Annotated in this window: 55 protein-coding genes (2 of these 55 only partly in view); 39 read left to right on the top strand and 16 right to left on the bottom strand. The window is 74.4% G+C overall.

Going from position 1 to position 55,738, the window contains the following annotated elements:
• Positions 1-647: the 3' portion of an RDD family protein gene (locus tag BLT67_RS07260; RefSeq protein WP_092666398.1), read on the top strand. The gene continues 112 nt to the left of window position 1, outside the view; 647 of the gene's 759 nt are visible here — the last part of the coding sequence; the start codon falls outside the window, past its left edge; the stop codon is at positions 645-647.
• A 12-nt stretch (positions 648-659) separates the two neighbouring features.
• On the opposite strand, the gene BLT67_RS07255 is transcribed toward BLT67_RS07260, so the two are convergent.
• From BLT67_RS07255 to BLT67_RS07240, 4 genes are all read right to left on the bottom strand, one after another.
• Positions 660-884 carry a hypothetical protein gene (locus BLT67_RS07255; RefSeq protein ID WP_157674266.1) on the bottom strand — a complete coding sequence of 75 codons (225 nt, stop codon included), beginning with the start codon at positions 882-884 and terminating at the stop codon, positions 660-662.
• A complete protein-coding gene (locus BLT67_RS07250; protein ID WP_092666396.1) occupies positions 881-2,128 on the bottom strand; it encodes an inorganic phosphate transporter in 1,248 nt (415 codons plus the stop codon). Before BLT67_RS07250 ends, BLT67_RS07255 begins: the two co-directional genes overlap by 4 nt.
• A 45-nt stretch (positions 2,129-2,173) precedes the next feature.
• Positions 2,174-3,892 carry a maltose alpha-D-glucosyltransferase gene (gene treS / locus BLT67_RS07245; protein ID WP_092666395.1) on the bottom strand — a complete coding sequence of 573 codons (1,719 nt, stop codon included), beginning with the start codon at positions 3,890-3,892 and terminating at the stop codon, positions 2,174-2,176.
• Between the two features lie 85 nt (positions 3,893-3,977).
• Positions 3,978-4,988, bottom strand: coding sequence for a LacI family DNA-binding transcriptional regulator (locus tag BLT67_RS07240; RefSeq protein WP_172801996.1), 1,011 nt, complete (start codon positions 4,986-4,988; stop codon positions 3,978-3,980).
• 256 nt (positions 4,989-5,244) lie between these two features.
• Between BLT67_RS07240 and BLT67_RS07235 the strand changes: the two genes are divergently transcribed.
• The 3 genes from BLT67_RS07235 to BLT67_RS07225 all read left to right on the top strand — a co-directional run bounded on the left by BLT67_RS07235 (position 5,245) and on the right by BLT67_RS07225 (position 9,220).
• A complete protein-coding gene (locus tag BLT67_RS07235) occupies positions 5,245-6,606 on the top strand; it encodes an ABC transporter substrate-binding protein (RefSeq protein WP_092666393.1) in 1,362 nt (453 codons plus the stop codon).
• Between the two features lie 482 nt (positions 6,607-7,088).
• Positions 7,089-8,243, top strand: coding sequence for a carbohydrate ABC transporter permease (locus BLT67_RS07230; protein ID WP_172802046.1), 1,155 nt, complete (start codon positions 7,089-7,091; stop codon positions 8,241-8,243).
• Positions 8,240-9,220 carry a carbohydrate ABC transporter permease gene (locus BLT67_RS07225; protein ID WP_092666392.1) on the top strand — a complete coding sequence of 327 codons (981 nt, stop codon included), beginning with the start codon at positions 8,240-8,242 and terminating at the stop codon, positions 9,218-9,220. Before BLT67_RS07230 ends, BLT67_RS07225 begins: the two co-directional genes overlap by 4 nt.
• Positions 9,221-9,322: 102 nt before the next feature.
• Here the strand turns inward: BLT67_RS07225 and BLT67_RS07220 are convergent, their stop codons facing one another.
• From BLT67_RS07220 to BLT67_RS07210, 3 genes are all read right to left on the bottom strand, one after another.
• On the bottom strand, positions 9,323-11,320 hold the full coding sequence (locus tag BLT67_RS07220) for a glycogen debranching N-terminal domain-containing protein (RefSeq protein ID WP_092666391.1): 1,998 nt from the start codon (positions 11,318-11,320) through the stop codon (positions 9,323-9,325).
• Positions 11,321-11,458: 138 nt separating this feature from the next.
• Positions 11,459-12,916 (bottom strand): MFS transporter, encoded by a 1,458-nt coding sequence (locus tag BLT67_RS07215; RefSeq protein WP_172801945.1) that lies wholly within the window; start codon positions 12,914-12,916, stop codon positions 11,459-11,461.
• Positions 12,913-14,349, bottom strand: coding sequence for a glutamyl-tRNA reductase (locus BLT67_RS07210; protein ID WP_092666390.1), 1,437 nt, complete (start codon positions 14,347-14,349; stop codon positions 12,913-12,915). Before BLT67_RS07210 ends, BLT67_RS07215 begins: the two co-directional genes overlap by 4 nt.
• Positions 14,350-14,447: 98 nt before the next feature.
• Here BLT67_RS07210 and hemE point away from each other — a divergent pair, with 98 nt between their 5' ends.
• From hemE to BLT67_RS07165, 10 genes are all read left to right on the top strand, one after another.
• Positions 14,448-15,560 (top strand): uroporphyrinogen decarboxylase, encoded by a 1,113-nt coding sequence (gene hemE, locus BLT67_RS07205; protein ID WP_092666389.1) that lies wholly within the window; start codon positions 14,448-14,450, stop codon positions 15,558-15,560.
• Entirely contained in the window at positions 15,557-17,308 is a 1,752-nt protein-coding gene (gene hemG / locus BLT67_RS07200; protein ID WP_157674262.1) for a protoporphyrinogen oxidase, read from the top strand. The genes hemE and hemG overlap by 4 nt, the downstream gene beginning before the upstream one ends.
• Entirely contained in the window at positions 17,305-18,048 is a 744-nt protein-coding gene (gene hemQ, locus BLT67_RS07195) for a hydrogen peroxide-dependent heme synthase (protein ID WP_092666388.1), read from the top strand. Before hemG ends, hemQ begins: the two co-directional genes overlap by 4 nt.
• Before the next feature lie 77 nt (positions 18,049-18,125).
• Positions 18,126-19,367, top strand: a complete 1,242-nt coding sequence (locus BLT67_RS13710) for a ferrochelatase (protein WP_231945636.1) — start codon at positions 18,126-18,128, stop codon at positions 19,365-19,367.
• On the top strand, positions 19,364-20,311 hold the full coding sequence (gene hemC, locus BLT67_RS13705; RefSeq protein WP_269456959.1) for a hydroxymethylbilane synthase: 948 nt from the start codon (positions 19,364-19,366) through the stop codon (positions 20,309-20,311). Before BLT67_RS13710 ends, hemC begins: the two co-directional genes overlap by 4 nt.
• Positions 20,312-20,426: 115 nt before the next feature.
• Positions 20,427-21,260, top strand: coding sequence for a uroporphyrinogen-III synthase (locus BLT67_RS07185; RefSeq protein ID WP_092666387.1), 834 nt, complete (start codon positions 20,427-20,429; stop codon positions 21,258-21,260).
• A gap of 22 nt (positions 21,261-21,282) precedes the next feature.
• Complete coding sequence (locus tag BLT67_RS07180; protein ID WP_092666386.1) at positions 21,283-21,777, top strand: aminoacyl-tRNA deacylase; 495 nt, start codon at positions 21,283-21,285, stop codon at positions 21,775-21,777.
• A gap of 202 nt (positions 21,778-21,979) precedes the next feature.
• Entirely contained in the window at positions 21,980-23,650 is a 1,671-nt protein-coding gene (locus BLT67_RS07175) for an ATP-binding cassette domain-containing protein (RefSeq protein WP_092666385.1), read from the top strand.
• Positions 23,651-23,741: 91 nt separating this feature from the next.
• The gene (locus BLT67_RS07170) at positions 23,742-24,770 is read left to right on the top strand and encodes a serine hydrolase domain-containing protein (protein WP_092666384.1); all 1,029 of its coding nucleotides are present in this window, start codon (positions 23,742-23,744) and stop codon (positions 24,768-24,770) included.
• Entirely contained in the window at positions 24,767-25,270 is a 504-nt protein-coding gene (locus tag BLT67_RS07165; protein ID WP_092666383.1) for a hypothetical protein, read from the top strand. The genes BLT67_RS07170 and BLT67_RS07165 overlap by 4 nt, the downstream gene beginning before the upstream one ends.
• A gap of 54 nt (positions 25,271-25,324) precedes the next feature.
• Here BLT67_RS07165 and BLT67_RS07160 read toward each other — a convergent pair whose 3' ends face one another.
• Entirely contained in the window at positions 25,325-26,347 is a 1,023-nt protein-coding gene (locus BLT67_RS07160) for an NAD(P)-dependent alcohol dehydrogenase (protein ID WP_092666382.1), read from the bottom strand.
• 163 nt (positions 26,348-26,510) lie between these two features.
• Here BLT67_RS07160 and hemB point away from each other — a divergent pair, with 163 nt between their 5' ends.
• The 4 genes from hemB to BLT67_RS07140 are packed head-to-tail and all read left to right on the top strand — an operon-like array spanning position 26,511 to position 29,848.
• On the top strand, positions 26,511-27,518 hold the full coding sequence (gene hemB / locus BLT67_RS07155; protein ID WP_092666381.1) for a porphobilinogen synthase: 1,008 nt from the start codon (positions 26,511-26,513) through the stop codon (positions 27,516-27,518).
• Entirely contained in the window at positions 27,515-28,819 is a 1,305-nt protein-coding gene (gene hemL, locus BLT67_RS07150) for a glutamate-1-semialdehyde 2,1-aminomutase (RefSeq protein WP_092666380.1), read from the top strand. The genes hemB and hemL overlap by 4 nt, the downstream gene beginning before the upstream one ends.
• A gap of 8 nt (positions 28,820-28,827) precedes the next feature.
• On the top strand, positions 28,828-29,106 hold the full coding sequence (locus tag BLT67_RS07145; protein ID WP_231945436.1) for a cupin domain-containing protein: 279 nt from the start codon (positions 28,828-28,830) through the stop codon (positions 29,104-29,106).
• A 58-nt stretch (positions 29,107-29,164) separates the two neighbouring features.
• Positions 29,165-29,848, top strand: coding sequence for a hypothetical protein (locus BLT67_RS07140; protein WP_092666378.1), 684 nt, complete (start codon positions 29,165-29,167; stop codon positions 29,846-29,848).
• Between the two features lie 317 nt (positions 29,849-30,165).
• On the opposite strand, the gene nucS is transcribed toward BLT67_RS07140, so the two are convergent.
• Both nucS and BLT67_RS07130 read right to left on the bottom strand, forming a co-directional pair.
• Positions 30,166-30,861 (bottom strand): endonuclease NucS, encoded by a 696-nt coding sequence (gene nucS / locus BLT67_RS07135; RefSeq protein ID WP_092666377.1) that lies wholly within the window; start codon positions 30,859-30,861, stop codon positions 30,166-30,168.
• Positions 30,858-32,036 carry an MFS transporter gene (locus tag BLT67_RS07130; RefSeq protein WP_092666376.1) on the bottom strand — a complete coding sequence of 393 codons (1,179 nt, stop codon included), beginning with the start codon at positions 32,034-32,036 and terminating at the stop codon, positions 30,858-30,860. The genes nucS and BLT67_RS07130 overlap by 4 nt, the downstream gene beginning before the upstream one ends.
• 203 nt (positions 32,037-32,239) lie before the next feature.
• Between BLT67_RS07130 and BLT67_RS07125 the strand changes: the two genes are divergently transcribed.
• A complete protein-coding gene (locus BLT67_RS07125) occupies positions 32,240-33,187 on the top strand; it encodes an ABC transporter ATP-binding protein (protein WP_092666375.1) in 948 nt (315 codons plus the stop codon).
• A gap of 4 nt (positions 33,188-33,191) precedes the next feature.
• Entirely contained in the window at positions 33,192-34,829 is a 1,638-nt protein-coding gene (locus tag BLT67_RS07120; RefSeq protein WP_092666374.1) for an ABC transporter permease, read from the top strand.
• A gap of 18 nt (positions 34,830-34,847) precedes the next feature.
• On the opposite strand, the gene BLT67_RS07115 is transcribed toward BLT67_RS07120, so the two are convergent.
• Positions 34,848-36,179 (bottom strand): MATE family efflux transporter, encoded by a 1,332-nt coding sequence (locus BLT67_RS07115; RefSeq protein WP_231945435.1) that lies wholly within the window; start codon positions 36,177-36,179, stop codon positions 34,848-34,850.
• A gap of 72 nt (positions 36,180-36,251) precedes the next feature.
• Here BLT67_RS07115 and BLT67_RS07110 point away from each other — a divergent pair, with 72 nt between their 5' ends.
• Entirely contained in the window at positions 36,252-38,192 is a 1,941-nt protein-coding gene (locus tag BLT67_RS07110; protein ID WP_092666373.1) for a M13 family metallopeptidase, read from the top strand.
• Between the two features lie 157 nt (positions 38,193-38,349).
• Here BLT67_RS07110 and BLT67_RS07105 read toward each other — a convergent pair whose 3' ends face one another.
• Complete coding sequence (locus tag BLT67_RS07105) at positions 38,350-38,685, bottom strand: ArsR/SmtB family transcription factor (protein WP_092666372.1); 336 nt, start codon at positions 38,683-38,685, stop codon at positions 38,350-38,352.
• 262 nt (positions 38,686-38,947) lie between these two features.
• Here BLT67_RS07105 and BLT67_RS07100 point away from each other — a divergent pair, with 262 nt between their 5' ends.
• Genes BLT67_RS07100 through BLT67_RS07090 form a run of 3 tightly spaced genes read left to right on the top strand, consistent with a single transcriptional unit; the run spans position 38,948 to position 39,881 of the window.
• Positions 38,948-39,226: a hypothetical protein gene (locus BLT67_RS07100; protein WP_092666371.1), complete on the top strand. Its 279-nt coding sequence runs from the start codon at positions 38,948-38,950 to the stop codon at positions 39,224-39,226.
• Positions 39,226-39,666, top strand: coding sequence for a phage holin family protein (locus tag BLT67_RS07095; RefSeq protein WP_092666370.1), 441 nt, complete (start codon positions 39,226-39,228; stop codon positions 39,664-39,666). Before BLT67_RS07100 ends, BLT67_RS07095 begins: the two co-directional genes overlap by 1 nt.
• Complete coding sequence (locus BLT67_RS07090) at positions 39,663-39,881, top strand: DUF3618 domain-containing protein (RefSeq protein ID WP_092666369.1); 219 nt, start codon at positions 39,663-39,665, stop codon at positions 39,879-39,881. The genes BLT67_RS07095 and BLT67_RS07090 overlap by 4 nt, the downstream gene beginning before the upstream one ends.
• A 21-nt stretch (positions 39,882-39,902) precedes the next feature.
• On the opposite strand, the gene BLT67_RS07085 is transcribed toward BLT67_RS07090, so the two are convergent.
• Positions 39,903-40,706, bottom strand: coding sequence for a class II glutamine amidotransferase (locus tag BLT67_RS07085; protein ID WP_092666368.1), 804 nt, complete (start codon positions 40,704-40,706; stop codon positions 39,903-39,905).
• A 203-nt stretch (positions 40,707-40,909) separates the two neighbouring features.
• Here BLT67_RS07085 and BLT67_RS07080 point away from each other — a divergent pair, with 203 nt between their 5' ends.
• Complete coding sequence (locus tag BLT67_RS07080) at positions 40,910-42,358, top strand: ATP-dependent DNA helicase (RefSeq protein WP_092666367.1); 1,449 nt, start codon at positions 40,910-40,912, stop codon at positions 42,356-42,358.
• On the opposite strand, the gene BLT67_RS07075 is transcribed toward BLT67_RS07080, so the two are convergent.
• On the bottom strand, positions 42,355-42,936 hold the full coding sequence (locus tag BLT67_RS07075) for a MarR family winged helix-turn-helix transcriptional regulator (RefSeq protein ID WP_269456958.1): 582 nt from the start codon (positions 42,934-42,936) through the stop codon (positions 42,355-42,357). The two genes, BLT67_RS07080 and BLT67_RS07075, sit on opposite strands and share 4 nt — an antisense overlap.
• Before the next feature lie 72 nt (positions 42,937-43,008).
• Between BLT67_RS07075 and idi the strand changes: the two genes are divergently transcribed.
• The 13 genes from idi to BLT67_RS07010 are packed head-to-tail and all read left to right on the top strand — an operon-like array spanning position 43,009 to position 53,774.
• Entirely contained in the window at positions 43,009-43,557 is a 549-nt protein-coding gene (idi, locus tag BLT67_RS07070) for an isopentenyl-diphosphate Delta-isomerase (protein WP_092666365.1), read from the top strand.
• A complete protein-coding gene (locus BLT67_RS07065; RefSeq protein WP_157674260.1) occupies positions 43,554-44,573 on the top strand; it encodes a polyprenyl synthetase family protein in 1,020 nt (339 codons plus the stop codon). The genes idi and BLT67_RS07065 overlap by 4 nt, the downstream gene beginning before the upstream one ends.
• Entirely contained in the window at positions 44,570-45,490 is a 921-nt protein-coding gene (locus BLT67_RS07060) for a phytoene/squalene synthase family protein (RefSeq protein WP_231945434.1), read from the top strand. Before BLT67_RS07065 ends, BLT67_RS07060 begins: the two co-directional genes overlap by 4 nt.
• Complete coding sequence (crtI, locus tag BLT67_RS07055; protein ID WP_092666362.1) at positions 45,487-47,073, top strand: phytoene desaturase family protein; 1,587 nt, start codon at positions 45,487-45,489, stop codon at positions 47,071-47,073. Before BLT67_RS07060 ends, crtI begins: the two co-directional genes overlap by 4 nt.
• The gene (locus BLT67_RS07050; RefSeq protein ID WP_092666361.1) at positions 47,070-47,402 is read left to right on the top strand and encodes a lycopene cyclase domain-containing protein; all 333 of its coding nucleotides are present in this window, start codon (positions 47,070-47,072) and stop codon (positions 47,400-47,402) included. Before crtI ends, BLT67_RS07050 begins: the two co-directional genes overlap by 4 nt.
• Positions 47,399-47,719, top strand: a complete 321-nt coding sequence (locus BLT67_RS07045) for a lycopene cyclase domain-containing protein (RefSeq protein WP_092666360.1) — start codon at positions 47,399-47,401, stop codon at positions 47,717-47,719. Before BLT67_RS07050 ends, BLT67_RS07045 begins: the two co-directional genes overlap by 4 nt.
• Positions 47,712-48,614, top strand: coding sequence for a prenyltransferase (locus BLT67_RS07040; RefSeq protein ID WP_172801993.1), 903 nt, complete (start codon positions 47,712-47,714; stop codon positions 48,612-48,614). The genes BLT67_RS07045 and BLT67_RS07040 overlap by 8 nt, the downstream gene beginning before the upstream one ends.
• On the top strand, positions 48,611-50,230 hold the full coding sequence (locus BLT67_RS07035; protein ID WP_092666359.1) for an SDR family oxidoreductase: 1,620 nt from the start codon (positions 48,611-48,613) through the stop codon (positions 50,228-50,230). Before BLT67_RS07040 ends, BLT67_RS07035 begins: the two co-directional genes overlap by 4 nt.
• Entirely contained in the window at positions 50,227-50,700 is a 474-nt protein-coding gene (locus tag BLT67_RS07030; RefSeq protein WP_092666358.1) for a pyrimidine dimer DNA glycosylase/endonuclease V, read from the top strand. The genes BLT67_RS07035 and BLT67_RS07030 overlap by 4 nt, the downstream gene beginning before the upstream one ends.
• Positions 50,697-51,566 carry a TspO/MBR family protein gene (locus BLT67_RS07025; protein WP_092666357.1) on the top strand — a complete coding sequence of 290 codons (870 nt, stop codon included), beginning with the start codon at positions 50,697-50,699 and terminating at the stop codon, positions 51,564-51,566. Before BLT67_RS07030 ends, BLT67_RS07025 begins: the two co-directional genes overlap by 4 nt.
• Complete coding sequence (locus BLT67_RS07020; RefSeq protein ID WP_092666356.1) at positions 51,563-52,348, top strand: glycosyltransferase; 786 nt, start codon at positions 51,563-51,565, stop codon at positions 52,346-52,348. Before BLT67_RS07025 ends, BLT67_RS07020 begins: the two co-directional genes overlap by 4 nt.
• A 5-nt stretch (positions 52,349-52,353) precedes the next feature.
• Positions 52,354-53,187 carry an endonuclease/exonuclease/phosphatase family protein gene (locus BLT67_RS07015; RefSeq protein WP_092667569.1) on the top strand — a complete coding sequence of 278 codons (834 nt, stop codon included), beginning with the start codon at positions 52,354-52,356 and terminating at the stop codon, positions 53,185-53,187.
• Complete coding sequence (locus BLT67_RS07010) at positions 53,184-53,774, top strand: hypothetical protein (protein WP_092666355.1); 591 nt, start codon at positions 53,184-53,186, stop codon at positions 53,772-53,774. Before BLT67_RS07015 ends, BLT67_RS07010 begins: the two co-directional genes overlap by 4 nt.
• A 78-nt stretch (positions 53,775-53,852) precedes the next feature.
• Here the strand turns inward: BLT67_RS07010 and BLT67_RS07005 are convergent, their stop codons facing one another.
• Positions 53,853-54,344: a MarR family winged helix-turn-helix transcriptional regulator gene (locus tag BLT67_RS07005; RefSeq protein WP_092666354.1), complete on the bottom strand. Its 492-nt coding sequence runs from the start codon at positions 54,342-54,344 to the stop codon at positions 53,853-53,855.
• A gap of 39 nt (positions 54,345-54,383) precedes the next feature.
• On the opposite strand from BLT67_RS07005, the gene BLT67_RS07000 reads away from it, so the two are divergent.
• Entirely contained in the window at positions 54,384-55,310 is a 927-nt protein-coding gene (locus BLT67_RS07000; RefSeq protein ID WP_157674258.1) for an EamA family transporter, read from the top strand.
• Positions 55,311-55,446: 136 nt separating this feature from the next.
• On the opposite strand, the gene BLT67_RS06995 is transcribed toward BLT67_RS07000, so the two are convergent.
• Positions 55,447-55,738, bottom strand: the final stretch of a protein-coding gene (locus BLT67_RS06995; RefSeq protein WP_092666352.1) for an NUDIX hydrolase. Its footprint extends 356 nt past the window's final position; the window shows 292 of its 648 coding nt (coding positions 357-648); the start codon falls outside the window, past its right edge; the stop codon is at positions 55,447-55,449.

Genomic DNA, 55,738 nt, shown 5'->3' with positions numbered 1-55,738 from the left:
ACGCGCAGCCCTCACCGGGTGCATCGGGTCACGGCCACGACGCGCGAGGCTGGGGCGTCCCCGCGCAGCCCGCCGGCGGCCAGCCCGGCCGGCCCGGCGGCCACCCGGAGGGCATGCCGTGGTCGCGCCCCGACCGCAGCGGCGAGCTCGCGAGCTGGGGCGCCCGCGTCGGCGCCTACCTCATCGACATCGTGCCCGTGATCGTCGTCACGATGGTCATGCTCTGGATGACGGGCGTGTACGACGCGGTCAACGCCGCGATCGAGTCGGGCGACGAGGCGGCCGTCGACGCCGCGATGGCCATGATGGCGACTGGCCACCCCGCGGGCCTCGCGATCACGGCCGTCAACCTGCTGTTCGTCGCCGTCTACAACATCGGCTTCCACGTGAGCCGCGGCGCGACGCCGGGCAAGATGATCGTCGGCATCCGCGTGCGGATGGCCGACGAGGACCGCAACCCCGACCTGCGCGCCGCCGGCGTGCGCTGGCTCGTGCAGTTCGGCCCCAACCTCATCAGCGGCGTGCCGGTGATCGGCTTCCTCGCCGGCATCTTCTCGATCGTCGACCACCTCTGGCCGGTGTGGGATGCGCAGAAGCAGGCCATCCACGACAAGGCCGGCCGCACCGTGGTGGTCCGCTCCCGCTGAGCGTGGGGCGCGTCAGCCCAGCAGCTGGTCGCCGAAGACGATGATCACGATGCCGGCCAGTGCCAGGAGCACGCACAGCACCATGAGCGACGCGGCCAGCGCGTCCGAGCCGGGGCGGCGGCTCTCCTTCGCGCGCACCGCGATCGCGTAGATCAGCGGGATCCCCGCGCCCAGCAGCAGGCCAACGCCCAGCACCGACGCCACCGCGACGGCGAGGCTTCCGAGGTCGAACATCACTTCCTCCGCTTCCCGCCCTTGCCGCCGCGCTGCTTGCGCTTGCGCGGTCGCGTCACGGGCGCGACGTGCGAGGCGACGGCGCTGAGCTCGCGATCGATGACGCGCTTGCGCTCGCCCTTGGGCGCCTCCCACTCGTCGGCGACGTTGTGGTGGCCGACCGGGTTCAGCCGCGAGCGCAGCCACATGGCGGCGCAGGCGACCACCAGGATGGTGGTGACCACGACGGCGCCGAGCACGTGCCCGAACAGGTTCGAGATCAGCAGGCAGATCCCGCCGACGGCGCCTGCGGCGGGCAGCGTGATGACCCAGGCGATCAGCATCCGGCGGGCGACGCTCCACCGCACCTTCACGTCCTCGCGGGCGAGCCCCGAGCCGATGACCGAGCCGGAGGCCACGTGCGTCGTCGACAGCGGCAGGCCGAGGTGGCTCGAGGTCAGGATGATGGATGCGCTGGAGAAGTCGGCGGACATGCCCTGGCGGGGCGAGATGTCGACGATGCCCTTGCCGAGCGTGCGGATCACGCGCCAGCCGCCCATGTAGGTGCCGGCCGCGATCGCGACCGCGCAGGCCACGCGCACCCACAGCGGCATGTCGGCGTCCGGGTCGATCGTGCCGTGCGCGACCAGCGCCAGGAAGATCACGCCCATGGTCTTCTGCGCGTCGTTCGTGCCGTGCGCCAGCGACATGAGCGAGGCCGCGCCGATCTGGCCCCAGCGGAAGCTCTGCTGCTGCGCGCGCTCGCTGATCGTGCGCGTCACGCGGTGCACGACCCAGGTGCCGACGAACGCCACGACGCCCGCGATGACGGGCGCGAACAGCGCCGGGATGAGGATCTTCTGCGACACCCCGCCCCACAGCACGCCCGAGAGCCCCAGCGCGGCGATGGTGGCGCCGATGAGCCCGCCGAAGAGGGCGTGGCTCGACGACGATGGCAGCCCGAACAGCCACGTGAGCACGTTCCAGACGATCGCGCCGGTGAGCCCGCAGAGCACGATCAGCATCAGGCGCTCGCCGTCCACGCCCGTCAGGTCGACGATGCCGCTGCCGACGGTGCGCGCGACCTCGATCGAGAGGAAGGCGCCGACGAGGTTGAGGGAGGCCGAGAGCGCCACCGCCGGCTTCGGCTTCAGCGCCCCCGTCGCCACCGACGGGGCCATGGCGTTCGCGGTGTCGTGGAAGCCGTTGGTGAAGTCGAACGCCAGGGCGACGATCACCACGATCACGAGGATGGCGAGTTCGGGCACCGCGCCAGTCTGCCACCCCCGCGCGCACCCGGTGCGGGAGCCCGGCTACCCGCCCTGCACGCCCAGCCAGTAGAACGACTGGGTGCCGAAGGTGAGCGAGAAGCGACCGTCCTCCGCGATGGTCGGGAACTCGCCGCCGCCGAAGAGGTCGTGCAGCCGCGAGCCCGCGAACTGCGGCGCGTCGATCGAGACGTGCACGGGGTTGTGGCTGAACGAGAACACGCACAGCACCGTCTCGGCGCGTGCGCCCGCGTAGGTGCCGTCGCCCTCGTACGAGCGCACGAAGGCGAGCACCGCCTCGTTGTCGGTGTCGAGCACGGTGATGTCGCCGAGCCCGAAGACCGGGTGGGCGCGGCGCACGTGCAGCACCGACCGCATCCAGTTGAGCAGGCTCGAGGCCTGCGCCATCTGCGACTCCACGTTGACGGCGGCGTAGTGGTAGACGAGCGACTGCACGACGGGCAGGTAGAGCTTGCCGGGGTCTGCCGACGAGAAGCCGGCGTTCCGATCCGGCGTCCACTGCATGGGCGTGCGGGATGCGTCGCGGTCGTCGAGCCAGATGTTGTCGCCCATGCCGATCTCGTCCCCGTAGTAGAGGAACGGGCTGCCGGGCAGTGACAGCAGCAGGGCGTTCGCGAGCTCGAGCTCGGCGCGCGAGTTGTCGAGCAGCGACGCGAGGCGACGGCGGATGCCGACGTTCGACCGCATCCGGGGGTCGTAGGCGTACCAGCCGTACATCGCCTGCCGGTACTCCTCGCTCACCATCTCGAGCGTGAGCTCGTCGTGGTTGCGCAGGAACACGCCCCACGCGGCGCCCGGCGGCACCTCGACCTGCTCGGCGAGGATGCGCTTGAGCTCGAGCGCGTTCTGGGCGCGCAGCGAGTAGAAGATGCGGGGCATCGTCGGGAAGTCGAACGCCATGTGGCACTCGGGCGCCTCGGCGGTGCCGAAGTAGGCGGCGGTCTCGGCGGGCCACTGGTTGGCCTCGGCGATGAGCACGCGGCCCGGGTACTCGTCGTCGACGATGCGGCGCAGCTTCTGGATGTAGGCGTGCGTCGCGGGCTCGGACTCGCCGTTGCCGTCCTCCGACTCGTAGAGGTAGGGGATCGCGTCGAGCCGGATGCCGTCGACGCCCATGTCGAGCCAGAAGCGCATGACGCCCTCGATCGCCTCGTGCACCGCCGGGTTCTCGTAGTTGAGGTCGGGCTGGTGCGAGAAGAAGCGGTGCCAGTAGAACTGCCGCCGAACCGAGTCGAACGCCCAGTTCGACTCCTCCGTGTCGACGAAGATGATGCGCACGTTCGGGTAGCCCTCGTCGGTGTCGCGCCACACGTAGAAGTCGCCGTAGGGCCCGTCGGGGTCCTCGCGGGAGGCGAGGAACCACGGATGCTGATCGGACGTGTGGTTGATCGGCAGGTCGATCATCACGCGCATGTTGCGCGAGTGCGCCTCGGCGACGAAGTGCCGGAAGTCGTCGATCGTGCCGTACTCGGGCAGCACCGCCTCGAAGTCGCTCACGTCGTAGCCGCCGTCGCGCAGCGGCGACTGGTAGAACGGCGGCACCCAGATGCCGTCGATGCCGAGCCACTGCAGGTAGTCGAGCTTGGAGGTGAGCCCCGTGAAGTCGCCGAACCCGTCGCCGTTCGAGTCGACGAACGAGCGCACCATCACCTCGTAGAAGACGCTCTTGCGGTGCCAGTCGCGGTCGAGCGCGAGGCCCGGCACGGTCGCGGACTGGATGGGGATCGGCGAGGTGAAGCTCACGGGCGCTCCTTGACGGGGGCGGATGCGGTGGTGCGGTCACGCGGGTCGCTCACCCACGCTAGTCGGGTCGCCCGAGCGCGCAACCTCAGGCGGGCGGGGCGGTGGACGAGCGCACGACGAGCTCGGGGGCGTACGCGGTGTGGCTGCGGTCGGGCTCGGCGCCGCGCGGCTCGGCGAGCGCGGCCATGATCCAGTCGACGACGTCCTCGCCGTGCTGCGCCGGATCCTGGCGGATGGTCGTGAGCCCGAAGGCGGTCGCGGCCGGCACGTCGTCGACGCCGATGACGCTGAGCTCCTCCGGCACCCGGATGCGCAGCTGGTGCGCGGCGAGCACGACCCCGAGCGCGACCTCGTCGGTGCCCGCGACGATCCCCGTCGGCCGGTCGGGACGGTCGAGCAGCTCGCGCGCGACGGCGTGCGCACCCTCGAGCGACGTCGGCACGGTGCGCACGGGACGCATCCGCAGGCCGTGCCGCGCCGACACCGCCTCGAAGGCGCGCTTGCGGCGGTCGGAGGAGGAGGCGTCGAAGGGCTGCACCTCGGTCTCGCTCGCGATGTGCAGCAGGTCGGTGTGCCCCAGCGCGACGAGGTGCTCGGCCGCCTGCGTGCCGGCCGCGTCGTCGTCGAGGCTGAAGGATCGCGTGTGCGGGGTCGGCTCGCCGACGGTCGCGACGGGGATGCCGAGCTCGGCGAGCCGCGAGAGGTCGCCGCCGACGAGGCTCCACGTGATCGTGATGAGGCCGTCGACCTCGCCGCGGCGCATGAAGCGCTCGAACTTCTCGTGGCCGCCGTGGCCGAAGGCGCCGAGGTCGTAGAGCAGCACGTCGTGCTCGTGGATGTCGGCGGCGTGCGCGATGCCGTGCAGCACGCTGCCGAAGTACCAGCGGTCGACCGACGGCGTGAGCACCCCGATCGTGCGGGTCTTGCCGGTGGCGAGCCGGCGCGCGGCGCCCGAGGCCCGGAACCCGAGCTCGGCGGCGATGCGCTCGACCCGCTCGCGAGTGGCGGGCGAGACGCCCTCGGCGCCGGAGAGGGCGCGGGATGCGGTGGCCTTCGAGACGCCGGCGGCACGGGCGACGTCGGAGAGCAGTGGCATGCGCCTCCCTCGCTCGGGGCGGCGCCGTCGCCGCCGGAGTGGACCGGAACCGGTTCCGAGCGTAGGCCGTCGTCCACGCCGGCGGAGAGGGGCGCCGCTTCGATCGTTGCAGAATCGCAACATGCGATCCGGCGCCCGCCGCAGGATGGTGCGCTAGCGTCATCGGCACTGGAACCGGTTCCGGTTCCAGTCCTGGGCACGTCGCCGTGCGATTCCCCGCTGCGGCGCGTGCCACGCACTGAGCGAAGGAGTTCACGTGAAGCACGCACGCAGGATCGCGGTGCCGCTCGGCATCGCTGGCGTCGTCGCGCTCGCCCTCACGGGCTGCGTCGGCGATGCGGAGCCGGGCGCCTCCGAGGAGCCCGGCGGCTCGGCGGCACCGGGTGCCGCCGGCTGCGAGGCCTACGCCGACTACGGCACGTTCGACGGCGCCGAGGTCAACGTCTACGGCACGATCCTCAACGAGGAGCAGGAGCGCCTCAACGAGTCGTGGGCCGAGTTCGAGGAGTGCACCGGCATCGACGTCGTCTACGAGGGCTCCGCGGAGTTCGAGGCGCAGATCAACGTGCGCATCCAGGGCGGCAACCCGCCCGACCTCGCCATCTTCCCGCAGCCCGGCCTGCTGCAGTCGGTCGTCGGCACGGGCTCCGTGCTCGAGGCGCCCGAGGCGGTGCAGGCGAACGCGCAGGAGTACTGGAACGAGACCTGGCAGGGCTTCGGCACGGTCGACGGCACGGTGTACGCCGCTCCGCTGATGGCGAGCGTCAAGGGCTTCGTCTGGTACTCGCCGTCGGTCTGGGAGGAGAACGGCTGGGAGGTCCCGACGACCCTCGACGAGGTCGACGAGGTCACCGCCGCGATCGCCGAGTCGGGCGTCATGAAGCCCTGGTGCGTCGGCTTCGGCTCGGGTGAGGCGACGGGCTGGCCGGGCACCGACTGGCTCGAGGACTACGTCATCCGCACCGCGGGCGCCGACGTCTACGACCAGTGGGTCGCGCACGAGATCCCGTTCGACAGCCCGGAGATCGTCGCGGCGCTCGACCGGGTCGGCGCGCTCATCAAGGATGACGCCAACGTCAACGGTGGCATCGGCGACGTCACGACGATCGCGACCACCGACTTCGGCGAGGCCGGCCTGCCGGTGCTCGACGGCGAGTGCGCGATGCACCACCAGGCCTCGTTCTACGAGGGCTTCTGGGGCGACGGCGTGACCGTGGCCGAGGACGGCGACGTCTGGGCCTTCATCCTCCCCGGTCAGGAGGCGGGCGCCGCCGACGTGACCGGCGGCGGCGAGCTCGTCGGCGCGTTCAGCGACGCCGAGGAGGTCGTGGCGACGCAGACGTACCTCTCGAGCCCCGAGTGGGCGAACTCGCGCGTCTCGCTCGGCGGCGTGCTCTCGGCGAACTCGGGCCTCGACCCGGCGAACGCCTCGAGCGACCTGCTGCGCCAGGCGTACGACATCCTCCAGGACCCGAACACCACGTTCCGGTTCGACGGATCCGACCTGATGCCCGGCGCGGTGGGCTCCGGCACGCTGTGGCGGGGCATGGTCGACTGGATCTCCGGCACCGACTCGGAGACCATGCTGGCCACGGTCGAGGACAGCTGGCCGCAGTAGTGGGCTGAGGCCGGTGCGGGGGCTGTCACGGCTCCCGCACCGGCCTCGCCGACGCGGCCCCGGAACGTCAGGGGGAGTGCATGACCACGATGGATCTGGTCGGCAAGGTGCTGCAGGCCGTCGTCGGCCTCGCGGCCTTCGGCGTCGTGATGGCGCTGCTGCTGACGTTCCTCGACCGACCGGAGGACAAGCCGCGGGCCGCGAGCTGGGGCGCTGCGATCCGCCAGGGGCTGCGGCCCCGCGTGATCCTCATCGCGGCCTTCGCCCTCATCGCGATCCTCGCCCGGGTGCTCTACGGCGCCGTGCCGTGGATGACGCAGGCGCTCACGAACGCCGCGATCATGATCGGCGTCGCCGGCATCGTCGCGGTCGTGCTGCAGTGGCTGCTCGACCGCCTGCTGCAGCCGGCGCCCGCCGCGGTGCGCAGCGCCGTCATGCGCGCGCTCGGCGCGGTGCTCGTCATCGCGCTCGTGGTGGTCGCGATGTCGGCAGAGCGCATCCCGGCGCTCGACTGGGTCACCCCCGCCCTCGTGCTCGCCGCGACGATCGTCGGCTGGCCGCTCGCGGCCGCGCTGCTCGCGACGGCCGCGATCGCCTTCCTGCCCCCGCGCATCCGCCGCGGGGTGCGGCTCATCGCCTGGCTCGCCGCCGCTGTCGCGGTCGTGGTGGTCGCGCTCGTCCTGGAGCAGGGCCGCGAGCAGCCGATCGGCGTCTGGCCGTGGGCCGCCGCCGCGGGGCTCAGCATCATCGGGCTCCTCGGCTACTTCGCCGACGAGGACGAGGACTCGCGGCCGATGCTCGTCTTCCTCGCGCCCGCGGCGCTGCTGCTCACGGTCGGCCTCGTCTACCCGGCGATCCGCACGACCGTGCTCGCGTTCACCGACCGCACGGGCACGTTCAACGGCGTCGACAACTTCGTGTGGATGTTCACCCAGCCGGAGGCCCTCGTCACCCTCGCCAACACGGTCGTGTGGGTCATCCTCGTGCCGACGCTCTCGACCGCGATCGGCCTCGCCTACGCGGTGTTCATCGACAAGAGCCGCGGCGAGCGCGTGTACAAGATGCTCGTGTTCATGCCGATGGCGATCTCGATGGTGGGCGCCTCCATCATCTGGAAGTTCATGTACGCCTACCGCGGGCCCGAGCAGGATCAGATCGGCTTCGTCAACCAGATCATCGTGTGGTTCGGCGGCGCGCCGCAGCAGATCCTGCAGAACAGCCCCTGGAACACGCTCGCGCTCATCGCGGTCATGATCTGGATCCAGACCGGCTTCGCGATGGTCGTGCTCTCGGCGGCGATCAAGGGCGTGCCGACCGAGCAGCTCGAGGCCGCCCAGATCGACGGCGCGAACCCGTGGCAGCGCTTCTCGAACGTCACGCTGCCCGGCATCCGCACCTCGCTCGTCGTGGTCATCACGACCATCTCGATCGCGACCCTCAAGGTCTTCGACATCGTGCGCACGATGACGGCGGGCAACTTCAGCACGTCGGTCGTGGCGAACGAGATGTACACCCAGGCGTTCCGCTCCGGCGAGCCCGGCAGAGGTGCGGCGCTCGCGCTGATCCTGTTCATCATGGTGCTGCCGATCGTCGCCTACAACATCCGCGTCCTGAACCAGCAGAAGGCGATCCGATGAGCTCCGTGGCAATCACCCCCGACCCCGAGATCACGCCGGCCGCCGCGGACGCGTCGCTCGGCGGGACGACGCGCGCCGACCGCGTGAAGCGCCGGCTCACGAGCCCGTGGGCGACGATCGCCGCGCTCGTCATCGCGGTCCTGTGGACCATCCCGACGTTCGGGCTGCTGCTGTCGTCGTTCCGTCCCGCCGACCAGATCGCCACCTCGGGATGGTGGACGTTCTTCAGCGACCCGCAGCTCACGCTCGCCAACTACGGCGAGGTGCTCTTCTCGGGCTCCCAGTCGTCGCCGCAGCTCGGCGAGTACTTCGTGAACTCGCTCGCGATCGCGATCCCCGGCACGCTCATCCCGCTCGTGCTCGCCTCGCTCGCCGCCTACGCGTTCGCGTGGGTGAAGTTCCGCGGCTCGTCGACGCTCTTCGTGATCGTCTTCGCGCTCCAGATCGTGCCGCTGCAGATGGCGCTCATCCCGCTGCTGCAGCTGTTCGTGACGTTCCTGCAGCCCTTCCAGAACGCGCTGCACGACGCGGTGCCGTTCATCAGCGACCGGCAGTTCCTGCCCGTGTGGATCGCCCACGCGATCTTCGGCCTGCCGCTCGCGATCTTCCTGCTGCACAACTTCATCTCGGCCATCCCGGCCGACGTCATCGAGGCGGCCCGCGTCGACGGCGCGGGCCACGGGCAGATCTTCCTGCGCATCATCCTGCCGCTCGCAACGCCGGCGATCGCGTCGTTCGCGATCTTCCAGTTCCTGTGGGTGTGGAACGACCTGCTCGTCGCGCTCGTGTTCTCCTCCGGCACACCGGATACCGCGCCGCTCATGCAGCGGCTGGCAGAGCTCGCGGGGTCTCGCGGCGAGAACTGGGAGCGGCTCACCGCCGGCGCCTTCGTCTCGCTCGTCGTGCCGCTCATCGTCTTCTTCGGCCTGCAGCGCTACTTCGTGCGAGGGCTGCTCGCCGGCTCGGCGAAGGGCTGAGCGGGCTCGGGACGAGGCGCCTGAGCGCCTCGTCCCGAGGATCGGCAAGGCGGGCGCTCCGCCCGCGGCTCCCTCGTCGGCTGGGCCCCGGCGGCGCGCCGGTCAGGCGGTGGGCGGCACGAGCCGCAGGCGCGGCCTCGGCGCCTGCGCAGTGCCCGCGTTGATCTGCAGCGGCTCGGGGTCGGCGGATGCGTCGGGCTCGAGCGCGATGAGGTGCCGGTGGCCGCGATCCGTGTGCCGTCGGCTGGGCACCGCGAGCAGCGCCCGGTGCACCGGCACGACGGCCGCGGCGCTCCACGCCTGCGGCGAGCACGCGCCGGGGTAGGGGATCGGGTCGGGGGCGTCGTCGACCCCGTAGCCCGCGTACACCTCGGGCATCCGGCCGTCGAACGCATCCGCCGCCCGCTCGAGCTGCGCCGCGAGCTGCCCCGCCTCGCCGACGAAGCCCGAGCGCAGCAGCCCCTCGACGGCGATCGCGGTGTCGTGCGGCCAGATCGCACCCGAGTAGGGCGCGAGCGGCCAGTAGTGCTCGGCATCGGTCGCCATGGTGCGCAGGCCGAACCCGGAGGAGAGGCGGTCGTCGAGCAGCAGCCGCGCGACCTCGGCCTCCTCGACGCGGCTCAGGAGCGTCGTGCCGATGAGCTGGCCGATGTCGCTCACGAGCACCTCGATCGGCTGGCCGTCGGCGTCGAGCGCCATCGCGGGGAAGCGCGCATCCTCGTGCCGCACCCAGAAGGCGTCGCGGAACCGCGCGCGCAGCCGCTCGGCCCACGCGCGCCACGGCTCGCCGTCGTCGCCGAGCGCGTCGAGCAGCGCTGCCCCGCCCACCGCCGCGCGGCACGCGAGTCCTTGCGCCTGCGCGGTCGCGAGGGGGGCCGCGCCATCCGCGGCGGGGGCGATGCGCCGCTCGGCGCCGCCCTCCCAGCCCTTGCCCGAGTGCCCGTAGCCCGCCTCGTCGGCGGCCGTGAAGAATCCGTCGCCGCAGTGCGACTCCATCCAGTGGAGTGCCGCGTGCAGCGCCGTGCGCAGCTCGCGCACGGTCTCGAGCGGCAGCCCCGCCTGCCAGGCGTCGTGCAGCAGCACGATCCACAGGGGCGTCGCGTCGAGGGAGCCCGTGTAGACCGGCGGCGGCTCGACGCCCGGCCGCACCGGGTCGCTCTGGCGCATCTCGTGCAGGATGCGGCCCGGCTGCTCGCCGGTCGCCGCGTCGACCTGCACGCCCTGGCGGGCGGCGAGCGTGCGCAGCGTGCCCTCGGCGAGCGCGCCGCCGAGGGGCAGCAGCAGCCGGCACGCGATGAGCGCGTCGCGGGCGACCATCGTCATGTGCCACGGGGCGCCGGCGGCGGGGAAGGCCCCGTGGCCCGCGTCGAGCAGCAGGCTCTCGAGATCGGCCATCGCCCGCTCGGCCCAGCGGTCGAGCGCGGGCCGGCCGGTCGGCTCGAGCTGGTCGAGCGCCGCGTCGCAGCGCGCGCCGTGCACCGCGAGCGTCGGGTCGTCGATCTCGAGCTCGAGCGTCATGCCCGACCAGTCGTCGGGCAGGACGTGCGCCTCCTGGGCGAGCACGACGCGGCTGCCGTCGATGCGCAGGGCGCCGCCGCGGCCGGAGATCCGCACCGTGCGGGTGCCGTCGCGCATCACGACGTGCTCGCCGTCGACGAGCGGCACGAGCTCGATGGCCTCGGGCGCCGGCTGCCCTGCGCGCACGCTCTCGATCGGCGCGAGCTCGATCTCGCACACGAGCTCGACGACCGCGTCGACCGCCTCGTCGCGGCCGTTGACGAGGGTCACCCGCTCGACGAGCGCGCCGGGCCGCACCTCGCGCATCCGCTCGACCGAGACGCGGGGGATGGGCAGGTTCGAGCCCGCCGCGCACGCGACGGCGTGGAAGATGGTGCGGCCCTGCTCCTCGGCGCTCGCGATCGGCTCGACCGGCACGCCGTCGACCAGCAGCCCCATCGCCCGCACGTAGCGCCAGTCGCCGTGGTACACCCCGTGCGCCTCGCTCGAGCCGACCGTGCCGTCGTGCGCCGACCAGACCTGCGTGGGCGCGGCGAGCGCGACGAGCTCCTGGTGGAGCAGTGGCGGTCGTGCGGCGCACATCGTGGGTTCCGTTCCTCGTCCGGCTGACGCCTGAACGGTAATCCGCGTACCCCGGCACGGCGCGCAGGGGCGACTCAGGCTTGCCTGTCGAGACGCTCAGTGGTCGGCAGGTCGGCCCTGACGGCCCCGTCAGGTCGACTAGGGCGTCGGGTGCCGCGCGTCGTAGGCGAGGAACGTGCGCTGCGCTCGGGTGACGACCGCGATGAGCACGATGATCACGAACCCGCCGAACAGCGGCGGTGCCCAGAGCGCGACGAGGCTCGCGGCGGCGCCGGCGTAGAGGTCGCCGATGCGCGGACCGCCCGCGACGACGACGGTGAACAGGCCCTGCGTGCGGCCGCGCATGTCGTCGGGCGCCGCCGTCAGCAGCATCGTCGAGCGGAAGATCGCGCTGATCTCGTCGCTCGCGCCCATGCCGGCGAGCGCGAGCGCGGCGAGCGCGAGGGCCGGCCACGACACCCGCGACCAGTCGGCGCCGACCGGGCCGAACCATCCGCTCATCGCACCGAGGATCACGAGGCCGAGCAGCGCGACGCAGCCGCCGTACGCGGTGATCGCGCGCGCGACCGCGACGCCGTGGCGGTGCACGTGCGCCACGGGCCCCGAGAGCAGGCTCGCCAGCAGGGTGCCGACGGCCGCGGCGGCGGTGAGCACGCCCACGGTGATCGGGCCGCCGCCGATCGCGACCGCGCCGACCGCCGGCAGCAGCGCGAACGGCCGCCCGAAGGTCATCGCGATGATGTCGACGACGAACGACATGCGGATGTTGGGCGCCTGCCGCATGAACCGCACGCCGTCGCGCAGCGACGCGAGACCGGGCCGCACCGCCTCGCCGAGCGGCGGCAGCTTCGGCAGCCCGACGATGCCGAGGAACCCGGCGGTGAAGAGCACCGCGTCGACCGCGAACGTGACGGGCAGCCCGACCGTCGCGACGAGCACGCCCGCGGCTGCGGGGCCCGCGGTGAGCATGATGCCGATCGCGATGCCGTTGAGAGCGGCGGCGCGCGAGATGAGGTGGGCGGGCAGGATGCGCGGGGTCACGGCGCTGCGCGTCGCGCCCGAGATGGTCGCGGCGACGGTGTTGAGCGTCGTGAGCACGTAGAAGGGCCACACGGCCGCGCGCCCGCCGTCGGCGACGAGCGCGGCGTCCCACGCCGAGAGGGCGACGAGGCCGAGCACCGCCGCCCAGCCGGTGAGGCTCGAGAGCATGAGCACGAGCCGGCGGTCGAAGGCGTCGGCGAGCATGCCGCCCCAGAGCCCTGCGACGACCATCGGCAGCAGCGCGACGCCGCCGACGAGCGCGACCATCATCGTGCTGCCGGTCATGTCGAAGATCTGCAGCCCGACGGCGACGATCGTCATCTGCGCGCCGATGCCGCTGATGGCGCTGCCGATCCAGAGGCGCGCGAACGCGGGCGAGGCCTTCAGCGGCGCGAGGTCGACGAAGCGGCGCTTGCGCGCCGGGGCGCCGGGCTCGGTCGGCGCGGCGGGCTCGACGGTCTCGATCGGGCCGGTGAGCGGCGCGGCAGGCAGGATGCCGTGCGCGCCGGTCGAGGGCTCGGCGCCGGTTTCGAGCGGCGGCTGCGGCTCGGTCACGCCGCGTCGGCGGCGGCGTCGATGCCGTAGAGCGCGTCGATCGCGGCGAGGAAGTCGTCCTGGCGGCCCTCGGCCGCGAGCTGGCGCGCGCGCACGGTGGGCTTGTGCAGCAGCACGCCCGCGAAGTGGCGCAGCGCCTGCTCGGCGAGCCGTCGCTCGTCCTCGGTCCCGCGCTTGGCGATGCGCTCGAGCTCGGCCTCCATCGCCTCCTGCACGTGCTCGCGCAGGGCCGCGATCGCGGGGCCGATCTGCCGCTCGGCGGTGCCGCGCTCGAAGCGTCGCGCGGCCTTGCGCACGAGGTCGCGGGCGTCCTCGGTCGCGGTGAGGTGCTCGAGCGGCGCGTGCAGGCGGATGGTCTCGAGGTCGAGCACCTCGACGCCGTGCACGCTCTGCACGTCGGGGTCGACGTTGCGGGGCATGCCCATGTCGACGATGAGCTGCGCCGAGCGGCCGTGCTCCACGGGGCAGCGCGGCTCGGCGGTCACGGCGGCGTGCACGGGGCATCCGGCGGCCGCCGCGCGACCGGGCTCGGGGGCGCCCGCGGCCGCGCCGACGAGCGCGGGCTGCGGCTCTGCGCCCACGTGCACGGGGCATCCGGATGCGTCAGCGGCCTCGGCCGCGGAGCCCGGGAACGCGTGGGTCGCCGCGAGCATCGAGCGCCCGCGCAGCAGCAGCTCGGCATCGACGACGTGGTGCTCGGCGCTCGTGCAGGTGACGATCACGTCGGCGCTCGCGGCGGCGAGCGCGGCGTCGCGGCCGTCGACGTGGGCGACGGCGTGGCTGCGGGCGAAGCCGTCGCCGCGGCCCGAGGGGCTCCAGACCTCGATGTGCTTGGCGCCGCGGCGGCGCAGCTCGGCGAGCGAGACGCCCGCGAAGCGGCCGGTGCCGACGAGCAGCACGCGCGCGTCGGCGAGGTCGACGCGCGCGCTCGCGAGGTCGAGGGCGAGGCGAACGATCGAGCGGCCGGCCTCGCCGAGCCCCGTGCGGTTCTTGATGCCGCGCTGCGTCTCGGCGGCGCGCTGGAACAGGCGCTCGAGGTGGGGGCTCGTGGTGCCGGCCTCCTGCGCCGAGCTGAGCGCGCGGCGCACCTGGCCGGCGATCTCGCCCTCGCCGATCACGACCGACTCGAGGCCCGCGGCGACGGCGAACAGGTGCTCGGCGGCGCGCGCGTCGGCGAGCGGCTCGAGGGTCTCCGGGTGGTGGAACCCGAGCGCATCCGCCGCCGCCGTCTGGGCGATGCCGGCCGCCGCGTCGGCGTCGGCGTCGACGTCGAGGTAGACCTCGAAGCGGTTGCAGGTGGAGACGACGACCGCCCCGTCGACGGCGGGGTGGGAGGCGAAGGCGGTGGGCAGCTGCGCGGCGTCTGCCGACGACAGCGCCTCGAGCGCGGTGAAGTCGGCGTTCTTGTGACTCGCCGTGAGGCAGATCAGCATCGGTCCATCGTACCCCGATCCGCATCCATATCAGACTCCAAGCCGGTCGGCCTCGAGCCCGGCCCCGCGAGTCCCCCGGAAGTGGGAGAATGGCGGGGATGCCTGCGCTCCGTGAAGACCATCCGCTCAACACCCGCACCGGCGCCTCCCGGCTCGTGCGCGCGTACCGCGGCGACCGCCCCGAGGTGACCCCCGTGTGGTTCATGCGGCAGGCCGGGCGCTCCCTGCCGGAGTACCGCGAGCTGCGCGCTGCCGAGAGCGCCGCGGGCCGCGGCATGCTCGACACGTGCCTCGACCCGGCGCTCGCGAGCGAGATCACGCTGCAGCCGGTGCGGCGCCACGGCGTCGACGCCGCCATCTTCTTCAGCGACATCATGGTGCCGCTCAAGCTCGCGGGCGTCGACGTCACGATCGAGCCGGGCGTGGGCCCCGTGATGGCCGAGGCGGTGCGGAGCCCCGAGGACGTCGAGCGGCTCGTCGCGCTCGACCCCGCCGCGCTCGAGGAGACGCTCGAGCCCGTGCGCGAGGGCGTGCGGCGCACGGTCGCGGGCCTCGCCGAGATCGGTGACGGCTCGACCCCGCTCATCGGCTTCGCCGGCGCCCCCTTCACGCTCGCCGCCTACCTCGTCGCCGGCCGCCCCTCGAAGGACCACCTCGAGGCGCGCAGCCTCATGCGCGCGCACCCCGAGGCGTGGGACCGGCTGACGCGCTGGGCCGCCGACGTCACCTCCCGCTTCCTCCGCGCGCAGGTCGAGGAGGGCGCGAGCGCCGCCCAGCTGTTCGACTCGTGGGCCGGCTCGCTGCCGCTCGACCAGTACCAGGAGCACGTCGCGCCCGCCTCGCGCGCGGCGCTCGACGGGGTGCGGGAGCTGACGGATGCGTCGGGCGCGCGCGTCCCGCTCGTGCACTTCGGCGTCGGAGCGGGCGAGCTCTACAGCGCGATGGACCTCGACGTCGACGCGATCGGCGTCGACTGGCGCGTCTCGCTCGACGTCGCGCTCGAGCGCATCGACAGCGACGTGACCGTGCAGGGCAACCTCGACCCTGCGGTGCTCGGCGCGCCGTGGGAGATCGTCGAGGCGGCGATCGACCACGTGATGCTCGCGGGCTCCGTCGCGCGCGCGCACGTGTTCAACCTCGGCCACGGCGTGCCCCCGACGACCGACCCCGCGGTGCTCACGCGCATCGTCGAGGCGGTGCACGCGCGGTGACCGACCACAGCGGCGCCGAGCGCACCGGCGCGGTCGCCGACGCGCGAGCCGCGTCGCCGGCGGCGGATGCGCCTGGCCCCGCCCCGCAGTACGACACGATCGTGGCCGGCGCGGGCATCGCGGGGCTCACGGTCGCGCACGAGCTCGCGGGCCGCGGCTACCGCGTGCTCGTGCTCGAGGCGACCGACCGCGTGGGCGGCACCGCTGCCGCGCTCGAGCTCGACGGCCTGCGGCTCGACGCGGGCGCGGAGTCGTTCGCGGTGCGCGGCGGAGCCGTCGCCGAGCTGCTCGGCGAGCTGGGCCTCGCCGACGACATCGTCGATCCGAACCCGGCAGGCGCCTGGCTGCAGCTCGAGGATCGGGCCGTGCCGCTGCCGAAGCGCACGCTGCTCGGCATCCCGTCGACCCCGCTCGCGCAGGACGTCATCGACGCGCTCGGCTGGGGCGGGGCGCTCCGCGCCTACCTCGACCGGCTCATGCCGGTGCTGCGCATCGGCAAGGACGACGCGCTCGGCCCGCTCGTGCGACGCCGGATGGGCCAGAAGGTGCTCGACCGGCTCGTCGCGCCGCTCGCGGGCGGCGTCTACTCGGCCGATCCCGAGCTGCTCGACATCGCCGTCGTCGCCCCGGGCCTCAACAACGGCATCACGCGCACGGGCTCGCTCTCGGGCGGCGTCGCCTTCGTGCTCGAGGAGCGCGCAGCAGCGGGCGCCGCCGGTGCCGACGCGAAGCCCGGCAGCGCCGTGCAGGGCGTGCGCGGCGGCATCCACCGCCTCGTCGATGCGCTCGCCGAGCGCGCGCGAGAGCACCGCGCCGAGATCCGCACGGGCGTCCGCGTCGCCGCGATCGCGCCGACCGACACCGGCTGGAGCGTCGAGACGGATGCGGGCGCGCTCGCCGCGTCGTCCGTGGTCGTCGCGCTCCCCGAGCCCGAGGCCCGCCGCCTCCTCCTGCCGCTCGCGTCCACTCCGCCGGTCGAGGAGCGCGCGCCGGAGGCGCTCGCCTCCACTCCGCCGGTGGAGGAGCGCGCGATGGAGGCGCTCGCCTCCACTCCGCCGGTCGAGGAGCGCGCGCCGGAGGCGCTCGCGTCACGAGACCACACCGTCGACCCCGGCGCCACCGTCGAGCTCGTCACCCTCGTCCTGCCCGCCGGCGCCGTCTCCGGCGACCCGCGCGGCACGGGGGTGCTCGTCGCCGCCGACGCCACGGGCATCCGCGCGAAGGCGATGACCCACGCGACCGCCAAGTGGCCGTGGCTGCGCGAGGCGGCCGCCGGCCGCGAGATCGTGCGCCTCTCGTACGGCAGCGCCGGCGGCGCCGCTCCCGCGACCGAGGGCCTCGACGACGAGGCCGCCGCCGCGCTCGCGCTCGAGGACGCGCAGGCGATCTTCGGCACCGCGCTGCCGCAGCCGGTCGCGACCGCGCGCGTGCGCTGGCAGCAGGGACAGCCCTCGAGCGTGCTCGGCGCGCGCGACCGCCAGCAGCAGCTGCGCGATGCCGCTGCCGCGCACGACGGCCTGGTCGTCGTCGGCGCCGCGGTCGCCGGCACGGGCCTCGCGCAGGTCGTGCCCGACGCCCGGCGGGCGGCGCTCGAGATCCGCCGCGAGCGGTTCGCCGTGCGCGGCACGCCCTGGACGGACGACCTGGAGCACGACAGCGGCACCGACCTGGAGGCCGACGGGGCCTCCGCGACCGGGCGGCGCGACGCATCCGCCCCCACCGACGACGCAGCACGAGGAGACGCATGAGCGAGCAGACGCACGACGCAGCACCGCACGACGCAGCACCGCACGGGCACGGCACCGACGGCCCGACCGCCGACGACCTGGGCGACGGCTACACGATCTGGGCCGTCTTCCAGCGGGGCCAGGGCCCCGCCGAGGGCGGCGCGCCGCTCGCCGACGAGCTCGCGGCGCTCGAGGCCGAGGGCGTCGTCGCGCGCGGCATCTACGACGTGTCGGGCATGCGCGCCGACGCCGACATCCTCGTGTGGCTCCACGGCGCCGCCGGCGCCCGCACCGCGCCCGAGGCGCTGCAGGCGGCGGTGCGACGCGTGCGCCGCTCGCGCGAGCTCGCCGGCACGACGCAGGTGTGGGGCGCGATGGGCGTGCACCGCGACGCCGAGTTCAACAAGCGCCACGTGCCCGGATTCCTGCGCGGGGTCGACCCGAAGCGATGGGTGACGGTCTACCCGTTCAACCGCTCGTACGAGTGGTACCTGCTGCCGGCCGACGAGCGCAGCCGCATGCTCGCCGAGCACGGCAGGGCGGGCGCCGTCTACCGCGGCGTCGTCGCCAACACCGTCGCCGCGTTCGCGCTCGGCGACTACGAGTGGATCCTGCCGCTCGAGGCCGACGACCTCGTCGACCTCGTCGACATGATGCGCGACCTGCGGGCGGTCGACGCGCGGCTGCACGTGCGCGAGGAGATCCCCTTCTTCACCGGGCGCCGCATCGGCGCCGACGAGATCGAGGAGGTGCTCGCGTGAGCGAGACCCAGATGACCGAGCCCCAGATGACCGAGCCCCAGGCGGGCGGATGCTGCGGCGGCGGATGCTGCGGCGGCATGCAGCAGCAGACCGAGCAGCAGGCGCAGGCGCAGGCCGAGCAGCGCCGGGAGACCAAGGCGCCGGCGGCGACCGGCGTGCACCTCGAGCCCGGCGCCGCGGTGCCGAGCGCGACGCCCGCGGCGCAGGCCGGCCCCGAGCACGTCGAGGAGCCGGTCGCCTACGACGGCATCCTGCTGTCGGGCTTCGGCGGCCCGGAGGGGCAGGACGACGTGCTGCCGTTCCTCCGCAACGTCACGCGCGGCCGCGGCATCCCCGACGAGCGCCTCGAGGAGGTCGCGACCCACTACCGCCACTTCGGCGGCGTGAGCCCCATCAACGACCAGAACCGCGAGCTGAAGGCCGCGCTCGAGGCGGCGCTCGCCGCCGCGGGCGTCGACCTGCCCGTCTACTGGGGCAACCGCAACTGGGCGCCCTACCTCGACGAGGCGCTGCAGGAGGCGGCCGACGCGGGCGCCCGCTCGCTCATCGCGATCCCCACCTCGGCGTACTCGTCGTACTCGTCGTGCCGCCAGTACCGCGAGGACTGGGCGGATGCGCTCGAGGCCACGGGCCTGCAGGGCACGATGCAGATCGACAAGGTGCGCCAGTTCTTCAACCACCCCGGCTTCCTCGCGCCGTTCGTCGACGGCGTCCGCGCGACGGTCGCCGAGGCGCGCGAGGCGGGCTTCGCCGACGGCGAGATCGAGGTGCTCTTCGCGACGCACAGCATCCCCACCGCCGACGCGGAGCGCTCGGGCGCGCCCGACCTCCACGAGTGGGGCCCGGGCGGCGGCTACGAGGCGCAGCACCTCGCCGCGGCCGAGTGGGTCATGGGGGAGGCGGCGCCGGGCGTCGCGTGGCAGCTCGTCTACCAGTCGCGCTCTGGGCCCGCGTCCCAGCCGTGGCTCGAGCCCGACATCAACGACGCGATCGAGGCGCTCGAGGCGCGGAAGGCCGTCGTCATCGTGCCGCTCGGCTTCGTGAGCGACCACATGGAGGTCATGTGGGACCTCGACGAGGAGGCCGTCGAGACGGCGACCGAGGCAGGGCTGTGGGTGCGTCGCGCACCCACGCCGGGCGTCGACCCGCAGTACGTGGGCGCGCTCGTCGACCTCGTGCAGGAGCGGCTCGAGGGCCGGCCGACCGCCGAGCGCAAGGCCGTCACGTCGATCCCCGCCTGGTACGACGTGTGCCGACCGGGCTGCTGCGAGAACCCGCGCCTGGGCTTCCGGCCCGCGATCGCCGGGCTGCAGCCGTGAGCACCCTCAGGGTCGGCACGCGCGGCTCGGCGCTCGCGATGGCGCAGTGCGCGGCGCTCGCCGAGCGCTTCGCGGGCGAGGTCGAGCTCGTGCCGATCACGACGAAGGGCGACACCGACCGCTCCTCGCTGCAGCAGCTCGGCGGCACGGGCGTGTTCGTCTCGGCGCTGCGGGATGCGCTGCTCGACGGCACGGTCGACGTCGCGGTGCACTCGCTCAAGGATCTGCCGACGGCGCCGGCCGACGGGATCGAGCTCGCCGCGGTCTCGAAGCGGGAGGACGCCCGCGACGCGCTCGTCGCTCGCGACGGCCTGCGCTTCGCCGAGCTGCCCGAGGGCGCGAAGGTGGGCACGGGATCGCCGCGCCGCGCCGCGCAGCTGCGGCTGGCCCGACCCGACCTCGAGGTCGTCGACATCCGCGGCAACGTGCCGACGCGCATCGCGCGCGCCCTCGGCGACGCGGAGACGGGCGAGGGCGCAGACCTCGACGCGGTCGTGCTCGCGCTCGCGGGGCTCAAGCGCCTCGGGCTCGACGGCAAGGCGACCGACATCCTCGACCTCGTCGACTTCCCGACCGCGCCCGGGCAGGGCGCGCTCGCGGTCGAGATCCGCGCGGGCGACGCCGCGGCGCGCGCGGCGGTCGCCAAGACCGACCACGCCTCCACGCGCGCATCGGTCGACGCCGAGCGCCGGGTGCTCGCGGGCCTCGAGGCGGGCTGCGCCGCGCCGCTCGGCGCGCACGCCGAGGTCGCCGACGGCATGCTGTTCCTGAGCGCCAGCGCGTACGCGACCGACGGCTCGAAGCGGCTCACCGCATCCCACGCCTACACGCTCGACGGCACTGCGTCCGCGGAGCTCGCGGGGGCGGCGCGCGACGTCGCCGAGCGCGCGGTGGCCGAGCTCATGGAGGCAGGGGCGGCCGAGCTCATCGCCGACGCCCGCTGATGCGCGGGGCGCGGCCCGGAGGATGTCCGGATCTGCGCGCGTCCAGCGGGATGATCCAGCTGGACGCGCGTGACCGCGGAACGGCTCCGGGACGCCGCCCGGTACGCTCCCTCCCATGCCCGACCGTCCCATGCGAGTCCTGATCCCGCGCGGCGGCAGCTGGGGCGACGACGTCGCCCGGCGCGTCGCCGCAGTCGGCTTCGAGCCGGTCGTCGTGCCGCTCGTGCAGACCGCGCCGGCCGAGGATCAGGAGCGCCTGCGCGCGATGCTCGAGCAGCTGACCGCGGGCCGCTTCGACTGGCTCGTCGTCACGAGCCAGTCGACGGTGCGCGTGCTGCGCGGGGTGCCCGCCAACGTCTCGGTCGCGGCGGTCGGCAGCGTCACCGCGGCGGCGCTGCGCGAGCGCGGCATCCCCGTCGCGTTCATCCCCACGCGCCAGTCGGCGGCCGGGCTCGTCGACGAGTGGCCGATCCGCGCTGGCCGCGTGCTGTGGCCGCACGCGCTCGACGCCAAGCCCACGATCGCCGAGGGCCTGCGCCGCCACGGCATGCAGGTGACCGAGGTCGTCGCGTACCGGACGACGCCCGTGTTCGCCTCGGCCGACGACCTCGCCGAGGCGGTGCGGAGCGCCGGTGCTCCCGAGCCCGCGGATGCGCTGCGCCACCAGGCCGAGCTGCAGGCGGCCGCACGGGATACCGCCGACGACGCGCTCGCGACCGCGACCGATGCTGCCCGTCCCGCATTCGTCGACGCCGTGCTCGTGACGTCCGGCTCCGTCGCCAAGCAGGTCGCGCGGCTCGGCCTCGGGCCCGCCGCGCTCGTCGTCGCGATGGGCGAGCAGACCGCCGAGGACTGCCGCCGGGCGGGCCTGGCGGTCGCCGCGGTCGCGGAGCGCCCGAGCCCCGAGGGCCTCGTCGCAGCCCTGACGACGGCGGCGCCCGCGGCGTGAGGCGGAGGCGTAGCGTGGGTCCATGACCGACGCGACCGCCGACGCTCCCCGCAACCCCGCGCTCGACGCGCTCGCAGCCTCCGGCCTCGAGCACGAGGTGACGCGCCACGGCCGCGTCGGCTCGCTCGCCGAGGCCGCCGCAGCCCGCGGGGTCGAGCCCGCCGACATCATCAAGACGATGGTCGTGCGCCGCGGCGAGGGCGACCACCTGCTCGTGCTCGTGCCGGGCGACCGCACGATCTCGTGGCCGAAGCTGCGCGAGCTGCTCGGCGTGAGCCGGCTGTCTATGCCCGATGCCGACGCCGCGTTCGCCGTGACGGGCTTCCGCCGCGGCACCATCACGCCCTTCGGCACGACGCATCCGCTGCCCGTCGTCGCCGACGAGCGCGTGCGCGGTCGCCGCGTCTCGATCGGCGCCGGCGATCACGGCGTCGCCGCGACCGTCGACGGCGACGCGCTCGTCGCGCACCTCGGCGCGCAGGTCGCCGACGTCACCGATCCCGAGCAGCCGCGCTGACGCATCCGCCCCGGCGCTTGCCCTCGCAGCGCGCGTCGCGTATCTTCGCCTGAGCATCGCGGGCGGTGTCAGCGCCCGCGCCCTCGCCACGAGAAGAGTCGACATGACCGAGATCCAGGGAGCCGCGACCGCGCGCTGACCCGGCAGCCCACGCACTGCCGACCCTTCCGTCAGCGCTCCCACGCTCTGATGAGGATCTCTCTTGGCACATCCCGCCATCGCGCTCTCGCGCGTCTCCTTCCGCTGGCCCGACGGCACCGTCGCGCTCGACGGGCTCACCGGTTCGCTCGGCCACGGCACCACGGGCCTCGTCGGCCGCAACGGCGCCGGCAAGTCCACGCTCCTGCGGCTCATCGCCGGCGACCTCGCGCCCGCATCCGGCGAGCTCGTCGTGCGCGGCTCGGTCGCGACGCTGCCGCAGCAGCTCGCCCTCGGACCGGGCACGGTGGCGGATGCGCTCGGCATCGCCGACGTGCTCGGTGCGATCGCGGCCATCGAGGCCGGCGACGTCGCGCAGCACCGCTTCGACGCCGTCGGCGATCGCTGGGGCATCGAGGCGGAGGCGCTCGCCGAGCTCGCCGCACTCGGCCTCGCGGGCGATGCCGACCTGCTCGCCCGCCCCATCGCGACCCTCTCCGGCGGCGAAGCGGTGCTCGTCGGGCTCGCCGCGATCCGCCTCCAGCGCGCCGACATCGCGCTGCTCGACGAGCCGACCAACAACCTCGACGCCGCCGCCAGCGCGCGGCTGCACGACGCGGTGGGCGGTTGGCGGGGCACGCTCGTCGTGGTCAGCCACGACGTCGCGCTGCTCGAGCGGGTCGACCGCATCGCCGAGCTCCACGGCGCGGGCCTGCGCACCTTCGACGGGCCCTACAGCGCCTACCGCGCGGCGATCGCCGCCGAGCAGGCCGCGGCCGCCAGGGGCGTGCGCGACGCCGAGGCGCTCGTGCGGCGCGAGCGGCGCGACCGCATCGAAGCGACCGAGCGCCGGCAGCGGGCCGAGGCGGCGGGTCGGCGGGTGCGGCTCTCCGGCGGCATCCCGACGATCTTCGCGAACGCGATGCAGAACGCCGCCGAGCGGACGACGGCGCGGTCCGGCGCTCTGCACTCGGGGCGGGAGGCGTCGGCCGCCGCCGCGCTCGACGAGGCACGTGCGCGCGTGCGCGACGAGGGCGCGATCCGCATCGCACTGCCCGACACGCGCGTGCCCGCCGGCCGCGACGTGCTGGGGCTCGTGCTCGCGGACGGCACGGACGTCGCGGTGCGGGGGCCTGAGCGGATCGCGCTCACGGGCGCGAACGGCGCGGGCAAGTCGACGCTGCTCGAGGCGATCGCCGGCCGCGGGTCGACCGTCCTGGGCAGCACGGATGCCGCGGGCGACGGCTCTGCAGCGGGCGACGGCTTCGCAGCGGGCACCGGCCGGCCAGCCGCGCTCGCCGAGGTGACGCACCGCATCCGGCATACCGCCCTGCTGCCGCAGCGCATTCGCTTCGACGACGACGGCGCGACCCTGATCGAGGCGGTGCGCGAGACGGCGCCCGCGCGCACGCCGCTCGAGGTGCGGGCGCAGCTCGCACGGTTCCTGTTCCGCGGCGCGCGGGCCGAGCAGCGGGTGCAGGAGCTCTCGGGCGGCGAGCGGTTCCGGCTCGCGCTCGCGCGCCTGCTGCTCGCGGACCCCGCGCCGCAGCTGCTGCTGCTCGACGAGCCGACGAACTCGCTCGACCTCGACTCGATCGACCGGCTCGTGGAGGCGCTGGCCGCCTACGAGGGCGCGCTCGTCGTCGTGAGCCACGACGCGGCGTTCCTCGACCGGCTCGGCATCACGCGCCGCTGGCACCTCGAGGGCGGTCGCCTGACCGACCGACCGGCGTGACCCGGCCGCGCCCGTCGCGGCGGCGCGCGCCCCGCTATCCCGCCCAGTCGCGCCCCGTAGCCTGCTGATCACCGACTTGCGAGGAGCCCCCATGCACATCGATCCCGCCGCGCTCGACGAGGCCGTCGCGCGGCGCCCCTTCACCGGCGTCCTCGCCGTCGACGTCGACGGCGAGCGCGTGCTCGAGCGGTGCGAGGGCTTCCGCCACCGAGCGCTCGCGGCGCCCATGACCGCCGACACCCGCATCGCCGTATCGAGCGGCGGCAAGGGCTTCACCGCCGTCGCGGTGCTGGCCCTCGTCGAGCGGGGTGCGCTGCGCCTCGACCAGCCGGTGCGCGAGCTGCTCGGCGACGACCTGCCGCAGATCGACGACGCCGTCACGGTCGAGCACCTGCTCACCCACACCTCCGGCATCGGCGACTACCTCGACGAGGAGGCCGACTGGCAGCCGAGCGACTTCGTGCTCAGCGTGCCGGTGCACGAGCTCACGAGCGCGGAGGCGTTCCTGCCGATGCTCGACCTGCCGCAGGCCTTCCCGCCCGGCGAGCGCTTCGCGTACTGCAACGGCGGCTACATGGTGCTCGCGGTGCTCATCGAGCGCGTCACGGGCGAGCGCTACCACGACGCGGTCCGGCGGCTCGTGCTCGAGCCCGCGGGCTTGACGCGCACCGGCTTCCTGCCGCTCGACGCGCTGCCCGGCGACGCCGCGGTCGGCTACCTCGGCGACGAGGGCGACCTCGCGAGCACGCTGCGCCTGCCGGTGCTCGGCAACGGCGACGGCGGCATCTTCACCACGGCCGCCGACCTGCACCGCTTCTGGCTCGCGCTGCTCGACGGCCGCATCGTCTCGCCCGAGTCGGTCGCGCTGCTGACGGGCCCGCGCCACGACGTGCCCGACGAGGGCAGGCGCTACGGCATGGGCTTCTGGCTGCACGCGACCGAGGCCGCGCTCATCCTCGAGGGCTACGACGCAGGCTCCTCGTTCCGCTCGACCCACGTGATCGCGACCCGCACGACCGCGAGCGTGCTCGGCAACAGCTCCGAGGGCGCGTGGCCGGTGATCGGCGTGCTCGCCGACGCGATCGACGCGGCATTCGCGGATCCGGAGCGCCGCGCATGACCGACGCCGCCCGCCCGGCCCCCGACCCGCACGTGCTCGGCCCCGACCTGGCGCCGACGCCCTTCACCGCCGACGAGATCCGCGCCGCGTGCCCCGACAGCCACTGGGTGCTCGTGCGCACGACGGGCAGCGGCGAGGTGCACCACCACCTCTCGGGCTTCGCGGGCGGAGATGCCGAGGGCTGCACGTCGACGAGCGTCGAGACGGATGCGTCGGGCACGCCGACCGGGCAGGCGCAGGCCCGCCGCGTCACCTGGCTCGAGCTGCAGGCGCACGCCGCCTTCCCGGCCGCCTCCACCACGATCGCGCGCGAGCGCATCCGCCTCGCCTTCGGCGAGCGCGACTGCCTCCGCTACGAGGTGGTGGACGACGAGGGCGCGACCACCTTCTGGTTCGCGCTCGAGCACCCCGGCATGCCGGTGCGCTGGGCGTCGGCCGGCGTGACGGCCGAGGCGGTCGCGATCGGCGACGGCGGCGCGCCGGGGGCGCCGCGCGGATAGCGCCCGCGGCCGAGGGCGGCCCGTGGGCCGGCCCCGTCGCGGCTGCCCGCGTCGCTACGGCACCACGACCGCGCGCCCGCGCACCTTCCCGTCGTGCAGGTCGGCGTACGCCTGCAGCGCGTCGTCGATCGGGTACTCCTTCGTCTCGATCCTGATCTCGCCGCGCTTGGCCATCTCGACGAGCTCGATGAGCGACGAGCGGCGGCCCCACAGGGAGGTGCGCACCTCGACGTCGTAGGGCGCGGAGAGCAGCCCGACCTTCGCGCTGCCGCCGCCCGCGCCGACCACGACGACCGCGCCCGCTACCCGCACCGCGGCGGTGGCGGTCGCGCCCGTCGGGTCGATGCCGACGAAGTCGAACACGACGTCGGCGCCCACGCCGCCGGTCATCTCCTTGACCTTGCCCGCCGCATCCGCGTTCGACTCGAGCACCTCGTGCGCGCCGACCTCCTTCGCGAAGGCGAGCTTCTCGTCGCCGACGTCGAGCGCGATGACGCGCGCCGAGGTGAGCGTGCGCAGCAGCTGGATCGCGACGTGGCCGAGGCCGCCCGCGCCGATGACCACGGCGGTCGATCCGCCCAGCAGGTGGTGCTGCACCTTCTTGATCGCCTCGTAGGGGGTGAGCGCCGCGTCGGTGAGGGAGGCGGCGCGCACCGGGTCGAGGTCGCCGATCGGCACGAGGTGGCGCACGCTGTCGACGATCATGTGCTCGGCCATGGCGCCGTCGACGCCGAGACCGGGGGAGACCATGCCGGTGAGGCACAGGTTCTCGCGCCCCGAGGCGCACATGGTGCACACGCCGCAGCCCCAGCATCCGTAGACGATCACGCTGTCGCCCACCTCGACGCCCGTCGCGCCCTCGCCGAGCTGCTCGACGACGCCCGCCGGCTCGTGGCCGAGGGTCATGGGCATGGGATACGGGTAGCCCTCCTCGGGGAACGACATCACGACCTCGTCCGAGTGGCACAGGCCCGAGGCGGTGATGCGCAGCAGCACCTCGCCCGGCCCGGGGGAGGGCTTCTCGACCTCGACCAGCTCGGGCCGCTGCCCGAACGCCCTGTACTGCACTGCCTTCATGTCGCGCTCCTCCTCGAGTGGGCGAGGCCGGCCGCGGTCGGCTGACGACCTCGTTGCGCGCTCAGCCTAGGTCGGCGATGGCGCGGGCGACAGGGGCGGCGTCGCCGCCGGGACGCCGATCGTCCACCCCCGGGCGGGCCGATCCCGCGTACCCTGGAGACCGATGTCACCCACGATCCGCCCCCGCCGGCTGCGGGCCAGCGCCCCCATGCGCCGCCTCGTCGCCGAGACCCGCATCCACCCCGCGCAGCTCGTGCTGCCGATGTTCGTCGCCGAGGGGCTGCGCGAGCCGCGGGCCATCAGCAGCATGCCCGGCCAGGTGCAGCACACCCTCGACTCCGCCGCGCGCGAGGTCGAGCGCGCTATCGCCGCGGGCGTCGGCGGCGTGATGCTCTTCGGCGTGCCCGAGCACAAGGATGCGGTGGGCTCCGGTGCGACCGATCCCGAGGGCATCCTCAACGCCGCGACGCGCTTCCTCGCCGAGCGCTTCGGCGACGCGACCGTCATCCAGACCGACCTGTGCCTCGACGAGTTCACCGACCACGGCCACTGCGGCGTGCTCGCCGCCGACGGCTCGGTCGACAACGACGCGACGCTCGAGCGCTACGCCGACATGGCGATCGCGCAGGCGGAGGCGGGCAGCCAGCTGCTCGGCATGAGCGGCATGATGGACGGCCAGGTCGAGCACGCGCGCGCCGCCCTCGACGCCGCCGGGCACGCCGGCACCGCCATCCTCGGCTACAGCGCGAAGTACGCCTCCGCGCTCTACGGCCCGTTCCGCGAGGCCGTCGACTCGAGCCTCACGGGCGACCGCAAGACCTACCAGCAGGATCCCGGCAACCGCCGCGAGGGCCTCCGCGAGGCGCTGCTCGACCTCGCCGAGGGCGCCGACATCGTCATGGTGAAGCCCGCATCCCTCTACCTCGACGTGCTCGCCGACGTCGCCGCCGCATCCGACGTGCCCGTGTGGGCCTACCAGGTCTCCGGCGAGTACGCGATGGTCGAGGCGGCCGCCGAGCGCGGCTGGATCGACCGCGACCGGCTCATCGCCGAGAGCATCACGAGCATCCTGCGCGCCGGCGCCGACACGGTGCTCACCTATTGGGCGGTCGAGCTGGCCGAGCGGCTGCAGGCGCAGTCGGGCGCCCGCGCCGCGGGAGGCATCGCATGAGCACCAACGCCGAGCTCTTCGAGCGCGCCAAGCTCGCCATCCCCGGCGGGGTCAACAGCCCGGTGCGGGCCTTCGGCTCCGTCGGCGGCACGCCCTCGTTCCTCGTGCGCGCCAAGGGCGCCTACGTGACGGATGCGGAGGGTCGCGAGCTCGTCGACCTCGTCGCGAGCTGGGGCCCGGCCATCCTCGGCCACGCCCACCCCGAGGTCGTCGAGGCGGTGCAGGACGCCGCGGGCCGCGGCCTCTCCTTCGGCGCGTCGACGCCCGCCGAGGCGCTGCTCGCCGAGGAGGTCGAGCGCCGCGTGGACCCCGTCGAGCGGCTGCGGCTCGTCTCGACCGGCACCGAGGCGACGATGACGGCCATCCGGCTCGCGCGCGGCGCGACCGGCCGCGACCTGCTCGTGAAGTTCGACGGGCACTACCACGGGCACTCCGACGGCCTGCTCGCCGCCGCCGGCTCCGGGCTCGCGACGCTCGCGATGCCGGGCTCCGCGGGCGTGCCGGAGGCGGTCGCCGCGACGACCCTCGTCATCCCCTACAACGACCGCGACGCCGTCGAGCAGGTGTTCGCCGAGCGCGGCGACGAGATCGCAGCCGTCATCGTCGAGGCCTCCGCCGCCAACATGGGCGTCGTCGAGCCCGACGGCGACTTCAACGGCTTCCTCGCCCGCACCGCGCACGCGCACGGGGCGCTCCTCATCAGCGACGAGGTGCTCACGGGCTTCCGGGTGCACCGCTCGGGCATGTGGGGCATCGAGCAGTGGTCCGGCGCCGAGGCGCCCGACCTCATCACCTTCGGCAAGGTCATCGGCGGCGGCATGCCGCTCGCGGCGCTCGGCGGCCGCGCCGACGTCATGGAGCTGCTCGCGCCCACCGGCCCCGTCTACCAGGCGGGCACGCTGAGCGGCAATCCGGTCGCCGTCGCGGCGGGCCTCACGACGCTGCGGCTCGCGACCGAGGCCGTCTACGAGCGGCTGGATGCGGCTGCCGACGTCATCACGGGTGCCCTCACGGATGCGCTCCGGGCCGAGGGCGTCGCGCACGCGATCACGCGCGTCGGGAGCCTGTTCTCGGTGGCGTTCCGCGAGGGCGCGCCGCGCGACTTCGACGAGGTGCGGGCGCAGGACGCCTTCCGCTACCCGCCGTTCTTCCACGCGATGCTCGAGGCGGGGGTGAGCCTGCCGCCGAGCGTGTTCGAGGCGTGGTTCGTCACCGCCGCGCACGGCGACGAGCCGCTCGGGCGCATCGTCGACGCGCTGCCCGCGGCGGCGCGCGCGGCGGCCGCGGCGACGCGGGCGTAGGCGTGGGCGTGGCGAGCTCGCGCACGCTCGTCGACGACGAGCGCTTCCGCATCGTCGAGTGGACGATCGAGCCCGGCGACGCGATCGAGATGCACACGCATGCGCTCGACTACGCCGTGCTGCCGCAGGAGGGCGCGGTCATGTGGGCGGTGCTGCCCGACGGCTCCGAGCTCGAGGTGCCGCTCGTGCCGGGCGAGGCCTACACGCGAGCCGCCGGGGCCGCGCACCGCATGGAGAACCGCGGCGCCGAGCGCATCGTCTTCACCGAGGTCGAGTCGAAGCGGTAGCGGCGCGCGAGCGCATCCACCCCTTTCCGCGCCGCCGAGCGGGGTCTACGGTGGCCGCATGGCGACCCAGGTGGCATGTCCGCAGTGCGGCACGCTCATGCGGGAGATCGTGTGGGGGTACGGCACGATCGCCGATGTCGCCGACGCCGGCGACGTGGTGATCGGCGGCTGCGTGATCGATGTCGACGCCGGCGGGCGCGCGGCCGCGCTGCAGTGCCCCGCGTGCGGCACGCGCACCGACGCGCACGGCATCGCGCTCGAGCGCCCGCAGCCGGCGCCGACGACCGAGCATCCGTTCGCGGTCGCCTTCAGCTCTCCGCCGGGCACGGACGAGGAGGTCACGATGAGCGAGCAGGCATCCCAGGGCGAGGAACAGCCGCCGGGCGGCCACGAGGCGGATGCGTCGCCGTACGTCGACGACGACTTCGGCGGCGTGGCCTCGGGCGGCGACTGGCGCGACCACGTCGAGCCGTACGCCTCGCGGGACGACGCGCTGCCGACGGCCTCGGCGCCTGCGCCCGAGCGCGTGGAGCCCTACGCCTCTCGCGACGACGCGCTGCCGGCGCGGGCGGCGTCGTCGCCGGAGCGGGTGCCGCCCTACGCGTCTCGCGAGGACGCGCTGCCGCCGTCCTCCGCGCCCGCGCCCGACCACGTCGACCCCTACGCGTCGCGCGAGGATGCGCTGCCCGACGCGGCCGACCGGGCGTGGCGCGACCGCATCGCGCCGTTCGCCGACTCGTAGTCGCCCCTCCCTCGTCGGTCGAGGAGCGCGCGGCGGAGCCGCACGCGTCACGAGCTGTTCAGTGCGCTGGCGCGCGCCCTGGATGGGCGAACAACGTGTTGGGGCACGCGTTTTTCCTAGGAGACCGGGTCGTTCCCTCGCTGGTCGAGTGGGCCGGCGGAGCCGGCCGTGTCGAGACCGGGGCGTTCGTCGTCTCGATACGCGCCCTGCGGGCGCTACTCGACGACCGTGGGTCGGCGGGGCCTTCCCTCGTCGGTCGAGGAGCGCGCGGCGGAGCCGCACGCGTCACGAGACCCGCCGTCAAGGGAGGCGGCGGCTCAGAACAGCCGCGCGTGCCCCGAGTCGATCCCGCGCATCTCGTCGTAATCGAGCACGACGCAGCGGATGCCGCGATCCTCGGCGAGCGTGCGCGCCTGCGGCTTGATCTCCTGCGCGGCGAACACGCCCGTCACCGGCGCGATGCGCGGGTCGCGGTTCAGCAGCTCGAGGTAGCGCGTGAGCTGCTCGACCCCGTCGATCTCGCCGCGCCGCTTGATCTCCACCGCCACCGTCGCGCCGGCCTCGTCGCGCGCGAGGATGTCGACCGGGCCGATCGGCGTCATGTACTCGCGCCGCCACAGCTCGTAGCCGTCGCCCAGCCGCTCGATCTGCTCGGCGAGCAGCACCTGCAGGTGCGCCTCGACGCCGTCCTTCACGAGGCCCGGGTCGACGCCGAGCTCGTGCGAGGTGTCCGAGAGGATCTCGTGCACCGAGACGATGAGCGAGTCGCCGGTCTTCTTGTGCGTGACCGTCCAGATCTCGGTGATGCCCGCATCCGCCTGATCCTGATCGGGCTCGGATGCGCTGAACACGGCGGGCGGGCTCATCCAGTTGAGCGGCTTGTACGAGCCGCCGTCGCTGTGCACGAGGATCGACCCGTCGGCCTTCAGCATGAGCACGCGGGGTGCGAGCGGCAGGTGCGCCGACAGGCGCCCTGCGTAGTCGACGGAGCAGTGGGCGACGACGATCCTCACGGGGAGTCCTCCTTGACGGTCGCCCGCTCGCGGGCGACGTGGCTGGTGGCGAGCGAGAGCAGCACGAAGGCGAGCACGGCCAGCAGCGCCAGGCGCAGGCCGATCGCGTCGCCGAGCAGGCCCAGCAGCGGCGGGCCGGCGAGGAAGGCGATGTAGCCGATCGCCGAGACGGTGCCGACGCGCGCGGCGGCGAGGCGCGGCTCGTCGGATGCGGCGCTCATGCCGACGGGGAAGCCGAGGCTCGCGCCGAAGCCCCACAGCACGACGCCGCCGATGACGAGCGCGGGGTGCTCGGCGAAGATCACGAGCAGCAGCCCCATCGCGGCGATGGCGGCGGTGAGCCGCAGCACCGGCACGCGGCCGTAGCGCGAGAGCAGCCCCACGCCCAGCAGGCGGCCGCCGGTCATCGCGGTGAGGAAGAGCGCGAGCATGAACGCGCCGCCCTCGTTCGTGAAGCCGTGGCCGTCGACCATCGTGAGCGCGAGCCAGTCGTTGGCGCTGCCCTCGGTGAGCGACATGCCGAGCACGAGGAGGCCGAGCAGGATCGTGCGGGGGTCCTTCCAGACCGCGAGCCGCTCGCGCAGCGTCACGGGCTCCTCGTCCTCCGCGGCGACGTCGGCGGGGAGCGCCCGGTAGACCACGAGGCCGAGCCCCACGGTCGCGAGGCCGACCCCCGTCGCCTGCCAGCCGAGCCCCATGCCGAGCAGCTCGCACAGGCCGCCGAGACCCGCGCCGGCGACGGTGCCGAGCGAGAAGAACGCGTGGAAGACGGGCATGATCGGCTTGCCGACGGCGCGCTCGTTCGCGGCGCCCGAGATGTTCATCGCGACGTCGGTGATGCCGGTGACGCTGCCGCCGAGGAGGAAGCCGGCGATCACGAGCCAGGCGAGGCCGCCGTCGGCCGCCCAGCCCGCGAGCGAGAGCCCGGCGGAGACGACCATCATGCCGAAGGCCACCACGACGCGCGTGCCGAGCGCGTGGATGATGTGGCTCGCGAGCAGCAGGCCCGTGACCGAGCCGATCGAGATGCCGAGCAGGATGAGGCCCATCTCGCCCGTCGTCACGCCCAGCTGGTCGCGCACGTGCGGCAGCCGCGCCATCCAGCTCGCGTAGCCGAGGCCCATCGCGAAGAAGGTGGCGAACACGGCGTTGCGCCAGGCGGTCACGGAGTGCACCGGGCCATTCTGCCGTGCCGCGGGCGGCCGCCATGCCGCGGCCGCCCCGGGCCAGCGGCGCAGCGCACCGTCGCCGCCGCTGATCTCGCACAACGCAAGCCCATCGGGTCGACTGCGCGGGTCGTGGCGGTCGCCGGGACGCGAGCCCGCGGGATGCCGCCGCGCGGCTTGCGTTGTGCGGGCGCGGGAGTAGCGTCAGCGCCGTGGAGGATCGGGTCATCGTCACCCGCGGGCTCGAGAAGCGGTTCGGGCGGGTGCGCGCGCTCGACGGGCTCGACCTCGAGGTGGCCGCCGGCGACGTGCACGGCTTCCTGGGGCCCAACGGCTCGGGCAAGTCGACGACCATCCGCGTGCTGCTGGGCATGCTGCGCGCCACGGGCGGCGAAGCGCGGGTGCTCGGCATGGACCCGTGGCGCGACGCGGTGGCCATCCACCGCCGGGTGGCGTCGGTACCGGGCGACGTGACCCTGTGGCCCGGCCTCACCGGCGGGGAGGCGATCGACGCGATCACGCGGCTGCGCGGGCACCGTGCCCCCGCATCCGGCCGCGCCCGCCTGATCGAGGCGTTCGACTTCGACCCGCGCCGCCGGTCGAAGACCTACTCGAAGGGCAACCGGCAGAAGGTCGCGCTCATCGCGGCGTTCGCGAGCGAGGCCGACCTCTACATCCTCGACGAGCCGACGAGCGGGCTCGACCCGCTCATGGAGAGCGTCTTCCAGGCCGAGATCCGCAGGGTCGCCGAGCGCGGGGCGACCGTGCTGCTCTCGAGCCACATCCTCAGCGAGGTCGAGCGGCTGTGCGACCGCGTCTCGATCATCCGCGACGGCCGCATCGTCGAGGCGGGCACGCTCGACGAGCTGCGGCACCTGCACCACTCGGTGCTCGCCTACCGCGGGCCGGTGCCGCCGCCGGGGCTGCCGCTCGACGACGTCGAGGTCGACGACGGGCGGGTGCGCGCCTCGGTCGCGCCCGAGCACCTGGCCGCGGTGCTGCGGTGGCTCGGCGAGCGCGGGGCCGAGGGCGTCACGCTCACGCCGCCGAGCCTCGAGGAGCTGTTCCTCCGCCACTACGGCGACGAGCAGCGGGTCGCGACGGCGCGCGGCGAGCGCGCGATCGGGCAGTCGCACGCCGAGGCGCGCGACGGGGGCTGAGCGCGTGACCGGCCTCGGCCTGCTGCTGCTGGCGGCGCTGCGACGCGACCGCCTCGTGCTGCTGCTGTGGGTGCTCGCGGTCGCGGGGCTGTGGGCGGCCGTGCTCGGCGGGCTCGGCGCGGCCTTCGACGACGAGGCCCGCCGCGGCCTCGTCGCGCTGCTCGCCGCGCAGCCCGCGATCCTGCTGCTGCGCGGCGCGCCGGCGGGCATCTCGCTCGGCGCGGTCATGTTCGTCTCCACCTACGCCTACCTCGCGGTGATGGTCGGCTTCATGATGACCTTCTTCGCCGTGCGGCACTCGCGGGGCGACGAGGATGCGGGGCGGGCCGAGCTCGTGCGCGGCACCGCGGTCGGCCGCTGGGCGCCGCTCACGGCGACGCTGCTCGCGGGCGCGATCGAGCTCGCGCTCGTGTGCGGCGCGACGCTCGCGGTCTCGATCGCGCTCGGGCTGCCGGGCGAGGGCTCGACGCTCCTCGCGCTCGCGCTCGCGGGCGTCGGGGTGCTCGCGATGCTCGTCGGGCTGCTCGCCGGCCAGGTGTTCCCGACCTCGCGCGCCGCGAACGGCGCGGCGGCGATCGTCGTGGGGCTCTGGTTCTTCGTCCGGGGCGTGGGGGATGCGCTGGGCGAGCCGAGCGCGGATCTCACGCGCGTCGAGGCGGCGTGGCCCGTCTGGCTCTCGCCGATCGGGTGGGGCGCCCAGGCGCATCCGTTCGCCGACGCGCCGTGGGAGCCGGACGGGACGCCGCTGCTGCTGCACGCGGCGGCGGCGCTCGTGCTGCTCGCCCTGGTCGTCGCGCTCGAGTCGCGGCGCGAGCTCGGCCGCTCGCTCCTGCGCGAGCGGTCCGGGCGCGCGACGGCGCGCGCCGCGCTCGGCTGGGCGCCCGGCGGTGCCCCGCTCGGGCTCACCGCGCGCCTCCTGCGCGGGTCGGCCGTCGCCTGGCTCGTGGTCGGCGCCGTGATCGGGGCGCTCGCGGGCCGGATGGCGCCGGTCGTCGCCGATGCGCTCGGCGACAACCCGGTGCTCGTGCGCATCGTCTCGTCGATCGGCGACGAGGGCGGCGGCGACATCGAGGCCACCTTCATCAGCGGCATGGCGGGGATGATCGCCGTCATCGCGTGCGCGGCCGCGATGCAGTCGGTGCTGCGGCTGCGCCACGAGGAGCTCGCGCACGGCGAGCTGCTGCTCGCGACCCCCGTCCGTCGCCTGGGCTGGCTCGGCTCCCACGCGCTCGCGGGCGTCGTCGCGGGGCTCCTGCCGCTCACGGCCTTCACCCTCATCGCCGCCGCGCTGCTGGGCGCCTCGGGCGACGACCGCTGGCAGCAGCTGGCCGTGATCGCGCTCACGCACCTGCCGCTCGTCGCGATCTACCTCGCCGTCGCGGCGGCGCTCGTCGCCTTCCTGCCGGGCACGGTCGCCTGGCTCGGCTGGGTGCTGCTCATCGGCCTGCTGCTCGTGGGCGACTTCGCGCCGCTGCTCGGCGATGCGTGGGAGTGGCTCGAGAGCCTCAGCCCCTTCCACTGGGTCGCGAACGCGCTCGAGGACGAGCCCGACTGGACGGGCACGTGGTGGCTGCTCGCGATCGCGGCAGCGCTCCTCGCGGCGGCCGCGATCCGGTTCCGGCGCCGCGACGCCCTCGTCTGAGCGCGACAGGGATCGGGGTCAGCGGCGACCGACCCGCATCCACGCGTCGGTGCGCGCGCGCAGGCCGAGCGTGAGGGCTCGCGCGCCGAGGTAGCCGAACGAGAAGGCCGCCCAGATGACGGCGAGCGCGTGGGCGCCCGGCACGAGCGCGAGCAGCAGCAGCGGCAGGTAGACCGCGAGGTTCGCGATGCCCGTCCAGGCGAGGTAGCGCACGTCGCCCGCGCCGATGAGCACGCCGTCGAGCACGAAGACGTAGCCCGCGATCGGCTGGGCGAGCGCGAGCAGCACGAGCGCGACGGGCAGCGCCGCGAGCACCGCCGCATCCGAGGTGAAGACGCCGCCGAGCACCCACGCGACCGCGAGCAGCAGCGCGCCCACGACGCATCCGAACCCCACGCCCCACAGCTGCAGCCGGCGCGTCACGGCGCGCGCCTCGGCGACGTCGCCCGCTCCGAGCTCCTTGCCGAGCATCGCCTGGCCGGCGATCGCGAGGGCGTCGAGCGCGAACGCGAGGGTCGAGAAGAGCGTGAACGCGATCTGCGTCGCGGCGAGGGTCGTGGTGCCGGCCTGCGTCGCGACCGCCGTGGTCGACAGCAGCGCGACGCGCAGCGAGAGCGTGCGCACGAAGAGCCAGCCGCCGGTCGAGGCGGTGCGGCCGAGGTCGCCCCAGTGGATGCCGAGCGGCACGTGCGCGCGCCGGGCCTCGCACACGGCGAACCACAGGAAGAACGCGGCCATGCCCCACTGCGCGATCACCGTGCCGAGCGCGCTCCCGGCCACCCCCAGCCCGATCCCGTAGATGAGCACGACGTTGAGCACCGCGTTCGCGCCGAAGCCGATCGTCGCGACGACGAGGGGCGTGCGGGTGTCCTGCAGGCCGCGCATGAGCCCCGTCGCGGCGAGCACGATGAGCATCGCCGGCAGCCCGAGGATCGAGATGCCGAGGTAGACCGCGGCGTGCTCGGTGACGGCGGATGCGGCGCCGAAGAGGGCGACGAGGGGATGCGCGAGCGGGGTCGCGAGCAGCAGCGCCGCGCCCGCGACGATCGCGAGCCAGATGCCGTCGATCCCCGCGCGGATCGCGGCCGGCCGGTCGCCCGCGCCGAGCAGCCGCGCGACCGCCGGCGTCGTGCCGTAGGCGAGGAAGATGAGCAGCCCGACCGCGGTGGAGAGCACCGCGACGCCGATGCCCACGCCCGCGAGCTCCTCGGCGCCGAGGTGGCCGACGAGCGCGGTGTCGACGAGCAGGAACGCGGGCTCGGCGATGAGCGCGCCGAGCGCGGGCACGGCGAGGCGCAGGATCTCGCGGTCGCGGGCGCGCCGCTCGCCCGCATCCGTCCGCTGTCGCACCGCTCCACGCTACCGATGCGTCCGCGTCGCGCGGCTCGCGCCGTTCGCGGTGCGCCGCCGTAGGCTGAGCCCATGACGACCCTGCCCTCCGGTCTGCCCGTCGACGACTTCGACGACAGCATCCGCCCCCAGGACGACCTCTTCCTCCACGTGCACCGCAACTGGCTCGAGCGCACCGAGATCCCCGCCGACAAGGCGCGCTGGGGCTCGTTCGCGGTGCTCGCCGAGGCGGCCGAGGAGGCCGTGCGCGAGATCGTCGTCGAGATGCAGCAGGCGTCGCCGGGCACCGACGCCCGCAAGGTCGGCGACCTCTACGCATCCTTCCTCGACGAGGCCGCCGCCGACGCGAAGGGCATCGAGCCGATCCGGCCGCTGCTCGAGCGGGCCGAGGCGGTGACCGACGTCGACGGGCTCCTGACGCTCATCGGCGAGCTCGAGGCGATCGGGGGGCCCTCGATCGCCGGTCAGTGGGTCGACACCGATCCGGGCGACCCCTCGCGCTACCTCGTGCACCTCAACCAGGGCGGGCTCGGCCTGCCGGACGAGTCGTACTACCGCGACGACGCGTTCGCCGAGGCGCGCCAGGCCTACCTCGCCTACCTCCAGACGATGTTCGGCCACCTCGGCTCCGAGAGCCCGGAGTCGGATGCCGCGCTCGTGTTCGCGCTCGAGACCGAGATCGCGGGCCATCACTGGGACCGTGTCGCGAGCCGCGACGACGAGAAGACCTACAACCTGCAGCGCCCCGCCGACGAGCACCCGCGGCTGCAGCCGTGGCTCCGCGCGATCCACGCGCCCGAGGGCACCTACGACGAAGCCGTCGTGCGGCAGCCGAGCTTCTTCGCGGGGCTCGCCGAGCTGCTCGTCGACGAGCGCATCGACGAGTGGAAGGCGTGGCTGCGCATGGGCATCCTGCGCTCCTTCGCGAGCTACCTCACGACGCAGATCTCGCTCGACCAGTTCGCCTTCTACGGCACCGCGCTCACCGGCGCGCCCGAGCAGCGCGAGCGCTGGAAGCGCGGCGTCTCGCTCGTCGAGGGCATGCTCGGCGACGCGGTGGGCCGCATCTACGTCGAGCGCCACTTCCCGGCCGAGGCGAAGGCCGCGATGGACGACCTCATCGACCACCTCGTCGAGGCGTACCGCAGCTCGATCGCGCAGCTGCCGTGGATGGGCGACGAGACCAAGCGCCGCGCGCACGACAAGCTCGACCGCTTCACGCCCAAGATCGGCTACCCCGTCAAGTGGAAGGACTACGGCTCGCTCGAGATCGGCGACGACCTCGTCGCGAACGTGCAGGCGGCGACGCGCTTCGAGCACGACCGCGAGCTCGCGAAGATCGGCAAGCCCATCGACCGCGACGAGTGGTTCATGAACCCGCAGACGGTCAACGCCTACTACAACCCGGGCTTCAACGAGATCGTCTTCCCCGCCGCGATCCTGCAGCCGCCGTTCTTCGACGCCGGGCGGGATGCGGCGGCGAACTTCGGCGCGATCGGCGCGGTCATCGGCCACGAGATCGGGCACGGCTTCGACGACCAGGGCTCGAAGTACGACGGCGACGGCCGCCTGATCGACTGGTGGACCGACGAGGACCGTGCGGCCTTCGAGGAGCGCACGAGCTCGCTCATCGCGCAGTACGACGCGCTCGAGCCCGCCGCCGCGCCGGGGCACAAGGTCAACGGCGCGCTCACGATCGGCGAGAACATCGGCGACCTCGGCGGCCTCGGCATCGCGTGGAAGGCGTACCTGCACTCCCTCGGCGGCGAGGAGCCGCCCGTCATCGACGGCCTCACCGGCGCGCAGCGGTTCTTCCTGTCGTGGGCGTACGCGTGGCAGCTGAAGATCCGGCCCGAGGAGGCGGTGCGCCTCGTCGCGATCGACCCCCACTCGCCCAACGAGCACCGCACCAACCAGGTCGTGAAGAACATCGACGCCTTCGTCGAGGCGTTCGACGTGCGCCCCGGCGACGCGCTGTGGCTCGACCCGGAGGCGCGCGTCACCATCTGGTGACGGCCGCGCCGCTCACGGTGACCGAGGAGCGGACCTCGCCTCGGTGATCGAGGAGCGACTGTCGCCTCGGCGATCGCGGCGGCCGTCCCCTCGGTGATCGAGGAGCGGCCGCAGGCCGCGTATCGAGATCCTTCGTCTCGATCTAGCCGTCGCGTGCCTACTCGACGACCGCGGTCGCGGGCACGCGCAGCAGCGCGCCCAGCTCGTCGAGCGCGCCCGGCACGACGCGGTAGAAGGCCCACTTGCCGCGCTGCTCGCGCTCGACGAGGCCGGCGCTCACGAGCACCTTGGCGTGGTGGGATGCGGTGGGCTGGCTCACCTCGATCGCGTCGGCGAGGTCGCACACGCAGATCTCGCCATCGGCTGCCGCGAGCATCGAGAGCATGCGCAGCCGGCTGGGCTCGGCGACGGCCTTGAGGCGCGCCGCCATGCGCTCCGCCTCCTCGCGCTCGAGGGCGGGCTCTCCGGGCGTGCAGCAGACCGTGGTGCGCATGCGCACATCCTCTCACATCGATGGCCGTCTATGTGATACACATTGATCGACATCGATACGAGAGGAGGTGCACCATGGACGGCGACATCGAGCTCGAGGTCCGCGGAGAGTGCTGCGGCGACGGCTGCTGCTAGCGACCGCCGGTGCGGGCGGCCGCGGCCGCCCGCACCCTGGGCAACCTCTGAGCATGGAGGGGGCGGCCGTGGGTATCGTGGGGCACGACCCGGCCAGCATCGCTGGCAACCCAACGGCAGGAGCGAACATGCGCGGCAGGATCCTCTTCGTGGTCGGACTCGGCGCGGGCTACGTGCTCGGGGCGAAGGCCGGCCGTCAGCGCTACGAGCAGATCGCCAGCGCGGCAGACAAGGTCTGGAACTCGCCCGCGGTCACGAAGCAGCGCCACGAGGTGCAGCACTTCGTCGAGACCAAGGCGCCCAAGCTCGTCGAGTCGGCGACGGATGCCGCGAGCGACGCCATCGACAAGGTCACGAAGCGCAAGGGTCCCCGGAGCGCCGGCCCGGCATCGCGCGGGAGCGCCTGATGACGCCGCGCAAGCCCCTCGGCGACCTCATCGCCGAGACCCCCGGCCTCATCGTCGACCTCTTCAAGGCCGAGATCGCGCGCCTCAAGGCCGAGATCGCGGGCAAGGCGAAGGGGCTCGGCGTCGGCGGTGCCCTGCTCGCCGTCGCGGGCGTCTTCGGCCTCTTCCTGCTCGGGTGGCTGCTCGTCGCCGCCTTCGAGGGCCTCAACGAGGCGTTCGCCCCCTGGCTGTCGGCGCTGCTCGTGTCGGCCTTCCTGCTGATCATCACGGCGGCGCTCGTGCTCATCGGCCTCGGCTCGATCAACCGCAGCAAGGACTTCTCGAACCTCGAAGCGGTCGACAGCATCAAGGACGACGTGAACATGGTGCGCGGCCTCGGCCACGCCGCTGACGGCACCGACCCGCTCGACGACATCGACATGAACGGAGCGCAGCGATGAGCGACCAGAGCGACGTCGACCGCAAGCGCGAGGCGCTGCGGCAGCACCTGAACGAGCTCGAGGATCGCGTCAACCCCAAGAAGGTCGCGAACCGCGCGGTCGGGCGCGCGCAGGACTCCTACAACGACGACCCGACGCCGTGGATCGCGGCAGCGGCCGGCGTGGCGGTGCTCGTCATCGGCGGCATCGCGCTCGCGGTCTTCGGCCGACGCTGACGAGGGCCCCGCTGCCGCAGGCTATGCGACGGCGGGCTGCCGCAGCTCGCGCCGCGAGACCTCGAGCGTGTCGAGGTCGATCCGCACCGCCGTCTCGGGCGCCATGCGGTTCCAGCCGTCGCCCGTGAGGCCGCTCGAGGTGACGGCGATCGCGCCGTCCTCGGAGCGCCGCCACGACAGCTGGTAGTAGTGGTCGACGTGGTCGACCGGCAGGTCGTCGCCGAGGCCCGACTCCTCGAAGAGCTCGAGCGGGATGGGCGCGCCCTCGTTGGCGTGCGTGGCGATGAGCTCGCGGGGCGAGAGCACGAGCAGGTTGAGCGCGGCGGTCGGGAACTCGCGGCGCAGCTCGGCGACCGTCGCGGTGACGGCGTCGAAGAGCGGTTCGCCCGCCTCGTGCCGCCGCATGATGAGCGCGAAGACCATCGCCGTGTCGGTGTCGCCGCCCACCCGGGCGAGCTCCGCATCCGTCACCTTCGCCCGCAGCCGCTCGATCGGCGTCACCGAGCCGTTCTGCGCGAGCACGATGTCGCCGACCCGGAACGGGTGCGTGTTCGAGGTGCGCGTCGCGAGCCCCTCGGTCGCGAGGCGCAGGTGCGTGAGCCGCGCGCGGCTCGGGGTGTCGACGAGCGCGTCGGTGAGATCGGGGTTGTCGAGGCCGAGCGTCGCGTCGCGGTAGCGCCGCACCTGGTCGCCGTCGAGCCACGCGGTGCCCCACCCGTCGGTGTGGAGCCGGCCGAGCCGCTGCCACTCGACGCACGAGGCGTCGCCGATCACATCCTGCGTCGTAGCAGGGGTGGGGGAGACGTGCGCGAGCAGCCTGCACATGATCGATCCCCCTCTCCGTTGCGACCATCCTCTCAAAGCCCGGGGCCGAGGTGGCGGATGCGTCGTCACATTGGGTAACACCGTCCGGCCGCTGCGCAGTCCCGCGCCCGCGCATCCGGGTGCACCGCCGCCCCGCGGACCGGCCCTGCACACCCCGGCGCGCGCCGCGCGCGCCCGCCTCGCGCCTGCGGGAGAATGGAGGGATGGGGATCGAGCTGACGCCGGAGCAGCTGGCGATCCATGAGCGCATCGAGCGGGGTGCCGAGCACCTGTTCATCACCGGCCGCGCCGGCACGGGGAAGTCGACGCTGCTGCGGCACCTCACCGAGCACTCGAGCCGGCAGATCATCGTGTGCGCGCCGACCGGGGTCGCGGCGCTCAACGTGGGCGGGCAGACGATCCACTCGCTGCTGAAGCTGCCGCTCGGGGTGATCGCCGACGCGCCGCTGCGGCAGAGCGCCGAGCTCAAGCGCATGCTCGGCAAGCTCGACCTGCTCGTGATCGACGAGATCTCGATGGTCAACGCCGACCTCATGGATGCGATCGACCGGTCGCTGCGGCAGGCCCGCGGCGTGCGCTCGGTGCCGTTCGGCGGCGTGCAGGTCGTGATGTTCGGCGACCCGTACCAGCTCGCGCCCGTGCCGGGCGACGCCGAGGAGCGCGCCTACTTCGCCGACCACTACGCATCCATGTGGTTCTTCGACGCGCGCGTGTGGCGCGAGGCCGAGCTCGAGGTGGTCGAGCTCGTGCACATCCACCGGCAGGCCGACCTCGAGTTCAAGCAGGCCCTCAACGCCGTGCGGCACGGCACCGTCACGGCCGAGATCGCGCAGCTGCTCAACGACGCGGGCGCGCGCACGCCGCCGGGCGACGACGTGCTGACCCTCGCGACCCGCAACGACACCGTCACGCGCATCAACAGCCGCGAGCTCGCGCGGCTCGCCGGGCGCTCGAAGACGGCGGTCGCCGAGATCTCTGGCGACTTCGGCGGGCGGCAGTACCCGGCCGACGCCGAGCTGCAGCTCAAGCTCGGCGCGCAGGTGATGTTCCTGCGCAACGACTCGGAGGGTCGCTGGGTCAACGGCTCGCTCGGCAAGGTCGTCGACATCGGCGGCACCGTGTGGGTCGAGGTCGACGGCGAGCAGCACGAGGTCGAGCCGGCCGTCTGGGAGCAGTACCGCTACGCCTACTCGCCGACGACGAAGGAGATCAAGCGGGATGTCGTGGCCGAGTTCACGCAGTTCCCGCTGCGGCTCGCGTGGGCGGTGACGATCCACAAGTCGCAGGGCAAGACGTTCGAGCGCGCGGTCGTCGACCTCGGCTCGCGCGCGTTCGCCCCGGGGCAGACCTACGTCGCGCTCTCGCGACTCACGTCGCTCGAGGGGCTCTACCTCACGCGCCCGCTGCAGCCGCGCGACATCATCGTCGACCAGCGGGTGCGCCGCTTCATCCACGACGTGCGCACTCGCGCCCAGGCGCAGGGCGAAGGCGCGTTCGGGCCCCCGCGAGACACGGGTCGGGGCCCGTCAGGGGCATCGGGCGGGCCTGCCGACGAGCGACCGTCGAACGCGCCCGCCGAGACGGCGGCGGATGCGGATGCCCGCGACCGCGCCGAGGTCGCGTTCGCCCCCGACGGACCGACGCCCTTCTAGCCCGCGGTCGGCTCGGCCGGCGTGAGCGCCTGCGCGTGGTCGAGCACGGGCAGGTCGGCCATGGCGCGGAGGAAGCGCGTCGTCGCACGGCGCTCCTCGCCCGTCATGCGCGCGGCGATCTCGAAGCGTCGGGCGTGGTCGCGGCCCACGGTCGCGCTCGCCGACGCGCGGGTCTCGTCGGTCACGACGATCGAGAGCGCCCGGCGGTCCGTCGGGTGCGGCTGGCGGCGGATGTGGCCGCCGTGCTCGAGGCGGTCGAGCAGCTTCGTGACCGAGGGCCCCGTGATGCCGAGGTGCTCGGCGAGCATCGTCGAGGTGACGATGCGGTTCTCGCGGCGCGCGACCATGAGGAAGCGGATCGCCCGCATGTCGTTCTCGCCGAGCTTCATGAACTTGCGGCTCGCCTCGCTGTGGGCCTCCGACATCTGGTGCCAGCGCCGCAGCGCCTCGAAGAGGTCGATGATCTCCTCGACGTCGTCATCGGCGAGACCGAGCTCGCGCACCATCGCGACGGTGGGGTCGAGCCGCCGCGGGTCGAGCATGCCGCGCTCGTCGTGCGTCTTCCGCTCATCAGCCACGGGGGACAGCATAGCGAAAAGGCTTATAGTTTGCTGGGGTAACTATTAGCGCATTGTTGCTATGCTCGCGGCATGCAGCGCACCGAAGAGGTCGACGAAGAGCTGGTCGTGCTCCTCGACGAGCACGGCCAGCCCTCCGGCACCGCCCGCAAGTCCGAGGTGCACACCGCATCCACACCCCTGCACCTCGCATTCTCGTGCTACCTCCTCGACGATGCTGGGCGCATGCTCGTCACGCGCCGCGCGCTCGGCAAGGTCGCGTGGCCCGGGGTCTGGACGAACGCGTGCTGCGGCCATCCCGCGCCGGGCGAGGCGCTCGAGGACGCCGTGCGGCGCCGCGTGGGCCACGAGCTCGGCGCCGGCGTGCGCGACCTTGAGCTCGTGCTGCCCGGCTTCTCCTACCGCGCGGTCGACGCGAGCGGCATCGTCGAGCACGAGCGCTGCCCCGTCTTCGTCGGCCGCCTCGACGGCCCGCTCGATCCGAGCCCCGCCGAGGTCGCCGAGTGGCAGTGGGTCGAGCCCGAGCGCCTGCTGACCGCCATCCGCGCGACGCCGTGGGCGTTCAGCCCCTGGCTCGTGCTGCAGGCCGAGCAGCTGCCGGTGCTGGCGGGTGCCTCGTGACCGCGGTCGAGGCCCCGAGCGCGCTCGCCGAGGTCGAGCGGCGCATCTCCGAGCTGCTCGATGCCGCCGACGCGCACACCGTGCACGAGGCCGCCCAGCGCGCGTGCGTCGGGGGCAAGCTGCTGCGGCCGCGGCTGCTCATCGCCGCGGCGGGCGAGGACGCCCCGCGCGACCTCGTCGTGCGCGCGAGCGCGGCGATCGAGCTCATCCACGCCGCGCTGCTCGTGCACGACGACGTCATCGACCACGACGACGAGCGGCGCGGCGAGCCGACCGTCGCCAGCTGGGCGGCGCGCGGCGCGCGCAGCACCGGCTCCTCGGCCGGGCGGGCGGCGCGCATCGGGCTCGCGACCGCGATCGTCTCGGGCGACGTGCTGCTCGTGCGCGGCGTCGCCGAGCTCGCGCGGCTCGACCTCGACGACGAGCCCCGCCGCCGCGTGCTCACGATCGTCGAGCGCGCCATGGTGCGCGCCGCCGAGGGCGAGCACGACGACGTCGTGCTCGCGGGCGGCTCGCCCCACGAGGAGCAGATCGAGCTGCTGCTCGAGCGCAAGACGGCCGAGTACTCCTTCCGGGCGCCGCTCGAGCTCGGCGCCGTCATCGCCGGCCGTCCGGCCGAGGCGGTCGCGGCGCTCGCCGACGTCGGGCTGCGCATGGGCGTGCTCTACCAGCTGCGCGACGACGTGCTCGGCATCTTCGGCGACGAGGCCGTCACGGGCAAGAGCGCGCTGAGCGACATCCGCGCCGGCGCCCCCACGCTGCTCGCGACGCTCGCCTCGCGCGATCCGGCGTGGCAGCGGGTCGGCGGCGACTACGGCGACCCCGCCGCCGACGCGGGCGCGGGCTCGCGCATCCGGCACCTCATGCGCGCCTCGGGCGCGCTCGACGAGGTCGAGCGGCGCATCGCGTCGGGGGCGGATGCGCTGCGGACGTCGATCGCGCGGCTGCCGGTCGAGCAGGCGCTCCGCGACGAGCTCGCGGGGCTCCTCGAGCGATGCGTGGAGCGCGCGCGATGACCGGCCTCGCGCTCTACACGGCCGCCGCCCGCCGGGCGAGCGCCACGGTCATCGAGGCCTACTCGACGTCGTTCGGGATGGCGAGCCGGCTGCTGCCGCCGGGGATGCGCGGCGACATCCAGAGCGTCTACGCGCTCGTGCGGGTGGCCGACGAGATCGTCGACGGGCCCGGTGCCGAGGCGGGCCTCGGCACCGCGGAGTGCCGCGAGCGGCTCGACGCGCTCGAGGCCGAGGTGCAGCGCGCGCTCGCGTGCGGCTTCAGCACCGACCTCGTCGTGCACGCCTTCGCCGAGACCGCCCGCCGCGTCGGCATCACCGCCGACCAGACGACGCCGTTCTTCGCCGCCATGCGCCGCGACCTCGAGCCCGTCGCCTTCCAGAGCGAGGACGAGCTGCGCGACTACGTCTACGGCTCGGCCGAGGTCGTCGGCATCATGTGCGTGCGCTGCTTCTTCGCCGGCCGGACGCTGCCCGACGCCGAGGCGCGGCGCGTCGCCCGCGGCGCCCGAGCGCTCGGCAGCGCCTTCCAGGTCGTCAACTTCCTGCGCGACCTCGGTGCGGACGCCGACGGCCTCGGCCGGGCGTACCTGCCGGGTGTCGACCCCGCGCATCCGACCCCCGAGGCCGTCGGGCGCGTGCTCGACCGGCTCGAGGGCGAGCTGCGCATCGCGCGCGCGACGATCCCGAGCCTGCCCGCCGAGGCGAGGCCGGCCGTCATCGCCGCGCACGACCTCTTCGCCTCGCTCGCGCGCCGCATCCGCGCGACCCCTGCCGACGAGCTGCCCCGGCGCCGCATCAGCGTGCCGCCGGCCGAGAAGGCGCTCATCGTCGCCGCCGCCGCGACGCGCGCGAGCATCGTGCGCGCCCGCGCGCCGCGTCCCGCGACCCGTCCCGCACGCTCGGAGCTCGCCCGATGAGCCGCATCGTCGTGATCGGTGGCGGCATCGCGGGCCTCGCGAGCGCCGGGCTCCTCGCGCGCGACGGCCACGAGGTGACGCTCGTCGAGCAGCGCGACGAGCTCGGCGGCCGCGCGGGCGTGTGGCGCTCGGAGGGGTTCTCGTTCGACACCGGCCCCTCGTGGATGCTCATGCGCGAGCCGTACGAGCACGCGTTCGCGCTGCTCGGCTCGAGCCTCGAGGCGGAGCTCGACGTCGTGCGGCTCGACCCCGCCTACCGGGTGCTCTTCGAGGGCGAGCCCGAGCCGCTCGTGCTCTCGGGCGACGTCGAGACGACCCTCGCGCGCGTCGACGCGATCGAGCCGGGTGCGGGCGAGCGGCTACGGCGCTACCTCGGCTCGGCGACCGAGACGGCCGAGCTCGCGACCGGCGGCCTGCTCTCCAACCGCTTCGACTCCGTGCGCGCGTTCGCGGGCCTCGGCCTCGGCCGCCGGTTCCCGACGCTCGCGCGGCTGCTCATCGAGTCGCTCGAGTCGCGCATCCGCCGCGACTTCGCCGACCGGCGGCTCCGGCAGGTGCTCGGCTACCCGGCGGTCTTCCTCGGCACCGAGCCCCGCACCGCCCCCTCGATGTACCACCTGATGAGCCACTTCGACCTCGTCGAGGGCGTCTGGTACCCGATGGGCGGCTTCGCCGCGGTCGTGGATGCGCTCGCGCGGCTCACGCGGCAGGCCGGCGCCGAGGTGCGCACGGGCGCCCGCGTGCGCCGGATCGTCGTCGAGGGCGGCGTCGCGCGCGGCGTCGAGCTCGCGAGCGCCGACGGCGGGCCGGGCGAGGTGCTGGCCGCCGACCTCGTCGTCTCCGCCGCCGACGGCCACGCGACCGACACGAAGCTGCTCGCGGGCGTGCCGGGCGCCGCGGCGCGCGCCCGCCGCTGGCGGCGCAAGGTCGCCGGCCCCTCCGCCGTGCTCGTCATGCTCGGCGTGCGCGGTGCGCTGCCGCAGCTCGACCACCACACCCTGCTGTTCACGCGCGACTGGCAAGCGGGCTTCGACCGCATCTTCGGCGCGCCCGCGGCCGACCCCGCCGACGGCGTCACCGACCCCGCCTCGCTCTACGTGAGCCGCGCATCCGCCACCGACCCCTCGGTCGCGCCCGCGGGCGACGAGGCGCTCTTCGTGCTCGTGCCCGTGCCGCCGGACGTGCGGCTCGGCAGCGGCGGCGTCGACGGCGCGGGCGATGCGGCGGTCGAGGCGATCGCCGACCGCGCGATCGCGCAGATCGGCGCGTGGGCGGGCATCGAGGGGCTCGCCGAGCGCGTCGTGACGCGCCGCACGATCGGCCCCGCCGACTTCGCCGCCGACTTCGACGCGTGGCGCGGCACCGCCCTCGGGCCCGCCCACACGCTGCGGCAGAGCGCGATGCTGCGCGGCTCGACCCGCCACGCGAACGTCGACCGGCTGCTGCTCGCCGGCTCGACGACCGTGCCCGGCATCGGCGTGCCGATGTGCCTCATCTCGGCCGAGCTCGTGCTCAAGCACGTGCGCGGCGACCGCTCGACCGGCCCGCTCGCCGCGGCCGAGCGCGCCCGGAGCCGGCCGTGAGCCTCGCGTACCTCGGGGCGATCCTCGTGTCGGCGCTCGGTGTCGGCGCGATCGACGCGCGCTGGCGGCTCGCGCTGTTCCACGACGCCCGGCGCGCCGTCATCGCGGTGCTCGGCACCGCCGCGGTGCTGCTGCTCATCGACCTCGCGGGCATCGCGACCGGCAACTTCATCCTCGGGGCCTCGGCGTGGATGACGGGCATCGAGGTGCTGCCGCACCTGCCGATCGAGGAGCTCGCGTTCATCGTCTTCCTCGCCTACGTGTCGCTCGTGGCGATCACCGGCGCCGCGCGGGTGCTCGCGGCCCGCAGGGAGCGGCAGCGCGCATGAGCTACGCCCTGCTCCTCGCCCCGGTGCTGCTCGCCGCGGCCGTCGCGGCGGGCGTGGCGCTGCGCCGCGATCGCCGAGCGTGGGCGGCCGTCGGCCTCGCGGCCGCCGCGGTGCTCGCGCTCACCGTCGCGTTCGACTCCCTCATGATCGCCGCCGACCTCTTCCGCTTCGACGAGGCCGGGCTGCTCGGCGTGCGCCTCGGCCTCGCGCCGATCGAGGATCTCGGGTACGCGCTCGTCGCCGTGCTCGTGGTCGCCGCGCTCTGGCGGCTCGTGCCCGCCCGGCGCCCTGCCGCGCGGGAGGCGGCGGATGGCTGAGGTCGCCTGGAGCGGACCGGTGCGGTCGGGCTCGCTCGCCCGCCGCCTGCTGCTCGCGTCGCGCCCGGTGAGCTGGATCAACACCGCCTTCCCGTTCGCGGCGGCGATGCTGCTCACGACCGGCCGCATCGACGCGCCGCTCGTGGTCGGCACGCTGTTCTTCCTCATCCCGTACAACCTCGCGATGTACGGGATCAACGACGTCTTCGACTACGCATCCGATGCCACCAACCCGCGCAAGGGCGGCGTCGAGGGGGCGCTGCTGCCGCCCGAGACGCACCGGGCGACCCTCGTGTGGTCGGCGGCGCTCGCGCTGCCGTTCGTCGTGGCGCTCGTCGCGATGGGCGGGCCGCTGTCGTGGGCCGTGCTCGCGGTGAGCCTCTTCGCGGTCGTCGCGTACTCGGCGCCCGGGCTGCGGTGGAAGGAGGTGCCCTTCCTCGACTCGATCACCTCGAGCACCCACTTCGTGAGCCCTGCGGTGTACGGTCTCGTGCTCGCGGGCGCCGAGTGGAGCTGGCAGCTCGTCGCCGTGCTCGCCGCGTTCTTCGCCTGGGGCATGGCGAGCCACGCGTTCGGCGCGGTGCAGGATGTCGTGCCCGACCGGGAGGCGGCGATCGGCTCGATCGCCACCGCGCTCGGCGCGCGCGCGACGGTGCGGCTCGCGATCGGCCTGTGGGCGCTCGCGGGCCTGCTCATGCTGCTCGCCCCGTGGCCGGCGCTGCTCGCCGCGGCCGTCGCGGTGCCGTACATCGTGCTCGCCGCGCCCTTCTGGAGCGTCACCGACCTCGGCAGCGCCGCCGCCAACCGCGGCTGGCGGAAGTTCCTCTGGGTCAACTACGCGTGCGGGTTCGCCGTGACGATGGTGTGCATCGCGTGGGCGATGGGGGTGCGATGAGCCGCATCCTCGTGACGGGCGCGACGGGCTACATCGGCGGGCGGCTCGCCCCGCGGCTCGTCGAGGCCGGCCACGAGGTGCGGGTGCTCGCGCGCGACGCGGGCCGGCTGCGCGACGTGCCGTGGGCGGATGCGGTCGAGGTCGTGCAGGGCGATCTCACGTCGCCCGACGACGTGCGCCGCGCCGTCGAGGGCGTCGACGTCGTCTACCACCTCGTGCACGCGATGGCGGCGGGGGGCGACTTCGCCGCGGCCGAGCTCGCGCAGGCGCAGCACGTCGCCGAGGCCGCGAAGGCCGCCGGCGTCGGCCGCATCGTCTACCTCTCGGGCCTGCACCCCGAGGGCGAGCGGCTCTCGAAGCACCTCGCCTCGCGCGTCGCGGTGGGCGAGGCGCTGCTCGCCTCCGGCGTACCGACGATCGTGCTCGAGGCGGGCATCGTGATCGGCTCGGGCTCGGCGTCGTTCGAGATGATCCGGCACCTCACCGAGGTGCTGCCCTACATGCCGGCGCCCCGCTGGGTGCGGAACTTCGTGCAGCCGATCGCCGTGCGCGACGTGCTGCACTACCTCGTCGCGGCGGCCGACCTGCCGCCCGAGGTGCACGGCGCCTACGACATCGGCGGCCCCGACGTGCTGCGCTACGGCCAGGTCATGAACGGCTACGCGCTCGAGGCGGGCCTGCCGCAGCGGCCCATCGCGCCGCTGCCGGTGCTGACGCCCTGGCTCGCCTCGCAGTGGGTCAACCTCGTCACGCCCGTGCCGCGCGCGATCGCGATGCCGCTCATCGGCTCGCTGCTGCACGACTGCGTCGTCGAGGAGCGACGCATCGACGCGATCATCCCGCCGCCGGCCGACGGCCTGCAGGGCTACCGGAGCGCCGTGCGGCTCGCGCTCGCGCGCGAGCGCTCGGGCGACATCGAGTCGAGCTGGCGCTCGGCCTCGGCCGAGGGCGCGCCCGCCGAGCCGCTGCCGAGCGATCCTCGCTGGTCGGGCGCGACGGTGCTCGAGGATGCGCGCGAGCGCGTGACGGATGCGTCGCCCGCGGCGGTCTGGAGCGTCGTCGAGGGGATCGGCGGCGACCGCGGCTGGTACTCGGTGCCGCTGCTGTGGAGCCTGCGCGGCCTCGCCGACCGGCTCGTCGGCGGCGTGGGCCTGCGCCGCGGCCGGCGCGACCCCGTGCGGCTGCGCGAGGGCGACGTCGTCGACTGGTGGCGCGTCGAGCGGCTCGAGCGGGGGCGGATGCTGCGGCTGCGCGCCGAGATGAAGGTGCCGGGGCGCGCGTGGATCGAGTTCCGCGTCGACCCCCACCCGGATGGCGACACCGACGGCACCCGCTACCGGCAGCGCGCGATCTTCCTGCCGAGCGGCCTGACGGGCCGGCTCTACTGGTGGTCGCTCGTGCCCGCGCACGGCGTGATCTTCGAGGCGATGGCGAGCCGCATCGTCGCCGCCGCCGAGGAGGCCGAGTCCGCGACCTCGCTCGATCGCGAGGCGGGCGAGGCACGGGCAGTCGCCGCTGAGCCGGCCGCCGCCGAGCCGACCGGCGCCGAGCCGACCGGCGCTGAGCCGGCCGACGCCGAGCCGGCCGCCCCCGGGCGGGAGGAGCGCGGCCGATGAGGCTGTGGTCGCTGCACCCGGCGCTGCTCGACCGGCAGGGCCTCACCGCGTGCTGGCGCGAGGGGCTGCTCGCGCAAGCCGTGCTCGCGGGCCGCACCCGCGGCTACACCCGCCATCCGCAGCTCGACCGCTTCCGCGCGCAGCCCGACCCGATCGCCGCGATCGGCGCCTACCTCGAGACGGTCGCGGCGGCCGCCGAGGCGCGCGGCTATCGCTTCGACCGCGCGCGCATCGACCGCTCCCGCACCGAGGGCACCGAGCCCGTGCGACGCATCCGCGTCACCGACGGCCAGCTCGCCCTCGAGCTCGCCCACCTGCACGCCAAGCTCGCCGGCCGCAGCCCCGACCTGCCGCTGCCGCGCGACCCCGTGCCGCACCCGCTCTTCATCGTCGAGCCGGGGCCGGTCGAGCCCTGGGAGCGCGTCGATCCCCCGTCCAGGTCCGCCCCGCAGGATGGAGCACGATCATGAGCACCGACACCGACCGCCGCGACCCCGCTCGCCGCGACACCGGCGGCGCCCGCGCCGCAGCCCCCCGGAGCACGGCCGAGCGCATCCGCCCGTGGGCCGTGCTCATCGCGCTGCCCGCGACGCTCGCGATGGCGGCGCTCGGCTCGGGCCTGTTCGGCGGGCAGGAGGTGCAGGCGTCGTCGAGCGGCGCGCTCTCGGCCGACGCGACCCCGCTCGCGCCCGCGACCCCTGCGTTCTCGATCTGGTCGGTCATCTACCTCGGCCTCGCCGTCTACGCCGTGTGGCAGGTGCTGCCGCGGCAGCGGCACGACGAGCGCCAGCGCCGCATCGGCTGGCTCGCGGTCGCATCCCTCGTGCTGAACGCGGCGTGGATCCTGTGCGCGCAAGCGGGGCTGCTGCCGCTCACGGTCGTGGTGATCGTGCTGCTGCTCGCGGTGCTGCTCGCGATCTTCGAGCAGCTCCGGCGCTCGCGCCCGGGCTCGTGGCTCGAGGCGGTCGTCGTCGACGGCACCTTCGGCCTCTACCTCGGCTGGGTGTCGGTCGCGACGGTCGCGAACATCGCCGCGTGGCTCGCCGACGCGGGCGTCCGTCCCGACCCGTTCGAGCTGCCCGCGGTGCTCGTCCTGGCCGTCGTCGCGCTCGTCGGCATCGCGATCGCGCTGCGGGGCCGGGGACGTGTGTCGCCCGCGCTCGCGATGCTGTGGGGGCTCTCCTGGATCGGCGTCGGGCGCCTGACGGACCAGCCGGCGTCGGATGCGGTGGGCTTCGCCGCCGCCGCGGTGTGCGTCGTGATCGGCGCGGTCACCGTCATGGCGCGGCTGCGGGCGCCGCGCGGGATCCACCGCCCTCTCGAGGGAGGCGCGTGAGACCCGTCCGGCCCCGCATCTCGGTCGTCGTGCCCGTCAAGGACGACGCCGAGCAGCTGCGCGGGTGCCTCGCGGCGCTCGCGGCGCAGCGCCGCGCACCCGACGAGGTGCTCGTCGTCGACAACGCCTCCGCCGACGACTCGGCGGCGGTCGCGCTCGCGGGCGGCGCGCGCGTCGAGCGCTGCGACGAGACCGGCATCCCCGCCGCGGCCGCGCACGGCTACGACCTCGCGAGCGGCGACCTGATCCTGCGGCTCGACGCCGACTGCCGGCCGGGCGCCGGATGGGTCGAGACGATGGAGCGCGCCTTCGCCGAGCGCCCCGACGTCGCGGTGCTCACGGGCGGCGCGCGCTTCGTCGACGGACCGTGGGCGCTGCGGGCGCCCCTTGCCGCGCTCTACCTCGGCACGTACGCCGCGGCGGGCGTCTCGGCGCTCGGGCACCTGCCGCTGTTCGGCTCCAACCTCGCCTTCCGGCGGGAGGCGTGGGAGGAGATCCGCGGCATCGTGCACCGCGAGGATGCCGAGCTGCACGACGACTTCGACCTCGCCTTCCACTTCGGCGAGCGGCACCGCATCCGCTACGTGCCGCGCACCGCGATGGGCATGTCGATGCGGCCGTTCACGAGCGCGAGCGGCTTCCGCCGGCGCATGGCCCGCGGCATGCGCACGGTGCTCGTGCACTGGCCCGACAGCTTCCCGCCGTGGCGCTGGCGCCGGCTCGCCGAGCGCCGCCGCGACGCCGTGCGGGGCACCGCCCGCGAGGCACCGGCCGCGACGTGACGGGGATGCTCGGCCCGGTCGCCGCGCCCGCGCTGCACGTGGCGACGTGGAACGTGCGGCGCCGCATGCGCGCGCCGCTGCGGCCCGCCGACCGCTGGCGGTCGAGGCTGCCGCTGTTGCAGGTCGCGCTGCGCCGCGAGCGGCCGACGCTGCTCGCCGTGCAGGAGGCCATGCCCGACCAGGCGGAGGCGGTCGGCGCCGCGCTCGGCGCCCGCTACCGCCGCGTCGGCGTCGGCCGCGGTCGCGACGGCCGCGGCGAGGGCTGCCCGATCTTCTTCGACAGCGACCGGCTCGAGCTCGTCGGGTGGTCGCAGCGCGCGCTCTCCGATCGCCCCGACGACCCCGGCTCCATGTCGTGGGGCAACCGCATCCCTCGCGCCGCCGTCGAGGCGACGCTGCGCGATCGCGAGACCGGCGTGCGCTTCCTCGCGATCAGCACCCACTTCGACGTCTTCTCCTCCGCATCCCGCGTCCGCTCGGCCCACGCGGTCCGCGACCGGGTCGCGCTGCACGGGCTGCCGGCGCTCGTGCTCGGCGATCTCAACGCGCGCCCCGGCTCGCCCATGGCGCGGGCGCTCCTCGCCGGCGGCGTGCTCACGGATGCGTGGGAGCGCGCGGCCGTGCGCGTCACGCCCGAATGGGGCACGTACGCCGGCTACCGCCGGCCGCGCTCCGACGGCCGGCGCATCGACTGGATCGCGACGACGCCCGACGTCGAGGTGCTGCGCATCGGGATCGACGGCGATGCCCGCGCCTCCGATCACCTGCCCGTGCACGCGGCCGTGCGACTGCCCGAGCCCGTCGACGCCTCGGCCGCCGCGGCCGGAGCCGAGTCGTGAAGGCGCACTTCCTGCGGCGGCCGCACGGTGCGACCGAGCTGCTCGCCGACGCGGTGCGGGTGCTCGGGCTCGTCGGCGTGCTCGTCGCGTGGGTGTGGTGGCAGCCGACCGACGCCGGGATCGCGGCGCTCGCGCTGCCCGCGCTCGTCGTGCCGCGGTTCCTCGGGGTGCGCGGCTCGGCCGATCTCGTCTCGGGCCTCGTCGTGCTCGTCGCGGCGTGGAGCAACGTGCTGGACCTCTACCGCACGGTCGTCGGGTGGGATCTGCTCGTGCACTTCGCGTGCACCGCGGTGCTCGCCGCGTGGGCGTACCTCGCGCTCGCGCACGTGGGCATCGTCCCGGCGCGCGGGGCGGCGGGGTTCTCGACCGCGGGCGCGCTCGTGCTCACGACGGCGCTCGGGCTCGCGCTCAGCGTCGTGTGGGAGGTCATCGAGTGGGCAGGCTGGCGCTTCGTCTCGGACGCGATCTTCGTCACCTACGAGGACACGATCGGCGACATGGTCGTCGGCGGGCTCGGCGCGGCGGTCGCGGGACTGCTGCTGGGTCGCGTGCGGCTGCTGCGGGACCCGGTGGAGGAGCCTGCCTGAGGCTCGCCGCGGGCCGGGGCGAGGCCTCTCGGCGTCAGGCCTCGCAGGGTCAGGCCTCGCAGGTCGGGCCGCGCGGGGTCAGCCCTCGTAGTGGCGCGCCCACGCGGCGAGGATCCGCTCGAGCGCCGCGCGGTCGGCCTCGGGCAGGGGGGCGAGGATGCGGCGCTCGTTCTCGAGGTGCGCGACGAACGCCTCGTCGATCAGGCCGCGCCCCGCATCCGTCAGCCGCACGACGCGGCCGCGGCCGTCGTCGGCGGAGGCTTCGCGGGCGACGAGTCCCTTCGCCTCGAGCGAGTCGAGCCGCTTCGAGACCGCGCCCTGCGTGACCATCGTCGCCTCGCGCAGCGCGGAGGGCGAGAGCGCGAACGGGGCGCCGGTGCGCCGCAGGGTCGCGAGGATGTCGAACTCGCCCTCGCTCAACCCGAAGCCGCGGTACAGCGCGACGAGGTCGGCGGTCACGTGGCGCGAGACGCGGCTGAGCCGCCCCACGACCCCGATGGGCGAGGGGTCGAGCTCGGGCCGCTCGGCGCGCCACTGCTCGATGATCGCGGCGACGGCATCGGGCTCCATGCTTGCAGTCTAGTTGAGACGGAAACTAGAGTGGTTTCCGTGGAAACGAATCAGGCGGGGCGGATGCGCTGGGTGCTGCTGGGCGCGCTGGCGCCGATCTCGTGGGGCTCGGTCTACTTCGTGACGCTGCACTGGATCCCGGCGGAGGAGCCGTTCACCGCCGCCGCCCTGCGCGCGCTGCCTGCCGGGCTGCTGCTGCTCGTGCTGCGCCGCCGCCTGCCGCGCGGCGCGTGGTGGTGGCGCTCCGCCGTGCTCGGCGTGCTCAACTGCGGAGCCTTCTTCGTGCTCGTCTACCTCGCCGCGAAGCTGCTGCCCACCTCGATCGCCGCGATGCTCATGAGCCTCTCGCCCATCGCGATGATGCTCATCGCCTGGGCGCTCGTCGCCGAGCGGCCGACCGCGCGGCGGCTGCTGGGCGCGGCCATGGGGCTCGTGGGGGTCGTGCTGCTCATGGCGGCGTCGGTCGGCGCGGTCGACGGGTGGGGCGTCGCCCCCTCGGTCACCGCGATGGCGATGTACGCGCTCGGCTCGGTGCTCGCGAAGCGCTGGAGCGGCGAGGTCGACGCGATCGCCTCGTCGTCGTGGCAGCTCACCGCGGGCGGCCTGCTGCTCGTGCCGCTCGCGCTCGCGATCGAGGGCGTGCCCGGCGCCGTCCCGCCGACGGCGCTGCTCGGCTACGCCTACATCGCGGCGATCCCGACGACGCTCGCGTTCGTCTGCTGGTTCGGGGCGCTGCGGCACCTGACGGCCGGCCAGGTGGGGCTGCTGGGCCTGCTGAACCCGGTGACGGGCGTGCTGCTCGGCGTGCTGCTGGGGGCGGAGCTGCTGACGGCGTGGCAATGGCTCGGCATCGCGGTCGTGCTGGCGGGCATCGCGCTCGGCCAGACGACGGCGCGGCAGGGGACGCCGAGCCGGGCACGAGGTCTCGTGACGCGTGCGCCTTCGGCGCGCGCTCCTCGACCTTGAGGCCTCCGGACGCAACGCGACTGCGTCGCATCGCGGCCGGGCACGAGGTCTCGTGACGCGTGCGCCTTCGGCGCGCGCTCCTCGACCTTGAGGCCTCCGGACGCAACGCGACTGCGTCGCATTGCGTCCTCCGGCCTCAACGGTGCTCGAACCGCCAGGGGAGCGAGCCGACGTGCAGGCGGTGGCGCGGGCCCTCCTCGGTGTCGGCGCCGCCGTCGTAGGCCTCGTCGCCGTGCCACAGCGCGAGCCCGCGCGCCGCGTCCTGCCGGGTCTCGTAGCGGCGCGGCTCGTGGTCGCGGATGCCGCGCAGCGCCGCATCGACCGTCGGATACGCCATGAGCGTGTCGAGCGTCACCCACGTGGGCGGGAACAGCCGGAGGCCGCCCGCGCCGTGGCGCTTGAGCGCATCCGCCGGCCGCATCCACTCG

It is taken from the genome of Agrococcus carbonis (assembly GCF_900104705.1).
GTDB lineage: Bacteria > Actinomycetota > Actinomycetes > Actinomycetales > Microbacteriaceae > Agrococcus > Agrococcus carbonis.
Note: the sequence above shows the minus strand (reverse complement) of the source record. Positions and strands in the feature narration are given on the sequence as shown.

Bases quoted from the DNA above. Each gene is read 5' to 3' on its own strand.
- BLT67_RS07240 (WP_172801996.1), bottom strand. From the start codon at position 4,988: ATGCCACTGCTCTCCGACGTCGCCCGTGCCGCCGGCGTCTCGAAGGCC.
- BLT67_RS07230 (WP_172802046.1), top strand. From the start codon at position 7,089: ATGTCGGCAGAGCGCATCCCGGCGCTCGACTGGGTCACCCCCGCCCTC.
- BLT67_RS07225 (WP_092666392.1), top strand. From the start codon at position 8,240: ATGAGCTCCGTGGCAATCACCCCCGACCCCGAGATCACGCCGGCCGCC.
- BLT67_RS07220 (WP_092666391.1), bottom strand. From the start codon at position 11,320: ATGTGCGCCGCACGACCGCCACTGCTCCACCAGGAGCTCGTCGCGCTC.
- BLT67_RS07210 (WP_092666390.1), bottom strand. From the start codon at position 14,349: ATGCTGATCTGCCTCACGGCGAGTCACAAGAACGCCGACTTCACCGCG.
- hemE (WP_092666389.1), top strand. From the start codon at position 14,448: ATGCCTGCGCTCCGTGAAGACCATCCGCTCAACACCCGCACCGGCGCC.
- hemQ (WP_092666388.1), top strand. From the start codon at position 17,305: ATGAGCGAGCAGACGCACGACGCAGCACCGCACGACGCAGCACCGCAC.
- BLT67_RS13710 (WP_231945636.1), top strand. From the start codon at position 18,126: ATGCAGCAGCAGACCGAGCAGCAGGCGCAGGCGCAGGCCGAGCAGCGC.
- BLT67_RS07185 (WP_092666387.1), top strand. From the start codon at position 20,427: ATGCCCGACCGTCCCATGCGAGTCCTGATCCCGCGCGGCGGCAGCTGG.
- BLT67_RS07180 (WP_092666386.1), top strand. From the start codon at position 21,283: ATGACCGACGCGACCGCCGACGCTCCCCGCAACCCCGCGCTCGACGCG.
- BLT67_RS07170 (WP_092666384.1), top strand. From the start codon at position 23,742: ATGCACATCGATCCCGCCGCGCTCGACGAGGCCGTCGCGCGGCGCCCC.
- BLT67_RS07165 (WP_092666383.1), top strand. From the start codon at position 24,767: ATGACCGACGCCGCCCGCCCGGCCCCCGACCCGCACGTGCTCGGCCCC.
- BLT67_RS07160 (WP_092666382.1), bottom strand. From the start codon at position 26,347: ATGAAGGCAGTGCAGTACAGGGCGTTCGGGCAGCGGCCCGAGCTGGTC.
- hemB (WP_092666381.1), top strand. From the start codon at position 26,511: ATGTCACCCACGATCCGCCCCCGCCGGCTGCGGGCCAGCGCCCCCATG.
- hemL (WP_092666380.1), top strand. From the start codon at position 27,515: ATGAGCACCAACGCCGAGCTCTTCGAGCGCGCCAAGCTCGCCATCCCC.
- BLT67_RS07140 (WP_092666378.1), top strand. From the start codon at position 29,165: ATGGCGACCCAGGTGGCATGTCCGCAGTGCGGCACGCTCATGCGGGAG.
- BLT67_RS07110 (WP_092666373.1), top strand. From the start codon at position 36,252: ATGACGACCCTGCCCTCCGGTCTGCCCGTCGACGACTTCGACGACAGC.
- BLT67_RS07105 (WP_092666372.1), bottom strand. From the start codon at position 38,685: ATGCGCACCACGGTCTGCTGCACGCCCGGAGAGCCCGCCCTCGAGCGC.
- BLT67_RS07100 (WP_092666371.1), top strand. From the start codon at position 38,948: ATGCGCGGCAGGATCCTCTTCGTGGTCGGACTCGGCGCGGGCTACGTG.
- BLT67_RS07095 (WP_092666370.1), top strand. From the start codon at position 39,226: ATGACGCCGCGCAAGCCCCTCGGCGACCTCATCGCCGAGACCCCCGGC.
- BLT67_RS07090 (WP_092666369.1), top strand. From the start codon at position 39,663: ATGAGCGACCAGAGCGACGTCGACCGCAAGCGCGAGGCGCTGCGGCAG.
- BLT67_RS07085 (WP_092666368.1), bottom strand. From the start codon at position 40,706: ATGTGCAGGCTGCTCGCGCACGTCTCCCCCACCCCTGCTACGACGCAG.
- BLT67_RS07080 (WP_092666367.1), top strand. From the start codon at position 40,910: ATGGGGATCGAGCTGACGCCGGAGCAGCTGGCGATCCATGAGCGCATC.
- idi (WP_092666365.1), top strand. From the start codon at position 43,009: ATGCAGCGCACCGAAGAGGTCGACGAAGAGCTGGTCGTGCTCCTCGAC.
- BLT67_RS07060 (WP_231945434.1), top strand. From the start codon at position 44,570: ATGACCGGCCTCGCGCTCTACACGGCCGCCGCCCGCCGGGCGAGCGCC.
- crtI (WP_092666362.1), top strand. From the start codon at position 45,487: ATGAGCCGCATCGTCGTGATCGGTGGCGGCATCGCGGGCCTCGCGAGC.
- BLT67_RS07045 (WP_092666360.1), top strand. From the start codon at position 47,399: ATGAGCTACGCCCTGCTCCTCGCCCCGGTGCTGCTCGCCGCGGCCGTC.
- BLT67_RS07040 (WP_172801993.1), top strand. From the start codon at position 47,712: ATGGCTGAGGTCGCCTGGAGCGGACCGGTGCGGTCGGGCTCGCTCGCC.
- BLT67_RS07035 (WP_092666359.1), top strand. From the start codon at position 48,611: ATGAGCCGCATCCTCGTGACGGGCGCGACGGGCTACATCGGCGGGCGG.
- BLT67_RS07030 (WP_092666358.1), top strand. From the start codon at position 50,227: ATGAGGCTGTGGTCGCTGCACCCGGCGCTGCTCGACCGGCAGGGCCTC.
- BLT67_RS07025 (WP_092666357.1), top strand. From the start codon at position 50,697: ATGAGCACCGACACCGACCGCCGCGACCCCGCTCGCCGCGACACCGGC.
- BLT67_RS07015 (WP_092667569.1), top strand. From the start codon at position 52,354: ATGCTCGGCCCGGTCGCCGCGCCCGCGCTGCACGTGGCGACGTGGAAC.
- BLT67_RS07005 (WP_092666354.1), bottom strand. From the start codon at position 54,344: ATGGAGCCCGATGCCGTCGCCGCGATCATCGAGCAGTGGCGCGCCGAG.